Consider the following 57,671-nt stretch of genomic DNA (forward strand, 5'->3'; position numbering starts at 1 on the left):
TACCAATCCATCCTAACAATTGATCGCTCAGCGAGGTTTAAAATCACCTAATCAAGGCGTTCGAATGAAGCAATAGTTATTCTATTGTAAGTTCGAGCAACGCAGAGTAGGTGCTTTTAAACCTCGCCCAAAGGGAGAACACCAGCGACCAATTGATAAGATGAATTGGTATAAAGTTTAGTTTGTTCACTTAGTGATTTCACAAGCCTCGGGGCAGATGTAACACGAGTATTAATAAAACTATTGTGTTTTGAATATGCAATAATTGCTCTTACACTATAGTTTCAATCATTATCAAGAAAGATAGACTCATTAATGAAACAAGACACACCATACATTCTACGTCAGCAGATACGTAGAGGCGAATTGCAGCAGAATACTTCGGGTCTTGCACCTGGTTACGTGCAATGTAATTTGGTTATTTTACCTAAACAGTTCGCCGATGATTTCCGAGAGTTTTGTCAACTTAACTCACAATCTTGTCCGCTTATTGGAAGTAGTGAATTTCCCGGTGATTTTTGCCTTAAAATGTTAGGTGAGGATATCGATATTCGCACTGACATCCCATCATATCAGGTCTTCAAAGATGGCGTCTTTTCAGCTGAAGTCACTGACATTTCAGATATTTGGGAAGATGATTTTGTGGCATTTTTGTTGGGCTGCTCTTTTTCTTTCGAGGAAGCATTGATAGCGGCAGGGTTAGAAATTAGAAATATTACCGAATCTAAAAATGTGCCCATGTATAAAACAAACATTGATACTCAGGGAGTGGGACAATTTACTGGTAAAATGGTAGTAAGCATGCGTCCTTTAAATCCCACAGATGCCAGTAAAGCCATTGAAATTTGTAATCAATATCCTAAAGTTCATGGCGCTCCGGTTCACCTTGGCAACCCATCGGCAATTGGTATTGACGATATTACTCAACCCGATTTTGGCGAGGCAGTTACCATTAATGCAGGTGAAGAGCCGGTATTTTGGGCCTGCGGTGTCACTCCGCAACTTGCAATTGCCAACGCAAAACCCACAATTTGTATTACTCACAGTCCAGGTCATATGTTGATAACAGATATATTAAATAGCAGTCTTAGAAGCGCTTGAGGAAACAATGAATGAAACTAAATTGTGATTTAGGTGAAAGCTTTGGTATTTGGAAGTTAGGTCAAGATGATAAGTTGATGCCGCATATAGACATGGCCAATATTGCCTGTGGTTTTCATGCAGGTGATGCCCATGTTATTACCAAAACGCTGCAATTAGCTAAACACTATGACGTTGACGTTGGTGCCCATCCAAGTTACCCAGATAAATTAGGATTTGGGCGAAGAAGTATGCTTTGTTCATCACAAGAAATTATTGAGTTAGTTCATTATCAAGTGGCGGCCCTTGATGGCATGGCGAAAAACTTAGGTATCAATATTTCCTACGTAAAGCCTCATGGAGCCTTATATAACGACATGATGAGTAATGAAAATGTCTGTGATGCCATTTTTGAAGCTGTCAGTAGTTACCATCGCCCGTTAAAGTTAATGTTGTTGGCCACAACTAATCAACAAAGTTACCGAGACAAAGCAGCAGCTAGTGGTATCTCACTGTTATTCGAAGCGTTTTCTGACCGACGATACACAGAAAGTGGTTTTCTTATGTCACGCAAAGAGCCTCAAGCGGTATTAAATCAAGCAGAAATGATTCAGCAAGTAAAAAGTCTAATGTCTAGTGGTGATGTGGTTTGTGCTTCAGGTAAAAAAATCAATCTGCAAGCGGATTCCTTATGTGTTCATGGAGATAACGAACAAGCTATCAATGTAATAAAAGAGCTAAAGCAACTATGCAGCAAGTAGTTCACTACCCTCAAATTGAAATCGCAGGTGAGGGAGCGGTAATTATTTATCTAGATAAAGTGGCGAGTAACACCACTATCAAAAAGATTTCCCAGTTAAAACATAGTATTGCTAGGGTTCTCGCAGACTCTGTGGTTGAGTTAGTGCCGTCATATGCGTCATTGTTAGTGATATTCGATCCAATTAAAACCGATTATTACGCGGTCAAAAAAGTGTTAAGTGCGCTGTTAGAAGAAGACACTAGTGAGATTGAAAGTACCCATAAAACCATTGAGCTTCCGGTGTATTACTCCCTAGAAAGTGGTCCTGATTTGCAATCATTGGCGAATCGTTCAGGTTTGAGTGTTGAAGATGTTATTGAGATTCATCAAAAAACAATTTACCACGTGTATGCCATCGGCTTTGCACCCGGATTTGCTTTTTTGGGGGAAGTTGACAAGCGTATTGCTTGCCCAAGGCTAGCATCTCCTAGAGCAAAAGTTGCCAAAGGCTCTGTCGGTATTGCTGATCGCCAAACTGCTATTTATCCCAACGTATCCCCAGGTGGTTGGAACTTAATTGGTTTATGTCCTCAGACCTTGTTCGATCCTAACGTTGCGCCTTACCTAACCTATCAAGTAGGTGACAGCGTGAAATTTGATGCCATTACCCGAGATGAATTTTTAGCGTTAGGAGGTAAGCTGTGAACCAACAATCTTCTAGCTACTTTGACGTAATTCATCCTGGTATCTTAACTACTATTCAGGATTTAGGGCGTTATGGACAAAGCCATTTGGGCCTAACCTCTGGTGGTCCAGCAGATAAACAAGCGTTTCTTTGGGCCAATCGTCTTTTGAATAACGCTGAAAATTGTCCCGTATTAGAAGTTAATTTTGGTGGTCTAAAATTGATTGCCAAAACAGCGACCACTATTGCCGTTACGGGGGCAAATGCACCATTAACTATAAATGGTCATAGCAAAGACTCGTGGCGCAGTCATCGAGTTAATCCTGATGATGAAATTGAGATTGGTTTTGCCACACAAGGCTGCAGAGCTTATCTAGCTGTAGTGGCGGGATTGCTAGTTGAATCACAATTTAATAGTGTCTCTACAGTGATTAGAGAAAAAGTCGGTGGGATGAACGGCGGATCATTAAAAGCGGGAGACCATTTGTTTTATGAGCCAAGCCCTAAGCAACCACTTTATGCGTTATATGCGAACGACATACCTCGTTATGCCAATTCGTTAACGGTACGAGTAGTGACGGGATACCAATATGATTTATTCGAGCGCTCAGAGTTAGCTAAGTTTTTCTCTAATGAGTATCAGGTAAGCGCACAATATGATCGTATGGGTTATCGACTCAATGGGCCTGCCATTCAATCAAATATCTCACAATTGCTTTCTGAAGGTATTTGTAATGGCGCGATCCAAGTTCCGCCAGATGGTCAGCCTATCGTTTTGTCTGTAGATCGCCAAACCATTGGTGGCTATCCAAAGCTAGGTTCAGTGTTATCATTGGATCTAGATTTACTGATGCAAACTAGCCAAGGCGCAAAAGTACATTTCGAACCTATTTCAATTCATTACGCCCATACGCTGCTGCATTTAGCAAAAGCAAAGTACACCGATACAAAACTCATCAAGGTTGCCCTGTAAATGACAACTCCTTTAGCATTACTAACTATAAGTCAAAAGATTGAATCTTTGTTGGTGCAGCGCAATTTACGAGGCATGAAAAACGTACAACCGGCTCTCAAAGTCGGTTATTACTTAAGAGCGTCCCAGCAGTTAATGGAGACAAATGGCTGTATTTTAATTGGTACAGGTTTTCCCGTAGCTGGCACATTTGAGACTGACGGACCTGTAGGCGCTATTGCTTTATACAACTGTCTTAAATCACTTGGGAAAAAGCCCGTTTTAGTATGCGGAGAACCGCTATACAGTGCATTACAAGGTGACTTTGAGTGCTACGCTATTCCAATAGACGATATCGATAACGCCTCATCTTATACTCAAAAAGCCCTCAAAGAATTGCAGCCTGAGCTGATAATTTCAATTGAACGCCCTGGGCTCAGCCAACAAAACTGTTATTACAATATCCGTGGTGAAGATATTTCTGAAAACTGCGCCACCTTTGACTTTTTTATGTCTCTAGCGAACTGCCCAACCATTGCCATTGGAGATGGCGGCAATGAAATTGGAATGGGTAATATTTATGAGGCGATTGGAGAATTGGATATTGTGCCCTGTGTCACTCGCTGTGATGAATTATTAATTGCTGATGTGTCAAATTGGGGGGCTTATGGCTTAATCGCGTTTGTTTCGTTGTGGCGCAATCAAAACCTATTAGCTGATATTAAGCCAAAAAATATTTTGGCATATTTGTCTAAATTAGGCAGTGTCGACGGTCTCACCCGTAAAAATGAACTCACGGAAGACGGTTTATGTTTTAGCTGTGGTGAAGACATTATTTTCCAATTGCAAAAAATATGTGGGTTGGAACCGAATAACTTATGAGATTAGCAATTTTACTATGATGTCGGCCCAAGTATCACTGTTTACCAAAGCAATCACGCCATTCGTCGCACCCGAATGTATTATCACTGAATACAGCAAACGTTATGCATATGGCATAGATGCGAGTTTCTACCAGCTTACTCCGCAACTCGTGTTGGTGGTTAAAAGTAAAAAACAACTAATCGAAATTGTAAAACTTGCCACTGAACATCAGGTGGCGATCACCTTTAGAGCCGCAGGTACAAGTTTGTCGGGGCAGGCGGTCACAGATTCTGTTCTCATCATTTTATCTGATGATTGGACCGACTTTGAAATTTATCAACACGGTCTAAAAGTGACCTTACAACCGGGTATTATTGGTGCAAAAGCTAATCAATTACTAAAACCCTTTGGTCGCAAGATTGGCCCCGACCCTGCTTCCATAAACAGTTGCAAAATTGGTGGTATTGCTGCAAATAATTCATCAGGCATGTGTTGTGGTGTACACCAAAATAGTTATCACACAGTCGCAGATATGACGATTATTTTTGCAGATGGCACTGAATTAAATACTGCGTCTGAGCAAAGTTGCGCGGCGTTTTTATCTAATCATCAACCCCTAGTCAATAAACTCTTAGCCTTGTCTGCGAGCATTAACAATAATGACGCTCTGAAACAAAAAGTTGTTCAAAAGTATCGATTAAAAAACACCACAGGTTACGGCATTAACGCTCTAATCGACTTTACCGATCCCATTGAAATCATTAAACATCTAATGATTGGCTCAGAAGGCACCTTAGGTTTCATCGCTGACATTACTTTTCATACCGTGGATGACAATCCATTTAAAAGCAGTGGCTTCTTCATTTTTGATAACACTAATCTGGCGTGTAAGTTGGTGGAGCAATTGGCAGAGTTAGATGTCAATGCTGTGGAGTTATTAGATAAACGAGCGCTTATGTCGGTTGCAGAACATGACATTATGCCTCGAGATATTGCGTCGTTTGCTGATGATTCTGTGGCGTTACTAATAGAAATTCAGGAGCCTAGTGCACAGTTATTAACTGATAAAGTTACTCTCGTCACACAGAAAATAACCAAATTTGAACATGCCCTAGTCGCAGATATTGCCTTTGATAATGACCCGCTGCGAAACCAAAAGTTATGGAATATTCGCAAAGGTACATTCCCCGCTGTAGGCGCAATGCGCGACTCTGGCACCACTGTGATCATCGAGGATGTGGCATTTCCCCTGCCGTCACTTGCTAACGGTATTGCAGAATTGCATCGATTATTTCAACAATTTGGTTACAGCGAAGCGATTATTTTTGGCCATGCTTTAGCGGGTAATTTACATTTTGTCTTTACCCAAGCATTTGATAGTCAAGAAAAAATCCAAAGATATGATGCTTTTATGGGAGCCGTTGCAGACTTAGTCGCGGTGCAACTGAAGGGGTCCTTAAAAGCAGAACACGGCACAGGGCGGAACATGGCGCCTTTTGTTGAACTTGAATGGGGGGCAGATGCCTATCAGGTTATGACAGCCCTAAAATCCGTTTTTGATCCTAATAGTATTCTCAATCCAGGTGTGATTATTAATAGTGACGATAAGGTCCATATTAAAGATCTTAAAGTCATGGCAACCACTCATGACATTGTTGATAAATGTATCGAATGTGGTTTTTGTGAATCTGTGTGCCCATCCCAAGGACTTACTTATACTCCCCGACAACGAATTAGTGTTGCTCGGCGAATTGAACATTTAAAAAACAGCATAAGTGAAGCCGAAACGAAGCTTGAAAAAACTCAATTAGAAGAACAGTATCAGCAATTAGTTGATGACTATCAATACTTAGGAATTGATAGTTGCGCCGCAACCGGAATGTGCGAAATACAATGTCCAGTTGGGATCAATACTGGCGAATATATCAAAGCATTACGAACACAAAATTTTCAGCAATCTAGGGTTAAAAAACAACTTGCTAACCTGAGTGCCAAACATTTGTCCAAGGTAACCAAAATCGCCAGTTTAGGGCTGAACGCTGTCAATACCGGTAAGTCTTTGGTGGGTGAGTCCGCAGTCACAAATAGTTTCAAAGTGTTAAATAAATTAACCGCCGGTTATGTGCCTTTGTATTTTTCTAGTTGGCCTAAAGGAGAAAAAAAACTCGAAACGGGGATGTATCCGTCTCGGAAATCTCAGGGGCAACTTACCTCTCACAATAATAGAGTTGTTTATTTTCCAGCTTGTGCCAGTAGGGTGTTTGCAGCGACACCTGGTAATCCTAAGTCTTTGCCACAAGTGATGATTTCTGTATTTAACAAAGCAGGTTTTGACGTGGTTATTCCATCTGAAAGTGACTCTCTTTGTTGTGGTATGGCTTTTACCAGTAAAGGTGATGCAAAACATGGCAGCGAAAAACTCAACCAAGCCCAAGACGTTTTGTTGCGGTACAGTGAAAATGGAAAATATCCCATCATAACCGATGCCAGTTCTTGTGCATTGCCATTGAAGCAAGGCAATCATGGTTTAAGTTTTTACGAATCAGCGGAATTTGTGAGTGAGTTTATTCTACCACATTTGCACATTAGCGAGAAAAAAGACCACGTAATGTTGCATGTTACTTGTAGTAGCAAGCGCGGAAATATTCAGCAGCAACTTGTAAACATTGCTCATCATTGTGCCAAAAAAGTGGAGATCCCTGCAGATATTGCTTGTTGCGGGTTTGCAGGTGACAAGGGGTTTTATCAGCCAGAGTTGAATCAACATTCGCTAAGACATTTGAAAAAACAACGCCCTGCCGATTGTAGTTTTGGCTACAGTAACAACAGAAGTTGTGAAATAGGTTTAACCCACCACAGTGATATTCCGTATCAGTCAATTTTGTATTTGCTTGATGAAGTGAGTCAATCTAATTGATTTAAGGATTGTGAGTAATTACTAACTATATTTTGATTAGCTAGTGGTTTACTTGTACCCTATTCATGCTTGCCTCTCCCCAGTCCCGGTTGTTCTAGTTCAAACTTTTAACAAGCATAATCTGCTGCCATTGTCGAAATCCAAATAATCATACTTGCTTTATAAGACCCTCTGATTTATTGTGACTTTCATTAATGAACCTTGGGTTCAATATGAACTCGCATGAGTTCAGCATGAGTCGATTTGTGGGTTCTACCAATACTCATGTTTTTAAAATTATATGTAATGGAGAACAACAACATGCCAGCCTATAAAGCACCACTACGAGACATACGATTTGTAATGGACGACCTACTTGACTTTACAAGCCATTATCAAGAATTACATGATTCCACTGAAGTCGATCATGAAACTCAGTTCGCCATTATAGAAGAAGCCGCAAAGTTTTCTGAAAATGTACTGTCGCCGCTAAACGCCATTGGAGATCAAGTAGGTTGTACTTGGCATGCAGACGGCGTCACCACACCTCCTGGGTTTAAAGAAGCGTACCAACAATATTGTGAAGGCGGGTGGCCGGCCTTAGCCATGCCCGAAGCTTTTGGTGGTCAAGGTCTTCCTGAGTCTATGAATATAGTGGTAAGTGAGCTTGTTTCTAGTGGTTGTGTGGCATGGTCGGGTTATCCGGGCTTGCGAGAGGGCGCCATAAAAACCTTGCTTAGTTATGGTAGTGAAGCATTACAAAATACTTATCTGCCCAACTTAGTGAGCGGTAAATGGACAGGAACAATGTGTCTGACAGAGTCTCATTGTGGTACCGATTTGGGGCAACTTAAAACGAAGGCGATACCTGTTTCAGAAACTGAATACGAACTTTCAGGTACAAAAATATTTATATCATGTGGCGACCACGATGTTGCTGAAAATATTGTGCACATTGTGCTGGCTCGTTTACCAGATTCTCCCCAAGGAAGTGCAGGTATTTCTTTATTTGTTGTTCCTAAATTTGAAGTGAACTCAGATGGAAGTTTAGGTAATAGGAACCAAGTTAATTGTGGTTCGATAGAGCATAAAATGGGGATCCATGGTTTTGTGACTTGTGTTATGAACTTTGATGGCGCCAAAGGTTTTCTAATAGGCCAGAAAAATAAAGGCCTTGAGGCCATGTTCACCTTTATGAATTCTGCTCGTTTGACCACAGCGCTACAGGGCTTAATACATGCTGAAGTTGCTTATCAAGGTGCGGTTCCTTATGCTCAAGAAAGGCTGGCAATGCGCTCTCTTAGCGGCAGCAAAAATCCAAGCGGCCCAGCGGACCCAATTATCGTGCATCCTGATGTACGCCGTATGTTATTAACAATCAAGTCTTTCTCTGAGGGATTTCGTGCCTTTGCCTATTATGTAGCGCAACAACTCGATTTGTCAGAGCACGGCACAACAGATGAGTCAAAAACACAAGCCAAACAGCTGCTTGCGTTGTTAACTCCCATCTGCAAAGGGTTTATGACTGAGCTAGGTTTTGAGGCTGCACATCACGGTGTTCAAGTGTTTGGTGGACATGGCTATATTAGAGAATGGGGTATGGAGCAAAACCAAAGGGACAGTCGTATTTCAACTTTGTATGAGGGTACAACAGGCATACAAGCATTGGACCTCATTGGTCGAAAAGTATTGGGGACTAAAGGTGCTTTACTAAGTAATTTCAGTACTATTATCATGGAGTTTTGTGAGTCTCAGCAAAACAATCAAAACATGCTGGAATTTACCCAACCGCTAAAAGAAGTCACCACACAATGGTTAGTACTCGCTAAAACCATAGGCCAATCAGCGGCAGCAGACCCAGAGGAAATAGGCGCCGCATCTGTAGACTTTTTGATGTTTTCTGGTTACACCACTTTAGCCTATTTTTGGGCACGAATGGCGCAGGTATCCTTTGAAAAACTGCAACAAGAGGGAGCTGACACAGACCTTTATTCTACCAAAATCAACACCGCCAAATTTTATTTTCAGCGCATATTACCACGCACCGCTACCCTGAAGTTAACGATCCAATCGGGTGCTGAAAATTTAATGCAAATCAACGCTGAGCAATTTTAAGGCGTCTGGCCTGCTTGCCAACTCAAACACTTATTATAAAAATTAACGACCGAGGCAATAATGACAAAAAGCAACAGTGCAATACTGCCAATAACAGAAACACTGCAAAGTGTGTTCGATAGTGGCTGTGAGCAATATAAAGATAACTCAGCATTCAAATGTGGCGCGGATAGTTTAAGCTACGGCGAATTACAGCAAGGCTCAAAAAATTTCGCTGCTTATTTGCAGACCCAAACAAATTTAAAGCCAGGGGATAGAATTGCGCTGCAACTGCCAAACTGCCTGGCCTATCCAGTGCTTGCTTGGGGGGCAATAAGGGCCGGTTTAGTCGTCGTTAACGTTAATCCTTTATATACAAAAAATGAGCTTGCACATATTTACAAAGATTCTGGTGCCAAAGCGTTAGTGCTATTAAGTTCCTCTATTGATTTGGTGGCATCTTTGGTAGATGAAACTGACATTTCGTTAATGGTTTACCTTAAAAATACTCCAGCTAAAGAACCCACATTGACGGTAGAAGCCTTTGACTACCATGAGGTGTTAGATAAAGGTAGTCAGTGCGAATATATACCGTTTGTGGTGCATCCCAGTGACATTGCCTTGTTGCAGTATACTGGCGGCACCACAGGGTTGTCCAAAGGCTCGGTATTAACTCATGCAAACCTAGTCAGCGCGGCACGAAGTTTTTGGAATACCACCTCGGTGTTTGAATCAGGCAATGAAACTTTTGTGGCTCCATTGCCGCTATATCATGTATACGCATTTGTGGCCCACTTAGTGGTAGGTGTCACTTATGGTGTGACCAGCATTTTGATTAGCAATCCAAGCGATCTCAATAGTTTTTATACCGCGCTACAAAAGCAACCTTTTAGTTTATTTGTGGGCATCAACACCTTGTTTAATGCTTTGTGCCATGACGAGGAATTTAAGACCTTAGACTTTAGCGGCCTAAAATTTACCTTGTCTGGAGGCATGGCCCTTAACCGAAGTATTGCTGATAAATGGCAAGCACTTACTCACTGCGTTATTAACGAAGGTTATGGTTTAACCGAGTCCTCAGCGGGAGTCATCATTAATACTGATGCACAAAGGCGTTTGGGGTCAGTCGGCAAACCTATGCATGGAGTCAAAATCAAAGTTATTGCAAATGAGGGATATTTGGCAAAAAGCGGTGAAAAGGGTGAGTTACATATCAAGGGACCGCAGATAATGAAACAGTATTGGCAGAATCCAGAAGCGACAAAAACTGTTTTGAATGATGGATGGTTAGCAACGGGTGACGTTGCAACAGTCGACGAAGATGGTTTTGTGTATATTGTTGACCGCATCAAAGATATGATCATTGTGTCTGGATTTAATGTGTATCCCGCAGAGATAGAGCAGGTAGTGAATCGCTTAGAAGTCATACAAGAGTGCGCAGTCGTAGGAGTTGAATCAGCGGATACAGGTGAGGCGATTGAGCTTTACGTAGTACTTAAGCAAAGTGGTTTGACTGATAACGCCATTATTGCGCATTGCCGTGAAAATCTAGCAGCCTACAAGATACCTAAAAAAGTGATATTTATTAAAGAGTTACCTAAATCACCTGTCGGTAAAATACTCAAACGTAACCTAAAGGGGAGTTAAAGAGTAAAGCTGACAAAAAGCTGATAATAAAGGTATAAACTTAGCTAAGCACTAAAACCTACTTTTCCAGCCTGCGGTTTGTGTAAACATTCACCGCAAATGACGTCAACATCGAGGTCATTGCCGCAGGCAGTGTGGATCAGTTTGTAGGGGCGACCCATAGCAGGGAAACAATCCAATACCCATTGTCTTAAAGCCAGCGTCATACCGTACAGTGATTCACCTTTTTCGGTGAGTTTATACTCGTAGCGAGGTGGCGCCTGTTGATAAAGGTTGCGAGTGAGTACACCTAAATCCACCATCAATTTAAGTCGGTCAGCTAGAATATTGGTGGCAATTCCGAGCTGCTGATGGAAGTCGTCATAACGACTTAAGCCAAGGAAAACACTGGCCACAATCAAAGTACTCCACCTATCTCCTATAATTTCGATGATATGCCCTAAGCGATAATCAGAATCAGTCAGGGTATTGACCCGAGAGCGTCGTTGCGCGCTGATACTATCAACGACATTTTCAATTTCCCTTGTTTGTATGTCTGGATCATGGATACGTTCAACGTCTTTGTAAGTGACTTCAGCGTGGCAATGGCGACATACACAAATAGGTTTTAAAGTGTGATGTGGTTCTACCTTATGGATCAGTACCGACGGCATATTGGTGCCAACTTGATCAGCCCAGTGAGTTTCCCACTCCCAAACCATCAATGCCCAAGGGTATAACGCCAGTCCTTTTTCAGTCAGTTTATATTCAAAACGCAAAGGTGATTGGTTATAAGGCACCTTATGCAGAATATCTTGCTCAATCAAAAAATCTAACCTGTTGATCAAGGTGCCTCTGGCTATCTTGGTAAATTCTCTAAATTCACTAAAGCGATGACGACCTAAAAATGCATCTCGCAAAATCAGTATGGTCCAACGATCACCCACAATTTTCAAAGCCCTAGCAACAGGATTTGAGGCTATTTGATATTCAATATTCATCAATAAATGTTATCCCATCTTAAAGTCAAAACATAGCTATCAAACAATAAACCTTGATCAAGTCTCGGTTCGCTGCTAGTTTAATACACTAACTTTCACTATAAGACTTACGTTATGCAAGATTGGTTCAATAAACATTTATCTAAATTAAATAAGGCTCTTGATGCCTGCCAACAGCGTTATTCTTGGAGCGCATATACTGAAAGCCCTAGTAGTAAAATCCACGGTAAAGAGATACCTAAAATAGGTAAACAACGTTTTGAAGCCATGTTAAATACAGATTACCCCATGGACTTACCTGGAGAAAAAGGTAGAACGGGAGCCGAGGTTTCACCTTATACCCGTGAGCCCCTAGGCATTACTTATCCTAAGGTGGATGTTGCAAAGTTATATTCTGAAATAAGCCAAGCAGTCCCAGCTTGGACTAATGCTAGTGTGGACACGCGAGTGGGTATTTGTATGGAAATCTTAGATCGTTGTTCTAAGCAACTGTTCGAAAACGCCCATGCAACTATGCATACCGCAGGTCAAAGTTACATTATGGCATTTGCCGGTAGCGGTGCTAATGCCTTAGACCGAGGCCTAGAAGCCTTGGTGTATGCCTATAAAGCGATGAAAGATGTGCCCGAAACAGCTCAGTGGACTCGCACATTTGGCGCAGCTGGGGATGCCAACCTAGTAAAAGAATATCGTCTAAAGCCTCGAGGAGTGGGAGTAGTTGTGTGTTGCGCTACTTTTCCTTTATGGAACGGATATCCTGCATTAACAGCTAGTTTGGCTACCGGTAACCCAGTAGTGTTGAAGCCCCACCCAAGCGCAATTCTGCCAGTGGCACTGATGGTGACAGTGTGCAGAGAGGTACTCAGTGAAGCTGGATTTGACCCTAACCTAGTGACTATGGTGGCAGATACCAAACAAGAACCTGCCACAATGGCACTACTGCAGCATCCAGACACCGCCATTATCGATTTTACCGGTAGCCCCACTTTTGGAAATTGGATAGAGAAAAATTGTCAGGATGCCTTAGTTTATACTGAAACCGCGGGTTGTAACTCTGTTGTCATTGAGTCGACTCATGACTTATCAAAAATGGCGAGCGCTATAGCCCAATCACTATGCCAAGCGTCAGCACAAATGTGTACGAGTGTTCAAAATATCCATATTCCCGAGCACGGTATCGACGTCTCTGGTCAATCAGTGAGTTTTGATCAGGTGGCAGAGGCCATAGTTAGTGCCGTCGATGCGCTGCTTGCCGATCCTAAACATGCAGCCTTTTTGTGTGGCACCTTAGTCACAGAAGATATCTATACCACCATTGATAGGCTGACTCAGATTGGAACTGAAAAAGGCAAAATTCTTAGACATTCTGATTCTTATGACAATCCAGAATTCCCCAAGGCGCGCACCGCCACCCCACTGATTATTGCCTTGTCTGAAGATGAAAGAGCCCACTATCGAGAAGAATTGTTTGGCCCAATTTCTTTCATTATCAAAAGTACAACAGCGGAACAATGTTTAGCTGAGGCAACACGCAACGCCCGTGAATGTGGCGCGATTACTTCACATGTTTATTCTACAAATGACGAATTTCTAGAAAAGGCCCAAGACGCATACAACGATGCTGGTGCCTCGGTAGCCTGTAACTTAGTTGGCATGCCCATAAATTTTGCAGCGGCTTATAGTGATTATCATGTAACGGGAATGAATCCTGCCGGTAATGCCTGTTTAACGGACCTGGCTTTCGTTGCCAACCGTTTTCGTATCGTACAACGAAAAAGAATGAACTAGCCGCAGCTTAAAGGTGTTTTAGTTCCGTTTACTGTTGCTCAGTAATGCAAAGAAAAGTAGAGAAAAATAAATGACTGATGTATTTATTGCCGGTATTGGCATGACCTCCTTAGGTAAATTTGTTGATAGAAGTGTTAAACAATTAAGCGCCGAAGCGGTGTCGTTAGCCTTATCTGATGCTGATGCCGAAAAATCTGATATTCAAGCCGCGTGGTTTTCGAATACCCGACAAGGTTTACTGGAAGGGCAAAACGGTATCAGAGGCCAGTGCGCTTTAAGGCCGCTGGGGTTTCAAGGAATTCCCATCACCAATGTAGAAAATGCCTGTGCATCTGGCTCCAGTGCGTTGTTACAAGCAGTAGCACATATACGCGCGCAAATGTGTGATATCGCCATAGTAGTAGGCGCTGAAAAAATGTTCTTTCCAGAAAACCGCGACGGCATGTTTCGAGCATTTCTTGGGGGTACCGATATTCATCGACTGCAAGAATTTCAAAATATGGTGGAGCAACAAGCCATAGAGCAAATTCCCGAAGCTTTCAGAGGTGTAGATACTGGTCAAAAAAGTTTCTTTATGGACAGTTACGCCGCCCAAGCTCGTTTGCACATGCAACGTTTTGGCACCACGCAAAAGCAGCTCGCCATGGTGGCGTCCAAGAATCACTGGCATTCCACTATGAACCCCGCAGCGCAATACCAACAAGAATTCAGTGTCGAAGAGGTACTGAATGGACGACTCATCAGTTGGCCATTTACTTTACCCATGTGCGCGCCCATTTCTGATGGTGCGGCAGCGGCTGTGGTGTGTTCCGCAAAAGGCCTGTTAAAGCTCAACGCCAAACGAGCCATTAAGATTAGGGGAATAAGCTTAGCAAGTAGTTCTAACCGTGCACCTGACGAATTTGAGCGTCACATTGGGCGGGTTGCAGCAAACGCTGCATACGAACAAGCAGCAATTGACCCTGCAGATATCGATGTAGTTGAAGTCCATGATGCAACTGCTTACTCGGAGATCCAACAAGTCGAAAATCTAATGTTGTGTCCTCTAGGGGAAGGGGGAGGATTCACCGAAAAGGGTGAAACCAAATTAGGTGGCAAAGTACCCGTTAATCCTTCTGGAGGACTAGTGTCTAAAGGGCACCCTGTGGGGGCGACGGGTATTATGCAGATCCATGAGTTAATGACGCAACTGCGTGGAGAAGCAGGTAAGCGGCAAGTGCAAGATTGCAAAGTAGCGGTCGCTGAAAATGGTGGCGGGTTTTACGAAACCGAAGAAGCAGCAACAGTTGTTACCGTGCTTGAACGCGCCAATAGAGCTTAGTTATTAAGAACTTAGTCATTAGTAGATTGCCAGATTTGGAGTCGTAAAATTGAATGCATTATTAAGTGGTATACGGGTATTGGATTTTGGTCGATATATTGCAGGGCCATTTTGTGCCACCTTGTTGGCTGATCTTGGCGCCGAGGTTATTCGCATTGAAAAACCTGCTGGTGGAGAAGACCGCTATACCGTGCCTGTGACCTCAGGCGGTGAAGGTGCCTACTACATGCAAATTGGCCGCAATAAACAATCTATGACCTTAAACCCCATGAGCGAAGACGGGCAAGAGATTGTAAAACGTTTGGTTAAAACCGCAGATGTGGTGGTGGTGAATGTGCCACCAAAGGCCCTCAAAAAAATGGGACTCGATTACGAGTCCTTATGTGCGATTAATCCCAGTATCATTTTAACTTTAAATACCGCATTTGGCTCTACTGGCCCTTATGCCGAGCGTGGTGGCTTTGACACTATTGCGCAGGCGATGTCTGGAAATATGCATTTGAGCGGTACTCAGGGTAATCCAGCTAAATCATTTACGCCCTATTGTGATTTTGGTACAGCTTCACTGAGTGCGTTTGGCACTCTTGCGGCAATAATGCATCGCATCCAAACGGGTGAGGGGCAGGTGGTTGAAGGTAGTTTGCTAAGTACCGCTTTGACCTTCAATAACGCCGCATTAATTGAAGAAGCCTTGCTACAGAAAAACCGCCAGGGAACGGGTACTCGAGGCCAATACAATGCCCCTACTGATACCTTTGAAACCCAAGACGGTTGGCTTTCCATCCAAGTTGTAGGTCAGGGGTTATTCAAACGCTGGTGCAATTTATTAGAACTTAATCAATGGCTTGAAGATCCCAAATTCAGCAGTGACCAAAACCGCGGTGATAACGGACAACTCGCAAGTCAAAAAATGCAAGAATGGTGTTCAAAGCGTACTAATCAAATTGCCATGGCGGAGTTGTCAAAAGCAGGCATACCAGCGGGAGAATTATTAACTCCAGCGCAAACCCTGAAGAATGAACAGGTGATAGAAAGTGATTTATTACATCCTCTTGATTATCCAAATAGCCCTCAAGCTGCGCCAATAGCTAATCATCCAATAAAATATTCAAAAACCGAAACCGCTAAGTTTGCGCGGGCTCCGACTCTTGGTGAGCATACTGAGAGCATTTTAAAGCAGCTCGGTTACCAGCAAAGTCAAATACAAGAGTTTCAGCAAAGAAACGTTATCTAGAGTTTGATGTGAACTAGCCGTTATTTTTAGGCTGGCTAGTTATCATAAATACCGCCTTCGAATTTTTCGACAGTTCGAAGCGTTTACTGTTGTCTCCCATTAATTGGAGAACGCACGCCTGATTTCCACCCCCAACATTTTCAATGTTATTACCTGAAACCCTCTTAAAACAAGGTTACACAATTAGTAAACAATTTATTAACAATAAAGCTTGCATTAAAGGACTCTAAAATATACAGTTTTATCACTTGCGTTATTAGACCATGTGTAAGCCGTCTTAAAACGTGTAATTTAGTTCTGAATTTTCAGGAGCAAACGATGCAAACAAATTATAAAAAGAAACGCGTAGCCTTATGCATATCAGCGTTATTAATGGGCAACAGTATTAACTTAATCGCCCAAGAAGCCACTGAATCGGATTCAGAACTATCTTTAGAGGTAATTCAAGTCACCGCGCAAAAACGCTCTCAAGGATTACAAGATGTGCCTATTTCAATCAGTGCTATTTCTGGAGATGTGCTTAAAAACAGCAATATAAACTCCCTTACTGACATGGCGACATCAGTACCCAACCTGACTATTACCAAGTCAGGCATTACCAATCAGATTGGGATTCGAGGCATATCTTCTGGGGGTAATAAAGGTTTCGAGCAATCCGTTGCTATGTATGTTGACGAAGTGTATTACGGCCGCGACCAACTTATACAGTTACCTCTTGTTGATTTAGAGCGAGTAGAAGTGTTACGTGGTCCACAGCCTATTTTATTTGGGAAAAACGCAATTGCAGGTGCAATAGGCCTGACTTCGGCACGCCCAACTGAAGATTTTGAAGCCTCGATTACCACCTTATATGAGTTTGAACAGGAAGAGTTTAAAACTGTAGGCATAGTCTCTGGCGCCCTAACAGATAATGTCAAAGGCCGTTTTGTGGCGTCTTACCGTGAAATGGACGGTTGGATTGAAAACGTGACTTTGGAACGCATGGAACCCAACGTAGAGCAACTTTACCTAAGAGGTATGCTCGAGTGGGATTATGACGACCTGAATATACTCCTTAAAGCAGAAACTTCTACCTTCGATACCAAAGGCAGAGCCATTGAAAACCACTCACCTATAGGCAGTTATTCGACCATATTCAGCGGTGGACTTTTTGTAGAAACCGACCAAGATTACAAAAGCCAAAATAACGGACAAGAGAGTGCCAATCAAGTTGATAACCTTATGGTTAAATTTGAGTACAACTTAAATGATTTTACCTTAACCTCTACTACAGCTTACTTAAAATACGATACAGATGAACTAATAGACGTCGATTATACTGGATTGGACTTGTTCAATGGTTCAAACCAAGGTGAAAGTTTCAAACAATGGAGTCAAGAGTTTAGAGTTGCATCGCCTACAGATGGCGATGTCGATTATATTGCAGGTGTTTATTTACAAGATAACGAATTAGTTACCTATGACAATGTACTATTCGGCAGCACTTTTGCTGCAAACCCTGCCTATGTTCCAATTGTAAACGGTAGTTGGGACAGAGATTATTCTCAAGATTCTCAGGTGTTTTCGGCATTTGCGCAGTTAAATTGGCGCATTACCGATAAGTTGTCACTCACTGCTGGAGCTAGATACAGTAATGAAGAAAAAGACGCGCACCGAGTTTTAAATTTATTGGGAGCCGATACCACTGGCATACCCGCTAATGCGCTTTTCGAGGGCTCTCCTGCCTTTGGTCCGCAAGCTGGTTTTGAAGTGATGATGGGTGCCATAAAAATATACGCTCACGACTTAGAAGGTAATCGTAAAGAATCACAGCTAGACCCTCTGGTGAACCTGCAATATAAAGTTGACAAAGATACCCTAGTTTACGCTTCCTATACTCAGGGAAGCAAAGGTGGTGGCTTTGATATCAGATCCAATAGTTACCCTGAAAACCCAGTCAATCCGGGGTCATTTGAATTTGAAGATGAACAGGCAACCAGTTATGAGTTGGGAGGAAAGTTTGGTTTTGGTGTAGTGGAAGTGAACGCGGCTGCATTCTTTACCCAATACGATGATCTGCAAATAACCCAGTTTGATGGCACGGTTGGCTTTAACGTACAAAATGCGGCTGAAGCAGAAATTAAGGGCATTGAAATCGATGCTCGATGGTTACTTGCTGAAGCATTAGTGCTCTCAGGCTCTTTAGCCTACCTAGATTTCGAATACCTCGATTTTGATATCGCACAGTGTGCACCCGATTTAGTGTTACCCGATCAGGTATTAAGCTCAACAGTTGAAGGTTTATGTAATCTTTCTGGTGAGCGCGCGATTTACACGCCAGAATTTAGCGGTAGCTTGAGATTACAATATCAGCAGGATATTAACGATTGGGCCTATGTAACATACGGCTTAAATATGGAGTATAGCGATGAATACAACGCCGGTGTCACGCTTGATCCAAATACCATGCAAGACAGCTACACCCGATGGGGCGTACGAGTTGCACTAGCCGATTACGATGATAAATGGCAAGTCGCGCTTATCGCAAATAACATCACAGATGAAAGAGTCATGACCCTTTCAAATTCATTGCCTTTTGCTACTACTCTTACAGGTGGAACTGGCGTTGCTTATTACGGTATTTACGACCGACCAAGAAGTGTAGCACTGGAATTGACCTATAACTTTTAAGCTTATTTCCCTTCGTCAGGGTACCGTCTCCTAGGAGACGGTCTTAGGTCATATTAGACAGGAATCAGCATTATGAATTCAGCTTCTTCACTTACCAAAAAATTAAGCTTGCCTGTCATGCAAGCGCCGATGTTCTTAATTTCGGGGCCAGACATGGTGGTTAATGCTTGCCGAGCAGGGATCATTGGTAGCTTTCCAACCCAAAACGCTCGTACTCCTGAAATACTGGATCAGTGGCTAGGCCAGATTAATACGCGTTTAGATAATGAGCAGATCACTACACCTTGGGCAGTTAATCTCATTACCCATCCTACTTATGCTAGAGGTAAAGAAGACTTTCAGATGATTCTCAAACATAAGCCGCCAATAGTGATTACTGCACTAGGCAGCCCTGCAGCGCTAGTGGCAGAAGTGCACAATTACGGAGGTATTGTACTGGCAGATGTGATCAACCCAAGTTATGCAAAAAAAGCAGTCACTGCAAAGGTTGATGGACTAGTGTTAGTCAGTACTGGCGCGGGAGGACATACGGGTTATCTTTCACCTTTTGTGTTTGTGCAAGAAATACGTAAATTTTGGCAAGGCCTATTAGTATTGGGGGGCGGCATTGGTAGTGGCGAAGCCGTATTGGCCACCCAAGCAATGGGGGCGGATATTGCCTATTTAGGCACGCGTTTTATACCTACCGACGAAAGCCTTTGCCAAACAGAATACAAACAGATGGTGGTGGACTCAGACTCAGGCGATGTTGTGGTTTCTGATGCAATCACTGGTGTGAAAGCCAACTGGTTACGTCAATCTCTTATTAATGGTGGTTACAATCCAGATAATATGCCAAGTGCAGCAAAGATCAATTTTGCCAGTGCAGCGGGGACAGAAAACAAGCGTTGGAAAGATATATGGGCCGCAGGTCAAGGTGTTGCGAGTTCAACAGCGATTCAGCCTATTTCCGAAGTGGTTGAGACCCTGAAAAATGAGTATCAACGCTCCCTTACCAGTCTCATGAATAGACAAACATCCTGCGTAAATACAGCTCAAACTAGGGTACTTCTATGATTACTTCCGACAAAAATAGATTAAAACAATACCACAGTAGTGGTGAATGGGGTCTAAAGCGGCTCGATGAGTTATTTTACAAATCCGCTAGTCGCTTCCCGGATCGCTTTGCATTGGTCGATCCTGCAGATAAAGAAAGCCTAACGGGGCAAGCTGCGCAGCAACTGACTTATCAAGACTTGGCACTAAAAATTGATCAATTAACTGAGGTCTTTCTGAATAGTGGTTTAGTAAAAGATGACATTGTATTGGTGCAAATGCCTAATATAGTGGAATTGATTTATACCTATCTCGCCGCTTCACGTCTGGGCATTATTATTAGCCCAGTGCCAGTGCAATATCAGGAAAATGAGTTGTCGGGTATATTAAATATCCTAGAACCTAAGGCGATAATCCTGACCCCTTCGTTTAAAGAAACGTCACTAGTAGACAGGATTCGCAATAGCATCAAGTTATCTTCGATGCAGTCGACGGCCCCTAAAATTTTGTTGTGGGGGGAAGGGGACGCAGATTGTAACTTATCATCTGCGATAGACGATATTAGTTCGTTTACGCAATATGCTGAATACTCCCAGCGCCAAGAGGTTAGTGCAGATGACCTTATCACTATTTGCTGGACTTCGGGCACAGAAGGCACCCCTAAAGGTGTTCCACGAAGCCACAATCAATGGTTGGCGATAGGCAAAGCTACCTATCTAGGCAATCAAATTCAGGATAATGAAACCTTACTTAACCCGTTTCCGCTGATCAATATGGCGTCAATAGGCGGAATGTTTTTAAGCTGGTTGTACAGCGGCGGAAAATTAGTATTACATCATCCTTTAGACCTAGCGGTTTTCTTGCAGCAAATTGTGGTCGAAAAAGTCAATTACACATTGGCGCCACCTGCATTACTTAACGCTTTGTTGAAAGATGAAAAGCTTAAAAATGCCATTGATTTCTCGAGCATCAGAGCCATAGGCTCAGGATCTGCACCCCTTGATGTGTGGATGGTAGAAGGTTACAAAAAATTGTTTGGGATAGAAATAGTCAATCATTTTGGTTCCAACGAAGGCGTCAGTTTACTCTGTGGGCCTAACGAAACTCAAAGTCCAGAAAAACGCGCACGATTATTTCCATGTAGAAGTGACTTATTAGAGACCCGTTTAGTTAACGTCGAAACAGGGCAACAAATTACACAAAAGAATACGTCCGGAGAACTACAAATTAAAGGCGCTGGCGTGTTTGATGGTTACTATAAATCACCTTTAAAAACGGCCGAATCATTCACTACAGATGGTTATTTTAAGACTGGTGACTTATTCCAAATATCCTCCCAAGACCCTCAGTTTTATACTTTTATAGGTCGTTGCAAAGACTTGATCATACGCGGCGGTATGAACATTGCGCCTGCTGAGCTAGATAATCTGCTCAATGCCCACGAGTGTATTCTAGATGTCGCTGTGGCTTCTTATCCTTGCGATATTATGGGAGAACGCATTGCTGCATTTGTCGCCTTTAAGCCCGGAAAATCACTCACCCTTGGCGAACTAACGGACTACCTAAAACAACAGCATGTTGCGTCATTTAAGCTCCCTGAAAAATTGGTAATAGTGTCAGGCATCCCGCGAAATCCGTTGGGGAAGGTATTGCGTTATCAGCTTTCTGAGCATTTGTGAGCCTGCTTGCTAAGGTAATTAGCATTTGAAATTAAGTTAAAAAGGAAATCCTATGAGCACTAAATTAATTAAAGAATATGAAGCACTTGATACACCCGAGTGGACTGGGGTTGAAGAACATTATCACAATGTAAATCCTTATTTGCATGGCGCCCTAGGACCCACAAAATTTGAACACACTGAAGATGAGTTAGTTGTGTTGGAAGGGCAGCTGCCTGATGACTTGACTGGGGTGTATATCAGAAACGGTGCCAACTCGCGTTTTGCGAGTAAAGGTCCGCATCATTGGTTTGACGGTGATGGCATGTTGCACGCTTTGGCATTTAAAAATGGTAAGGCGAGTTATCGGAACCGTTGGATACGAACCAAACATTTCAACATGGAAAGCGAAGCGCAAAAGGTTTTGTGGCCAGGTTATGCGATGCCACGACCTGATCCAAATTCACCTCCTGGTAGTGGTAGCGACTTTTCCATTAAAGACGGCTCGAACACAGACGTTGTTTGGCATAACGGAGCCTTATTAACGACCTTCTATCAAACGGGTATTCCATACAGAGTCAATCCGGTGACATTAGAAACAGAAGGGCAAGAAACCTTTAATAGCAAACTTCCCAGACAAATGTCAGCCCACTGCAAAGTAGATGACGCTACCGGTGAATTAATGTTTTTCGACTACAACATGGAACAACCGTATCTAACTTATGGGGTAGCAGACAAAAACGGCCTGTTAACTGACTACGTTGAAATACCCTTACCTGGGGCACGCCTTCCGCACGATATGGCTATCACTGAGAACTATTCGATATTGATGGACTTGCCTTTGCATTGGAATGAAGGCCGCCACGGATTGCATTATTTTAAAGACCGCCCGAGTCGTTTTGCGGTGATTCCGCGCCATGGCAAACAACAAGATATCCAATGGTTTGATGCTAGCGCTTGTTATATCTACCACACAGTTAATGCCTATGAAGAAGATGGAAAAATCATCATGGATGGTTGTCGTCAGCCCGATCCTATTATGCCTCGTCAACCTGGTGATGGCGTAATAGAACGTATGAAGTCTGCTGGTACTTGGCACAACGTAAAATTGTATCGCTGGACCTTTGACCTAATCACAGGAGAAACCACTGAAGAACAGCTGGATGATACCAATGTGGAATTTCCAATGATTAATTCTGATTGGGTATTGGGCAAAAAATATCGATACAGTTACTCCACTTTGATGCCAAGCGATTCATTGATTAACTTCAGTGGCATATTTAAGTTTGACCATGAGACTCGCGAAAACCAAACCTATGAATTCCCTGCCGGCACCTGTGGCTCTGAAACGCCTTTTGCTCCAGCCGATAATGCAAAAAATGAAGATGATGGGTATCTAATTAGTTTCCTCACGGACAATGAGACGGGTAATAGTGAAGCGCAGATTTTTGATGCTCGTAAGATTAGTGCTGGCCCTATATGTCGGTTGAAAATACCTGAACGTGTACCTGTTGGATTTCATGCATGTTGGGTAAGCAGTGACAAGGCCGTAGGGTTGTAATAGCTGTTTAAATCAAATGTAAGTGTGGAAAGTTATGAATAATCAAGATATTTACGTATTGGGTGGTAGCCAGACAGACTATAGCTGCAATTGGGCTAGAGAAGGTAAGGGCATTTATGAATTGTTTGAGTCATGTTTGCAGCAAGGCTTGAGTCAAGCAAAGATACACGCCAAGGATGTAGATGTTGCTCATGTTGGAAATTTTGTCGCTGATCTATTTACCGGACAATCGCAGCTAAACGGCTTTTTTGCTCACGCCGAACCAGCCTTTGGCAATATTCCAACCTCTAGGCATGAAGCGGCCTGTGCTTCTGGTTCTATGGCTTTGCTGAGCGCTATGCGTGACCTTGAAGCAGGCCATTACCAGCTAGCCTGTGTTATGGGCATAGAGTTAATGCGTAACGTCGATTCGGCCACCGGAGCCAGTTATTTAGGCTCCGCCGCTTGGGTAGGCAAAGAAGCGCAAAATTGTCGTTACGTTTGGCCTAGATTGTTTGCAGATTTGTTAGAGCATTATCAACAACGCTATGGGATAAATACTCAACATTTAAGCCGCATATCCGAGATAAACTTTACTAATGCTAAACGTAATCCCAACTCGCAAACTCGTAATTGGAAGTTTAGCCCTGACAGCTTTAGTCAGCGGGATGAATTTAATCCAATTGTTGAAGGGCAACTGCGCAAACAAGACTGCGGGCAGATTACAGACGGTGCTGCAGTTGTGTTCCTAGCAAATAAAACATACGCCGCCGAGTACGCAAAAATACACAATATCAAGTTATCTGATATCCCTAGAATTAAAGGTTGGGGACACCGCAGTGCTCCTTTATTAATGAAACGCAAACTACAGCAAAGTCCAGCAGACGGATTAATATTTCCACATGTTCAAGGCACATTTAATGACGCCTTAACACGCGCAGCAATAGAAAACATTCACTCGTTAGACTTATTAGAAGTACATGACTGCTTTTCGATGACTGAATATATGCTTATTGACCATCTTGGAGTGACCGAACCTGGTGAGTCTTGGAAAGCCATAGAAAATGGAAGCATAGATTTTACTGGTAGTTTGCCCATTAATCCAAGTGGTGGGTTGATAGGTTTGGGTCATCCTGTCGGTGCTACAGGTGTGCGCATGATGTTAGATGCCTACAAACAAGTCACGGGGCAGTGCGAGGATTATCAAATCGAAAACGCTAAAAACGTTGGCATCTTTAACCTTGGTGGCAGTGCGACAACTTGCGCATCTTTTATTGTTGGTGCGGATCGTCACTGAAAATCTAGCTTAAATCCGAAACTCGTTTTAAAAAATTCAGGAAAAACAACATGAATCAGGCATATATATACGACATTATTCGCTCCCCAAGAGCGAAAGCTAAACCCGAGGGTGGTTTACATGATGTTTCTCCGTTTGAATTACTCAGCACGCTGTATTCAACTCTAGAACAGCGAACCGGCCTTAACCCAACAGATATTGGAGATGTTATCTTAGGCTGCGCTACTCAGGTGGGTGAACAAGCCGGGAACATAGCGAAATCTTCTGTTATGTATCATGGATGGCCGAGTAACGTTTCCGGATTAACAGTCAACCGCTACTGTTCATCTGGTATCGATGCTGTGAATATTGCAGCGATGAAAGTGATGACAGGAATGGACTCATTGGTGGTTGCTGGTGGTATTGAAATGTTATCTCGCACTCCGATGTTTGCTGATAAACCCAGTCCATTTATGGATATTAAATTAGCCTCAAAAATGGGCATGTTTATGATGGGAAGTGGTGCCGATTTAGTTGCATCACAATATAAGGTGAGTCGTGAAGACGCTGACAATGTCGCTTTATTAAGTCATCAACGTGCGGCTCACGCTAGAGATAATGGTTACTTTAAGTCTATTGTGCCAATCAATAATGCCGCAAAAAATACCAGCTTCAAAGATGACGAACTCATTAGGCAGAGCACCTTGGAAGGGCTGGCTCAAATGAAGCCGTCCTTTGCAAAAATAGGTGAGCAAGGAGTGGATGCTGTATATTTGCAAAAATTCCCTGAATTAGAACATATTGAACACGTGCACACCCCAGCAAATTCGCCTTCTATGGCCGATGGTGCTGCTGTTAGCCTCATTGGTAGCTTAGATGTTCAAACACAATTAGGTGTTGCGCCAAGAGCGAAAATAACCGCAATGTGTAATACCAATGCGGATCTTTATTCGGTAATCACTGGCGCCGTCATCGCCGCCAAAGAATTGATGCGCAGAGAAAATATCACGGCTAATGAAGTAGACCTATTTGAAATTCACGAAGCTTTTGCAGCCACTATGGTCATGTGTAAACAAGAGTTGGGAATCGACGATGATAAGTTGAATGTTAATGGTGGCTGTATCGCTTTAGGCCATCCATTAGGCGCTACCGGCACTATTATGCTGTCAACCTTGCTTGATGAGCTAGAACGCCGCAATCTGAAAACTGGGATTGTAGCGGCAAGTGGCGCAGCCGGCACTGGCACGGCATTATTGATTGAACGTGTTTAAGTCACCCAAGTAACTTCATATTTACGTGATAAATATGGTCTACCGTTCAAGCTTTACCGTTAGTCTTTGCATAAAACACTAACGGTAAACTCTTATCTTTGGCTATGAGAAATAGGATTTAGGGGGTAGTGAGTACAATATTATTCTCTGCACCTTTTTCGACATTGAAGGTCATGCTGTGTTCTGTACCTTGATAACTGAATATCACTTCATATTCTCCATAAAAGCCACGGCCGCTAAAGGTACCCTCGCTGCTGGTTTTTCCTGCAAACTCACTGTGCCATTGATTAAATATTAAATCTTTCCATACCCGTGCGTTAGGTTTCTCACGCCAATCAAGATCGTATAATGCGGCTTCGGGCACCCAGTGCCTACCCGCCCAAAATCCCCATAGCTGAACGCCAACCGTTGCAGGGTGGCTAAAGAAAATGGTAATAAAGTCACGGGTGTAGTCAGCTTGCAACTGCTCATTTTGTGTCGCGACATCAAATTCAGTAGAGCGAATATTGGCATTTGGAAATGCTGAGTGGAAACGCTCAATAATGCTATAAACCTTGGGGATATCAGTTAGTACATCACTAAAATGGCTTTGTAATCCAATGCCATCAATGGGCGCATTGTGGGTGTACAAATACTCAATGGTATTTTGGTAGTGTTGTTGGTGAGCGGTGTCTAACCCAGCGGACGATAAAATACTGTAATCATTGATATAGAGTTTATGCTCAGGCAAGTTAGCGCGGGCTCGCTCGAACCAATCGAGCATAATGTCATTACCAAATGCATCCATTAAATAATGATTGTCGTAGGGTTCGTTTAGTACGTCCCACTCAGAGGTTAGACTCGCTGTTTTTGACGCAATATCATCAATATGATTAGTGACAGCAACTAAAACTTGGGGATCAGCATTGCTAGGGTCATCGGGCAAATATTGCTGCATGCTGTTAGGCATATTTCGTTTAGAGGGCCAAACCAAAACGTGGCCTCGCGTGTAGAAATCGTTATCTTTTAACCATTGTAAGCCAGCTAAGGTGGTGTCTTGGTCAAAACTGCTGCCCCATTCACCAATCCATGGCCCCCACTTTAAGTCATTTTCGGGACCCGCTTGATTGAAAAGTTCCAACACTTTGTTTTGATAGGTTTTAGCGTCTGCATCTTCACTCACCAACAAATTGGACACTACGGCAGAACCGAAGTGATAAGCATGTTTACGCATAGTGATATCGATATCCATATCGAACAATTTGTCACCGCTAGGAGTTTGTATGGTTAAGGTAAAATCACCTTTGCGATATTCTTCAATTCGCGCTGCAGCTTCAGCTCGCCAAGGCGCGTCTTCGCTTTGACCACCATAGGTTGCCTCTGTTTGCGGTAAGTCCGCAAAAGCAATGTTTTGTTGATAGTTGTACAATTCAATGCCGGCCAGTTGAAATTTTTGTGGCTTGTCTCCCGCTCCGAGTTCAAACATTAAGCTTAGTTCACCTTGTGCAAACTCTTGAGTGACTGTTGCGGGGATAAAAAACTCTTGCCATTCACTAGCACTATTGATGTTGCGACTAATTAATTTAACGTATTCAGGTTCTGGACCTTGCAGTAACACACGAGTAAAACCTGTACCGGTTTCGTATTGACTGGTTATAGTGCGAAAATACAAATGCAGCAGTAAGTTGTCACCCACTTTCACCCCTTCACTAAGTCCAATACTAATATTGCCATTCCAAGTAACGCCCGAAGGATTGGTGATATCCACTTCCAAGGCTTGTGTAAATTGCGGGTGTGTTAGGTCAACGATATTGCTAGTTCCCACAGGTTGACTGCCGTTACCTTCCCAAAACGACGCTGCAGATAAAGGGTTAGCAGCTAGGATATAAGTGCCACCTTCTGGGACTTGCAGCTCACCGGTTTGAGGTGGAGTAGTTGAGCTGACATTAGTAATGGTTATTGTTACGGAATCACTACTGGTTGCTCCATCGTCGTCGGTAACAGTAACTGAAAATGTCAATACTTGCTCACCGTCTACCTCCGGGGCAACAAAGTTTGCCGTGGCAGTGTCTGCAGCGACTAATGTGACAGTTGTACCACTTGAAGTTAACTCCCAGAGGTAGGAGTTTATCGTTCCGTCAGAATCTGAAGCGCTGCTGCTAAGTGTAACTTCGCTGAGTTCCTCAACTACCTGATCGCTACCTGAATCAACGGTAGGCGCAACATTGGCGGCGGGTGTAGGTGTTGAAGGAGAACTTGTAGAAGCATTATTCGCCCCACCTCCACCACATGCATTCAAATAGAAGGCTGATAGAAGTATGAAGCAGGTTTTTTTACTCATGTACATCATGTAAACCTTGTAAAAATATTGTTAATTTTGCGATGTTGTCATCAGGTTTCATAGAATTCAATTGTGAAAATAAGTAAATCCATTATGTATCATGGTTTCATGACTTTATCCAAAATATCAGCAGGTTAACGCCCGTTATTAATCAATAAATAGCATTTTTGACTAGAGCTTAGAGTGAGTATTTGTTTACACTAGTATGCAAACAAATTGCAGATGGTGACAACGTGGTACGGGTAACAGTTTTTTTTCATAACTTAGCGTTTTTGCTAATCGGTTTATTCATCATTCAACCATCTGCGTTGGCAGCACAGCAATGGCCAGAAGGTGAAAAAATAGCGATTAGTTTGTCATATGACGATGCACTTAATAGTCAACTTGATAACGCCTTGCCAGCGTTGAATCAGCGAAACCTTAAGGCGTCATTTTATATTGTTCCTTTGTCTGACGGATTTAAAAATCGAATTCAAGAATGGCGTCAGTTGGCTCAACAAGGCCATGAACTGGGTAATCATTCATTATTTCATGCCTGCCATAGTGGTAAACCAGGTAGGGAGTGGGTAGAGCCTTGGAATGCATTAGACGATAGAATGGTGCAAACAATGGTGAGTGAAATAACTTTAGCGAATACTATACTCACTTCGCTAGATGGGTATAGTGAGCATACTTTCACACCGCCTTGTTTTGACCAAATGGCTAAGGATGGCAATTACGTGAATGCGGTCAAAGAACAATTTGTAGCAATAAAAAGTTTAGAGGACCCAAACTTTGCCGCATTAATTGCGCCGAGTGATATCAGCAGCGCAAAGATTATCGAGTTTATTGAAAAACAGCCACCAAATATCAAGTTGGTTAACGTATTGTTTCACGGAATTGGTGGAGATCACTTGGTTACATCAACCGAACAACATGCCAAGTTTCTTGATTATTTACTGGCCAATAGTGACAAATATTGGATAGATACCTATCGCAACATTATGTTGGCAAAGAAACGTCATAGTCAGTAGTTTTTATAATATTTTGTCTTTTTCTTGGAAAACGGCAGATTTTTATAGAACAACTCAAGCACATAACTAAGGTAATTTGTAAATGACGCAAAGCGGCGCCAACTCACTTATTGTACTCGACTTTGAAACCACTGGTTTATCTCCTGATATGGGAGATAGGGCAATTGAAATTGGCGCGGTGCGCTTAGAAAAAGGGCAAGTGGTTGAACGTTTTCAGGCGTTAATGAACCCTGGGAAACCCATCAGTAGCTTTATTGAAAATTACACCGGCATCACCAATCGAATGTTAAACCAAGCTCCGCCATGTGATGAAGTTATGGATAAATTTGCTGACTTTATCGAAGGCAGTAACTTAGTTGCCCATAACGCATCATTTGACAAACGTTTTTTGGATGCTGAATTAGGCCGTATAACTCGAAACTACACTGGCCATTTTGCTTGTTCTTTGCTTATCGCTAGGCGTTTATATCAACAGGCTCCGAATCATAAATTAGGTACGCTCATTAGTTTTAAGAACATCCCTTCAGGAGGGGATTTCCATAGAGCTTTATTTGATTCTGAAATGACAGCCAAGTTGTGGATAACTATGTTAGAAGATATTTCGCAATTGACTCGTGCAGATGAGGTGCCTTTTACATTAGTTCAAAAGCTCACGAAAACGCCGAAAAAATCAGTGAAGCAGTTTTTGCAAACAATTGCATAGTCCATAAGGTATTTGATACTGAAGGTTTTAATGATGAGTATCGACAATAGGGCGGAATGTGTTGATAATGGACCATTCAGTCTGATCATCTAAAATTCTACAGGAATGGTTGTGAAAATTACCTCATCAATTTACGCGTCGCTCGTATTTACTGCTATGTTGATTTCATCATGTTCGGCAGTAAACTCAAAGCCAGAATCTAGTCCTGTTGCAACAGAGGCTACTTCAAAAAGCACCCTTAAACAAGAAGTTCACTCCTTCGCCGATGTGGTGACTGTTACCTCGTCATTGAGTCAGCAATATGGCGAAGATAAGGTGTTAATTGTCATGGATATTGATAACACTATTCTGACCAGTACCACAGATATAGGTAGCGATGTGTGGTATCAATGGCAAAGAGGAAAGCTTGATATTAAACCTAGCCCATCACAAACAGTTGGGTGTTTATTTGAAGATTCTATTGGGTTGCTTTACGAATTAGCCCCAATGAAGTTAACCGAACCTCAACTTGATAATACTATTTCTAATTGGCAAAAATCTGGACATACCGTCATGGCGCTAACCTCTCGGGCTCCTAAATACCGCGCCGCAACAGAACGTGAATTAATCCGTAATCAAGTCGATTTGAGTGTCAGCGCACTTGCGCCTGTGGGGCTAGATACCTTTATGTTCAGGGAAATAAAGGGACGTGAACTGAGTTATATGCAAGGGGTGATGATGACATCAGGCATGAATAAAGGTGAAATGCTGCAACATATACTAAATAAAGCCAACAGAGAATTCGCGGCAATCATATTTGTAGATGACTCCCAGAAGAATATTGATGATATGTACAACACTTATCAAAACGTCAAAAATGTGGATATGCGTATTTTTCACTATACCCATATTGAAGAGCAACGTGAAAAGCAATTTGGCCAAGTATTAACTCAACAACAAGCTGATCTAATGGGCCAGCAATGGCAACAATTGAATGCGACCCTTGGACAGATTTTTCCTGCAAGAAATTTACAGCAGGGTTGTTTGTCGCAATAGTAGCCTACGGTGAATGGATATAAGGGGTGAAGTTAGCGAACTACTGACCAAAAATTCTAGTCGAGTTCCGCCAATTCAGCCCTTTTGTATCTTTATGACATTTACTCTATTGGTGTGAATGCACTTCCAAAGCTTAGATTTCCGTTACCCCTGTTTCACGGCTACTCACTTGAGTACTAGGGATCGTAGCGCGCACTTTAATATCTCTTTTCTTGGATACCTTAATCGGACCCTGATAGGTCTGCCAGACCTCACCAGGAATCTTATATTCAAGTTGTAAGCCATTAAAGGCAGAGAACATATGTAACTTGTCTAATTTGATCACTGCGCCAGGCAAAGGTACTCTCGGCACAACGCCGTCTTTTACTAGTTGCGGCATGGCTTTATCGCTCAATAACCGAGTAAAACTAAGCCAATCGGCATTCATTTCTTGAGTTTGTTGTACATCAAAGTGGCTGGTGTTAGCCGTGTAGGCCACGCCTTTTTTATAAGTTTCGGTCCATTGCGGGCGATGCCAAGCGCGTTCGGCTACCACTAATAATCGCGGGAAAAGCATGTACTGTGCCTGAGCATCAGAACGCACGGTTTCACCCCATAGTTGCGCTTGTATGCCTAAAACTTTCTGATTGTTTTGAATATCAATCTCGGCTGGTGCTGTATAGGTATTGCCATATTTGTCTTGCCAAATCTCAGCGTGTACCCCTAAATTATTTGGCATAAATTGGAATACTTGATAACTATCGGTGTATCTAGAACCCCAATAATAACCGGGCTCAATGGGATCTGCTTCATAGGGGAAATCAAAGTAGAGAACGTCAGGAGTAGATAATACCACTTGCCATCCCTTGTTTAACATTTTATGTACTTTAGTGTGGGCACCAGAGTACAACGCTTCCCATGCGTTAGATTGTAATATTTTAGGCAAATTTTCAGCGTTAGCATGAGATATTCCATCACTCCATGCTGCGGGCACAATATCCAATTCACTGACTTTGTTAGCCACCTTTTCTACAAAGTAAGCACCGAGTTGTGAGGCTTCATTAATGGATTCATTTTTGGCAATTAAGGCGGTACAAGCAGGAGACTCTGTCCATGCACCAGCGGTCTCATCGGCGCCGATATGATAGCGCTTTAATGGTACACCAGCAGCTTGGTGCATATCGATTAATTGAGTCAGTACTTCCCCAATAAATGTATAAGTAGCAGGTAAACAGGGGTTTAGTGTGTTGTCGTTATAGTTCTGAATTGAGCGATATTGACTTGTGTCTTGCAGCTCGGTTAAGAAGTACTTTTGAGCTTGCTGGGGTTTTTCTTGTTGCATAAGGCGATTGAATCGAGCATTCATAGCAACAATGGCTGCGCGGGAGTGTCCGGGCATATCTAAAGAAGGCAATACCTCAATTTGACGAGCCTGAGCATATTGCAATATTTCAATGTAATCCTCAATGCTATAAAAACCACTGTTTTGTTGAGTTGCCGCTAATTTTCCATTGCCTCCAGCTAGTTGTGGCATTAGACAGTTTTGTTCTGTTTCATCTAGACAGCGAAACGCTGCAACATCGGTTAGTTCTGGCAGTGAAGGAATGTGAAGACGCCAGCCCTCGTCGTCTGCTAAATGCAAATGCAATTTATTGAGTTTGTAATAAGACATCTGATCGAGTGTTTGCAAAATAAACTCTTTGCTACGGAAATTCCGAGAAACATCAATGTGTAGCCCGCGAAACGCCATACTGGGTTGGTCATTTGCAACACCTAGAGGCAAGGTTTGATGCTGTGGATCGTACAACTGTGCAATTGACATCATTGCATAATAAAGACCGGCGGAATCTGCATAGGTAATTTGAATGTCATTGCTGGTAATCAACAACGAATAGCTCTCTGGTGAGGCGTTATTTTTAGGTGCAATTTTGATGGGTAAACCTTGTTGATTTATTTCTAGTGAATTGGCTTTAAATCTTTGGGTAATCGCAGTTTTGAACTTAGTATTTTTGATGTGCTGCATATCGGGTAATTGCAGACCAGATAAAAGTTTTAAGCTATCACCCGACCAATTAGCGTTTTCAAGCCTAGGGATAATCCGTGATTGTTGTTCGTCTTTTTTGTCAGACGTACGAGACAAAAAGCGATAATAACGTTCTTTAGCATTTGCTATAGCGACTTTATCGTCTGCTTGCCTAAGTTGCTGTTGCGGCAGGCTGAAGGGTTTGACGTGCTGAGGGCGAGGAATTTGATGACCATCAAGCAATTTTTCTGTTGTTGAGGATATAACGCTACTATCCCCATCGTCTCCTACAAGAATGTAGTTTGGAAACAAAACTGACTCAGAGACTAAGGGAGTATTACCATAAAACCTAATGTGATAATCAGTATCAGCTTTTATTGCAGCGCTTAATTCGTCGTCGGCTTTTGGCGAAATCTTATGTAAGTCTCCATTGATATGTACAAGCTCAAACTCATTGCTAACGGCTTTGCCAATTGGTGACAAGTTGCTGAATAAAATATGCCAATTTGCAGGCATATTTTGGGGAAATTGCAATGTCATAGTGGCTTGATAACAGCTAGTCGCTTGTTTGGGGCAGTCAGTGTTTGAATAATTATGGTCAATACCTAATTTGATTTGTATTTGCTGAGCAGCAAAACTTACTGCATTAGTCGCCACCACTGGTGTTGCAAGTTGTGGTTGATTTTCTGTTCCGCACGAAACCATAAAAAAAACCATGGCTAGGGTTAATCCTGAGAGTGTTTGATATTTTTTTAAATGTAGTGAGGATCTGAGTTTGAGTGGGTGTGCTATGAGATTGAGTACTTTTGTCATGACTACTTCCGTTAAAAAGGTTTGTGCAGCTATGGATTCGAAATGATTGATTTCACCAGCCTAAGGTGCCACACCTTAGGCCGAAGTTGTTCGCTAAAACATTTAGGACCACTTTCTGATTTTATGGCCTTTTAATGCATAAAATAGGATAAACGCATAACAGGGTAGCATCATCCAATAAGCAGATTGGGTATCAAAATGTTCAGCTAAGAAACCATATAGTACCGGTAGTACGGCGCCTCCAGAAATCCCCATAATTAACCAAGCTGAACCTCGAGCGGTAAGGCTATATAATCCATCTAAGGCTAGAGGCCATACTGCGGGCCATACTAAAGCGTTGGCGAATCCTAATATGGCAATAAGAGTAACTGCATTAGGTAGCTCAGCTATGCCCATCCATCCCCATAAAGCACTGGAAATTGAAGTGGATTGCACATCAGCAAATACCACTGCGACACTCAGAACTAAACCTAAAATAGCAGATCCAGCAAGCGCTTGAGCTTGGTCGACAAAACGTGGGATAACAAGCAAACCAATTAAATAGCCGAGAACCATAAAAGCCATAGTATACGAAGTCAAAGATGTGGCGTTCGCCACACCCAATTGAGAACCAAACAAACCTATGGTGTCTCCCGCTATGACTTCGACGCCAACATATAGAAACAATGCAACTACACCTAATATAAGTTGTGGATACGCTTTTAAACTCCCCGCTTCAGCATCCGCCGATTCTGGCTTCTCTAGAACTAAGTCAGGTAATGTGGAGAATTTAAGTAACACCGCCAAACCAAACAAAGCCAGCGCCATATAGGTATAAGGTAATACTAAACCATCAGCTAAAGCGGCTATTTGCGCGACACGTTCGGACTCTGTCAAGGCTGCTATTGACTGTGCATTGACACCTGCAAACTCACCCAGAACCAAGGCCGTAAATACTATAGGTGCGAGAAACCCGGCGAACTTATTTAATAAACCCATAATAGAAATACGCACAGCTGCGGTTTCTTTGGGGCCTATTTTTACAATATATGGATTGGATGCAGTTTGTAGAATAGTGAGTCCCGTTCCCACAATAAACTGCGCAATCAAAAACACTGCAAATTCATGTGAATAAGCCGCGGGTATAAACAATAAACACCCTAAAGCAATACCCACCAGGCCCAAACACATAGCGTGTTTGTAGCCTACTTTATCTAGTACCCAAGACATAGGTAAAGCCATGACAACGTAGGCTATATAGAACGAAAAGGCCACCAATAAAGCCTGTGACTCAGTTAAATCACAGACTATTTGTAAAAATGGGATTAGGGCTCCATTTAGCCAAGTTACAAAACCGAATATGAAGAACAACATGCCTATAATAAACATAGGTACGAGGGCCTTTGATTTAGGCGGCTGAGTTGTGATTGTTTGCATTATTCACCTTCTTATTGTTTTTAGTGTTATTTCCGCTTTATCCAAATACTTTTTCGCCAGCTATATAGGTGGCGTTCACATAATACTGATTGTCTAGCACCACCCAGTCGGCGGCACTTTGGGGACTCAAATAGCCCTTTTGCTGCTGTATACCAAGGAATGTGGCGGGAGTACTAGAAGCCATCTTGAGTGCTTGTTGCATGGAGCAGTGTAAGTTTTCTATGCAGTTGCGAACCGCACTTGCCATGTCAAGGGCTGAACCCGCTAAGCGGCCCCCTTCTATGGTTAATTTATTGCCTTGGCGATTGATCTGCATACCCGCAAATTGTAATTCGGTTTGGTCACTTCCTACGTGTGACATTGCATCGGTAACTAGCATGATATGCTCTGGCGTTTTACATTTTATTGCCAACTGGCAACTTGTCGTATCCACATGTTCATGGTCAACAATCAAGCCACAATAACTAGATTGATCTAATAACGCGGCACCAACCATGCCTGCGGCTCTGCTTTGAAGCGGTGACATTGCGTTAAATAAGTGGGTAAAACCTTGAGCCCCCGCTTGCAACGCTGCAAAGGTTTGTTCGGCACTTGCATTGGAGTGGCCTAAACACACTTTTACGTTTGCTTTGACTAACTCCTTAATTACCGCAACAGAGACATTTTCTGGTGCTAAAGTCACACACACTAAGCCGAGATCCTGCCTTTTAAATAAGGCTAATTCTTTTGGGCTAATCTCGCGAATATGTTGGCAAGGGTGAATGCCTTTTTTAGGCTCACTTAAATGAGGACCCTCAAAGTGAATGCCAACAATGCCTTTTACATTTTGAGCAATGGCTGCAGCAACTGAATCTGCTGCCTTTTGCATTGTTGCGAAGTCATCGGTAATTAAGGTTGGCAAGATTGCTGTGCTTCCAAATTGCTGGTGGGCTCGGCTCATCTTGAGTAATGTTTCTAAGGTGGGTTGATTGTTGAACAACACACCACCGCCACCATTAACTTGTACGTCTATAAAACCGGGTGTTACTAAACCTAGCAGTTGTTCGGCATCGTCTAGTGGGTCGGCGGTTTCAATTGATTGAACTGTGCCGGCCTTGACAGTTATTAATTGATTTTTCTTAACTGTTTTGCCATCAAACAAGTTTTCTGCAAAAAAACGCTGCATCTTTACCTCGTTATTATTTTAGTTGCTGTATTGAGATGTGCCGCAAATTGATCGAAACCCTGGGCAATTTGTTCAGTTGCTCTTGACCCAGTAATTAGCACTAAGCTGCTTTTCATGACAACGAATTGCCGTTTAACTGAGATTTGGAATATAGGATAGCGCCTTGCTCTGGAGAAGCCTTAGCTGGTTCAATCATATTCTGTAGTTGGCTATCGAGGTAGGGCATTAATGGCTGTGTTATGCCACCAATCAGCGATAAACGGTGCGAGTTGATCAATAATCGATGGCAAAGCTTATTAACGTACGTCGCCCCTTGTTTGACTAGCTCTAACGCATCTTGTTGTTGATTGGCCGCGAGTTGCAATATAAAAGGTGCAATTGAAGCGTAAAAAGCAGGCTTGGCTTCTAAGGTTAAACTCACCAAGTCATAGGGTTTAACACAGTTAAGTTGCTTCATTACTTGGTCACAAAGCTGATTCCTAGGAATGATGCCATCTAGCATTTCAAGGCAAAGACTAATCGCCATTTTTCCTAACCACGCACCACTTCCTTTATCGCCTACCACAAAACCATGGCCTCCTACTTCCAGCTGTAGGCCGTCAAAAGTCGCGATCCCAGAAGAACCAGTACCGACTATTACTATGGCTCCGTCTTGTCCCAAATGGGCACCTAAGCATGCAATATGTAAGTCTGTAGTTAAATGCCAGCTTGCAAAGGGCAAAGACTGTTTCAAAAATAATTGTTTAATTTTGGGGATATTAATGCCAGCCAGGCCAATTCCAGCATGGATGTGGTTCAGGGTTAATCCTTTAATATTGGCTTTGGCAATGGCTTTTTCAGTGGCTTCTAGAACGGCTTTGACTGAGCCTGTTAGATTACGTGCAGCGTTGGCAGGGCCTGCGGTTGCTTCCGCTAAAAAATTTCCCTGCGCATCTTCTAGGCGAGCTTTACATTTAGTGCCACCACCGTCTATGCCCAGGAAAATGTCCATTGAATTAGTCAAAAATTACCCCTCTATTGTTGAGAACAATACATACTTAGTTGTTTGCAATTTATTTTGTCTATTTCTACAGCGTTATCGCTGTGTTTTTTCTATCATCAGCAAGCATCGAAGCGAACATAACTCAGGGATAAAGGACATCACTGGAGCACGTAATGATTTGTCAATCCCTTGAATATTTTTGGTTAACCGCCAACTCAATACTAGGAGTAACTGCCTCGAAGAATGACAGCGTTGTCATTTTATTCTACATATATTCAATTTATTTGCAACAATTTGAATATGCTATTCGTTAAACTGAACTATTACTTTTTATACTATGAGGTGTTTAAAGTAGCGAAAACCGAAGCGCCGATTTTTATTTAAAAAAGAACCGGAACAAATAGAGTTCCGGTCAAGACACACATAAAACCTGAAGATTACAACTATGTAAAAAAGCTATTTTGACAGCGTTGTCAATTTACGAAATTCTAATTCAAATAGTTATCTTGGGCAACCCTTATTGACGCAGATAAAGGGTTATTTTCGGTTAATAATTGTGAAAATAGCCATAATGTTCAATTAGCTTCCGATTTTCACTTTCGGCCCATTGATAGTAATTTTGCTCGCCTAATTCACTGGCCGCTGCTTTATCTAATAAGATAATGGCATTTTCATGCATTTGCAGCGCGGAAGCAGGGCACATTGCCGAAACACCGCCAGTTATCATATCTTTAACTGCATTGGCTTTGTTGGCACCTGTTGCCATTAACAATACATAACGTGCGTTCATAATGGTGGCAATTCCCATAGTCATTGCCATAGTGGGTTGTTTTTCGTTGGGCTTAAATAGGCGGCTATTGTCGCTGATCGTTTGCTGGGTCAAAGTTTTGATTCGTGTCCTTGAAGATAAGCTCGATGTGGGTTCGTTAAACCCAATGTGGCCATTGGCACCAATTCCTAAAATTTGTAAATCAATACCCCCATGTTTTTTGATGTTTTCTTCATAAGCTAGACCCTGCACACGCGGATTTTCGCCGACAGCACAGGTAGGTAAAAAGGTATTATTCATATCAATATCAACATGGCTGAATAAATTTTTATCCATAAAACTACGATAACTTTGTGGGTTGAGCGGATCTATTTGATGATACTCATCCAAGTTAAAGGTAGTGACATTTTTGAAGCTAAGGCCTTGAGCTTTATGTTGCTCAACTAATTGTTTGTACAAGCTAATTGGAGTACTACCTGTGGCCAACCCCAACACTGGAGCTGGCTTTTTGTTGATAAGCTCTTTTACCCATTTCGCTGCACTTTCTGCAACTTGGTGAGCGTTATCATAAATAATAATCTGCATCTAACTTCCTATAATCCAAGGTTAAATTTGTTTTATATATACTATCCATCGCCGAATAAGGTGGCTAATAACACTGATGTCTCAGTTATTTTCTTTGTGGGTAATATTGTAGTAATTAGTATCAAAAATACACGGTTGACAGCGTTGTCATTTGTGGCTAATTTAAACGAAATTTCAGAATTCTGCAATGTCTTTTATATAAGTCACTTACTAACCGCATGAGTGTAAGCATCTCATTACTCATAAGTTACACAAGAGTTAACAGAAAGATTTAGGCAATTTACTTGAGATCACAAGCAATAAAACTGATGTGGATTACAAGCTTACTTTTTAGAGACGAAATTTAATAGTAATATGAGGAAACTTGTTAATGGCGAAAAGTAACACAAGGTATGTGTAGTTTTATCTATTACAATGGTTTTTTATCGCTATGGGAAAGTCTCTAGTTAAGTGAAACTGACAACCTACATAAATGGTGCTTAAAGCAAAAATGAAAACAAAAACTACCATTAAAGAAGTGGCCGAATTAGCAGGCGTATCCTTTAAAACAGTTTCCCGAGTGATTAACAACGAAGGTTCGGTTCGTAGCGAAACCTTGAAAAAAGTCAATGACGCCATTAAAGAGCTTAATTACCAGCCTAATAACGCAGCGCGTAATTTAGCCGCCAATAAATCTTATTCTTTAGGGTACGTGTACGATAATCCAAATGCGTATTACGTTCTTGATATGCAAAATGGGATATTGGCAGAATGCAGAGATCGCGGTTATGAATTGATTATTCACCCTTGTTCAGCACACAACAAAGATATAGTTGCTGAACTGGCTACTATGATTAAACGTTCGCAATTGGCTGGTTTAATTATTTCGCCGCCACTTTCAGAAATGCCTGAAGTACTCAGTGGTTTGCATGAAATGAATATTCCCTTTATTCGAATTATTTCATCAAGTGAACAGAAGCAAGTATCTTCTCCCTGTGTATATATTAATGACCGAGATGCAGCGTTTGATATCACTGAACACTTAATCGAGCAGGGGCATACTAAAATTGCATTTTTGCGTGGTGACGATAATCACCGTTCCAGTCATGAACGTAAAATTGGGTATTTAAACGCACTTAAAAAACACGATTTACCCATTGTTAAAGATTATCAAATTGACGGCTCCTATTCGTTCGAATTTGGCGTTCAAGGTGCTAAGCAGTTATTGTCGTTGGATGTTCCACCTACTGGAATTTTTTCGTGTAACGATGAAATAGCAGCTGGGGCGTTATTTGCAGTACGCTTACAAGGTCTCAATGTGCCTCAAGATATGGCAATAGCAGGTTTTGAGGACAGTCCGTTCTCCCGCCAAACTTGGCCTATGTTAACAACCGCGGCTCAGCCAACTAACATTATTGCACGTAAAGCTGCCGCATCTTTGATCCAGCATTTAGTGAATTTGCGGTCTGCAAAAGGCACTACCGACAGTGTTCCGGTTCTGCATTTTAGACCGCAACTAGTGACACGTGAATCAACCCAATCAGTTTCTTAAGGAGCAGGTTTTAAGAGATTATTGTTAATTATGGTTTCGTCTAAATTCACTAGGTGATTGACCTTGTAATTTTTTAAAACTTTTTGAGAAATTAAAAATATTTGAGTAGCCAACATAGCCAGCAATATGCTGAACAGGCCAGCGGGTATTAAGTAGCAAATTTTTTGCCCGCTGCATTCGCAATTCAATGAGTTTTTGTATCGGGCTTTGAGCAAATTGTTTTTGGCACAAGCGATGTAAATGGGGAGGTGAATAATGTACTACTTTGCACATTTCCTCTATCGTCCAGTCATACTGGAGGCGTTTTTCAATATCCTGAAACAAGTACTGTAGCCGAGTATGTGCCTTGTTTTGATTATCTCCTAAGATTGCTGTGTTCAGATATTTGTTCAATATGGGAAACACACCCTGGCGTAAGGCGGCGTCAGGTTCACTATATAAAATCTCCATAGCGTAGTGTAGTGGCTCGAGTTTTTGAGCAGTTAATACTTGTGCTTGCTCTAAATTGACATGCTGCCAACGCTTGCTGTTAGCGAGGTTTAGCCAAACAATATCCCATTGCTCTGCAGCGATACTTACCTCAAAACTCTGCTTAGTTGGCAAAATGGCTAGGGTATTAGGCAGCAATGAATATTCATTTTCTACGGTGATTAATTTGCCTTGTCCTTTAAGGGTATAAAATAAGGTAATCTCCAAAGGAGATGTGCGTCCGACGCAATATTTACCGCTTAAGTTAGAGCATCCCGCTAAGGTAATATCTAGCGGTTTTATTTCTGCCAGTACTGTTGAATCAATGAAGCGTTCATAACAATTGGGGCCAATATCAAGGACATCTTTGATGTGATTACTCATGAGTACTAATGATAGTTCTGGATAAAAATTAGATAGTTTTAAGCATAATCTAAAAGTAGAGTTTTAGCTATATTTGGTAACCTACACAAAATTATCAACGTGGCAATTTAAAACCTACGGGGAAAAACATGAATTCACTAGACTATATTATTCATCGCCGTGACTGGGAGACTCCTTTAACCACTCAGATCAACACTGTCAGAGCACACAGCCCACTTAATGGTTTTATAAGTATTGAAGATGCGCGTCAAAATCAAAATTCTCAAAGGCGACTACTCAATGGTAATTGGCAATTTAGGTTGTTTGCTAAACCTGAAGAGGTCGATGGAGCATTTCTCACTGAGCAACCTTGTGACAACTGGGATAATATCCCCGTGCCTTCTAATTGGCAGCTTCATGGTTTTGATAAACCTATTTATTGTAATGTTAAGTACCCTTTTGCAGTCAATCCTCCATTTGTTCCAAAGGATAATCCCACCGGATGTTATCGAACTGAATTCGCCATTACACAGCAGCAACTAACGCAACGTAATCAGATTATTTTCGAAGGCGTTAACTCGGCTTTTCATTTGTGGTGTAACGGGCAATGGGTGGGTTACTCACAAGATAGTCGGCTGCCGAGTGAATTTGATTTGCAACCCTTTTTAGTTGCAGGGAAAAATCGAATTGCCGTTATGGTGATCCGCTGGAGTGATGGTAGTTATCTTGAAGACCAAGATATGTGGTGGTTGAGCGGTATTTTTAGAGACGTAGTGTTACTAAGTAAACCTCAATATCAAATTAGCGATGTATTTATTACGCCTGATTTAGATGGGTGTTATCGAGACGCGAGTTTGGCCGTCAAAACCACTATTGATGCGCCTGACAATTATAAGATCAGTGTGCAGGTTTTTGATGGTGATATCGCAATTATTGAACCACAAATTCAAAGCACTAATAATAAACGTGTTGATGAAAAAGGTGGCTGGCAAGATGTGGTTTTTCACAATTTCAGCATTAAAAACCCGCAAAAGTGGAGCGCAGAAATACCCTATTTGTATCGTTGTGTGGTCAGTCTTATAAACGAGTTAGGCGAAGTGGTAGATGCTGAAGGTTATGACATAGGTTTTAGAAAAGTAGAGATCATTCAAGGGCAGTTATCCGTTAACGGCAAACCAATATTGATCCGCGGCGTTAATAGACACGAACATCATCCGGAACATGGTCATGCGGTATCAGAATCAGACATGATTACTGATATCAAACTAATGAAACAGAATAACTTCAACGCTGTACGTACAGCCCACTACCCAAATCATCCACGTTGGTATGAGCTATGTGACGAGTACGGCCTTTATGTGGTAGATGAAGCCAATATAGAAACACACGGAATGTTTCCAATGGGGCGTTTGGCATCGGATCCGCAATGGGCTGGGGCCTTTATGTCTCGCTACACGCAGATGCTTGAGAGGGATAAAAATCACGCCTGTATTATTATTTGGTCATTAGGAAATGAATGTGGCCATGGTGCTAATCATGACGCGATGTACGCTTGGTCAAAAAGTTTTGATCCTTCACGTCCGGTGCAGTATGAAGGTGGCGGCGCAAACACTAGTGCTACAGATATAATATGCCCAATGTATTCACGGGTAGATTCTGATGTAAACGACGAGGCAGTACCTAAGTATTCCATTAAAAAGTGGTTGAGTTTACCTGGAGAATCTCGACCACTTATCTTATGCGAATACGCCCATGCAATGGGCAATAGTCTTGGCAGTTTCGAGGATTACTGGCAAGCCTTTAAAGAATACCCGCGTTTACAAGGTGGCTTTATTTGGGATTGGGTAGACCAAGGCTTATCAAAAACAGATGCACAGGGTCGTCACTTTTGGGCATATGGCGGTGATTTTGGTGATACAGTGAATGACCGCCAATTTTGTATAAACGGATTGATGTTTCCCGATCGCAGTCCACACCCAAGCTTGTTTGAAGCTAAATATTGCCAACAACATTTGTCTTTTAGCTTCGCGCCAATGCTAGGTCAAAACGAATACAAGCTGACTATTTCTAGTGATTATGTGTTTAGAACAACAGACAACGAAAAGCTGGTTTGGCGCCTTTTACAAAATGGAGTTGAAATAGAAAAAGGAAGCTCCCCAATCGACATTGCTCCACAAAGCAGCATTGATTTAACCATTGTAGTAAAAACAAACTTTCAACAGGGGGCCATTTACCATCTAAATTTAGACGTGGAATTGATAGAAGAAAATAGCTTTGCACCATCCGGGCATGTATTAGCGACTGAGCAGTTTTCGTTGATAAATAAGCAAAGTTTAACGAGGCAAAACTTTGCAAAACCAATTAACCAAGCTGTTCTTAGCTTAAATAAAAATGAACAGACTATTGATATTCATGGAAAAGGTTTAGAACTCGTAATTGACCGTAAAACGGGACTTATCGTACATTGGTTACGAGACAACCAACGAGTGATAGCCAGTCCGCTGGTGGATAATTTTTATCGCGCTGCATTGGATAATGATATTGGTGTTAGTGAAGTGGATAACCTTGATCCTAATGCTTGGGAAGCTCGCTGGATAGCAGCAGGGCTGGGGAATTGGCAACGTAACTGTCGTTATATAGATGCGGTTTCTTCAGAAATGGAAGTGCGTATCACCTGCGTTTTCGATTACGAATTTAACGGCAAGTTATGCTGTCAGACTCAATGGATTTATAGTGTTAATAGTAGCGGCGACCTAGAGCTGGCTATCACGGTATGTCTCGACGACGCACTCCCCCCTGTTCCAAGAGTAGGGGTGAGTGTGGGTTTAACCAAACAAGAAAATCTACAGGTTAAATGGTTAGGTTTGGGGCCATTTGAGAATTACCCAGACCGCAAGTCGGCTGCTCGATTTGGAGAATACAGTTTGCACATTGATGATCTGCATACGCCTTATATTTTCCCGACCGATAACGGCTTACGAAGCGACTGTCAATTGTTAGAAATTGGTGAGTTACAGGTAGCAGGTGAATTTTTATTTGCAGCAAGTGAATATTCCCAAGCCCAATTAGCAGCGGCAAAACATACCCACGAATTGCTTAAAAGTGATGTGGTACATGTCCATATAGATCACCAACATATGGGAGTAGGGGGAGATGATTCTTGGAGTCCAAGTACCCATCAAGAATATCTTTTAGAGAACAAACGATATAGCTATTCATTGAGTTTTAATTACAATAAAAAACATCAACAATAGCGAATCAGTGTTTGTGTGTTAATAAGCAGCTGTTTAGGTTTAGACAGCTGCTTGACGCAATTTCTTGCCGCCTTCTCTAACAAATATACTTAGCGAAGACATTCATAATTAGATAATTTTATTGACTACAAAACGAGTTTTTTAGCGGGTGAACGGCTAACAATGGTAGTTGAATCGAGATCTGCTTTGGCATTATCTTCAGGCTGATAAACTAATATGTAGCTAGCGATAAATATTGCATCTCCAGCTTGTAGCGTATAATCGTCTTTTAAGGATTTACCATTAACTTTAGTGCCATTTACCCCTAGGTTTTGAATAGTTCTATTACCATCAACTGTTTTTATAATGGCATGTTTACGCGATACTTTTGAATCTGGGATAATCACCATACAACCTGCATCACGACCTAAAAGAAAATCACTATCATCGAGTTTAAATGAGGCTTGCAACTCATAGTTAGCGTACATGTCTAGTCGAGCCATAATTTCTATATACCTAGTAAAATCAAAGTTAAATTCAATAAATTGGGTAGCGAAATCATCATTTTACCGTTATCAAACTTAGTCAAAAACTCATACCACGGCTACCAATCCCTTAACAAACTATTGTACTATTTAGTATGGAATTCGTACAGCTGCTTGTATACAATCAACCGATAAAACTATAAAAAAGTACCATAACTGCAAGATTTAAAGTCTATTTTTTAAGAACTGTCAATCTTAATCCAATTAGGCTTCTCAATTTTCGCTGTATTGGGGGAAGCCAAAAGTTGGCCTAAGATTGACGGAATATTAAATAATTGGATACTTTCTCGCCTCAAGAAAATGCAGATCTCGATTATGGATCAGCGCAAACCATTACCTTAAATGAACAAGAACGCCAAATTTTCACTGAATATGCGCAAATAAGAACTGTCAGTGCCGATGATTATTTGGTTACAGAAGGAGACGGCGATACCTGTTTCTATTTGTTGATAACCGGTAATCTGGTAAAAGAACAATCTGGTAAAGCCAAAATGTTAGGCATGTATGAGCAACTTGAAGAAGGGGAGCTAATTGGCCTATTGAGTTTTTTTACTGAAGAAACACATTTGAACTCCATTCTTGCTCGTACTGATAGCCAAGTTGCTATCATCACCAGAGAAATCTACGACAGTCTGTTATCTGAGCAGCCACTGTTGTGGGAAAAACTACAGAGTATTGGCCTGCATATGATGCGCAAGCATCGATTATCAATTCATCTCGATAAATTGTTTGGCCCTTTTGGGGTGATGTTGCCATTTGTATTAGCTGATATAGAACACGAACTCGAGTGGGTAACGCTGCCAAGCGGTAAGACATTGTTTCGACAAGGTGACGTGCCAGACGGTGCATATATTTTGGTGGCCGGTCGTCTACAAATGACCACAAAATTATTAGATGGTAGAGAAGTGGTTAACGATGCAATTTTAGCAGGTGAAACCATTGGGGAAACCGCACTTTTAACTGCCCAACCCCAAGCTCATACTGTGTATGCCGTTAGAGACAGCGAATTAGTTAAATTGTCAAATTACAGTTTTGAGCTGATGCTACAACGCAATACCAGAGCGATTCATAATATTGCCCATATACTCGGTAAGCGACTCACCGATTTACCCATCGAAAAAGGCACGTCAAAAGCGCCGGTTAGATGTATTAGTTTGTTGCCAGCCAATGGCAATTTAGAGCTTACAAACTTTTCCCAACAACTTTGCGCTACTTTATCAGACTACGGTTCGACTAAACATTTGAGCAGCAATATTGTGAATGATGAGCTTGCCTCTGAAGGTATTGCCCAGAGTCACGAAAATGAAGCTACGAGTTTACGATTAGTCGAATGGTTGCATTCCCAAGAAGATGATTGCCAGTTTTTGGTGTATCAGTCAGATCAAGAATGGTCACAATGGAGCGCGAGGTGTGTGCGACAAACTGACCAAGTCATAGTGGTAGCAGAAGCTAACTCAGCACCAGATTTGTCATCCTTAGCGCCCCACTTATCTGGCGAACGGCAACGTTGGAGTTTAGTGTTGTTGCACGAACCTGAAACCGACAGACCAAGAAACACCTCGGCTTGGCTTAAGTCTGCTTCCCCTGATGCCATTTATCATGTGCGTAAAGGACACGCTGCTGATATGGCAAGAGTTACAAGGATTTTATCTGGAAATGCTGTCAGTTTGGTTTTAGGAGGCGGTGGCGCTCGTGGATTTGCTCATTTGGGTGTCATTAAAGCAATGGAAGAGTTAAACATTCCCATCGATATGGTGGGGGGAACCAGTATGGGTGCCCCTATTGCGGGCATTGTTGCGCAAGGTGCTAGTGCAGATCAAGTGATGCAGCGCGCTAAACAAGCCTATTACAAAATTATCGACTTCACTTTTCCATTGGTTTCTGTAATTGCGGGTAAACGTATCAGTCAAACAATACGGGAGCAGACTCAAGGTTGGGATATTGAAGATTATTGGTTACCGTTTTTTTGTGTTTCCACTAATTTGACCACCGCTTTACCGGTGATTCATCAACGTGGGGATTCTTGGCTAGCGATCCGCAGCAGTGTGTCTATTCCTGGGGTATTACCGCCTGTTCCCCATGGAGACGAACTCTTAGTCGATGGTGGCGTGCTAAACAATTTGCCGGTAGACATCATGCGTGAAATCAATCCATTTGGAGTTGTGATTGCCGTTGATGTTGCCCCCCCAGTAGGGCCTAAAGCAAAATCCGATTATGGAACTGAGTTATCGGGATGGCAGTTGTTGATTCAACGTTTATTTCCTTGGTTAAAAGCGCCTTCTGTACCGAGTCTTGGTTCCACTATTATGCAAGCTATGGTGGCAGGGTCAGCGCTTAAACGGCAGCAAATAATTCAACAACAACAAGCCGACCTTTATCTCAACATTCATGTAAAAGGCGTAGGTATGCTGCAATTTGATGCCCAATCTAAAGCGACGAAAATCGGCTACAAAGGAAGTTTCGAAAGACTCAAAGCATATTTTAAGTCAACCGAAGAAAGGTCTGAAATTAACCAAGGGGAATAACATGAAGGATTCATTAATAGTGGCAATGACTGTCACCTTTAGTTTGTTTAGTCAGTTGGTATTGGCAGATGGTATTAGCGCTGTTGCCGCTTTAGGTAGAATCGAACCTGAAAACGGCATCATTATTATCGGCGCACCTTCCACACCAGAATCGACAGCTGGTTCGTTAATAGCCAAGTTACACGTAGCTGAAGGCGATATTGTTACTGTGGGGCAATTAATCGCTGAAATAGATTCTGCAGCTGTAGCGCAAGCATTGGTTGTTGAAACTGAAAAAGAATACGAACTTGCTGTGCGACAATTTGAAGCCGACACCAGTGTCGCAGAAGCGGCTTGTGTGCAGGCTGATACCGCTAAAAGCGAGGCATTAAGACGGGAGAAACTGTTAAGTCAGGGCTTGGCACCTGCAGAAGAAGTAGAACAGGCTCAAGGTGATGCCAAATCGCTTCAGGCGTCATGTCAATCGGCTAGGGTGTCGGCTACGGCGGGCGAGATGGCTATTGAAGTCGCAAAAGCTCGGCTGCAACGGCGTAAGGCGGAATATCAGCGTAAGCTCATTTACTCACCCATTGACGGCATGGTGCTTCAAGTCAATGCCTATCCTGGTGAGTTTGTGCACCTAGATGGGGTAGTGGAACTCGCTGCGGTTCAAAATATGTATGCGGTAGCGGAAATTTATGAAACAGACATTAACCGAGTGCGTTTGGGTCAAAAGGCAACAATAAGTAGTGATGCGCTAGAAGACACACTCACCGGAAAGGTTAGCTATATTCAGCCAAAAATACAAAAGCATGATGCTATTGGAACCGATCCCGCGGCCCGAAAAGACGCACGAATCATTGAAGTTGATGTGTTATTGGATAATCCTCAAGCTGTGCGGCGTTTAATCAATTTGCAAGTCGAAATTGTGCTTGAGTGATTCATAATATGATACCAATGCAAACTAAAGTAGCCTGGTTACAGTTAAAACATCGACCTGTACGTCTAATTGTTGCGCTGTGTGGGATTGGATTTGCTGTGTTGTTAATCCTCATGCAATTGGGTTTTCGTTCTGCCTTATTTGAAAGTGCGGTGCGTTTTCACGAAAAACTCAATTACGATATCGCTTTGTTTAGCCCAGACAGCGTGTTTATTGTGCGTCCTCAGGCCTTTTCACAGCGGCGACTTTATCAAGCCAAAGCGTTGCCAGAAGTCGAACAAGTGATGCCTGTTAATATTTTTCCTGGAGTCTGGAAAAACCCTTGGAACAATGGCCGTAGAAGCATCAATACACTGGGGTTTGATCCCGGTGATGCCATCTTTGACAATCCCGAATTTGATAAACTTCGCCCTAAGCTTAAAGCCCGTGATGCTATGATCTTTGATTCAGCCTCTCGGCCTGAATTCGGCCCCGTGAGTGAATCTGTGACTCGTGACAAAGTATTGGTGACCGAAATCAATAATCGAGAAATAAGCGTGGTGGGTTTGTATAAAATGGGAACCTCATTTGGCTTGGATGGCAGTGTATTTATGAGCACCGATAATTGGCTTCGCTTGTTTCCGGACCGTTCAAGGGAAGATATACAACTGGGTTTAATCACACTCAAAGCGGGAACCAATGCCAATGAGGTAAGAGACAAACTCAAAGCTTACCTTCCTGGTGATGTATTAGTGCTGACCAAGCGCGATTTTGTCGAGCGAGAAACCGCTTATTGGAACTCGGCTACCCCAATCGGCTACATATTTACCTTTGGCGCAATAATGGGCTTTGTTGTGGGAGCCATTATTGTGTATCAGATTTTGTTTGCGGGAGTGTCTGAGCATCTGAGTGAATACGCAACTTTACGTGCTATGGGATATTCCAGCACCTTTGTGTCGGGAATTGTTGTGCAACAAGCGGTATTGCTGGGAGCCCTAGGTTACATACCCGGGGTGGCTGTGGTGATGTGGCTATATTCATTAGCTGCAGGGGCAACTAATCTGCCGTTGTATTTAACCCAAGATAGAGCCATAACCGTCTTTATACTAACCATGATAATGTGTGCCATTTCCGCCCTGCTAAGCGTTAGAAAGGTCGCTCGTCTCGATCCAGCAGAGGTGTTTTGATGACCACAGATATTTCAATTAGTGTTAAAAATTTGGATTTTTCTTTTGGTAGCGGCGACCTCAAAAAACAAATTCTATTTAATATTAGTACCGAAATAAAAGCAGGCGAAATTGTCATCGTCACGGGGCCTTCTGGTTCGGGAAAAACTACGCTTTTAACTATCGTCAGCGCATTGAGAGCGGTGAAGACTGGCAGTGTGCAAATATTGGGTAATGAATTGTGCGGTGCAAAAAGTAGGGAACTAGAGCAAGTTCGCAAAAACATTGGGTTTATATTTCAGCAGCATAACTTAATTGGTGCCTTAACCGCGCTGCAAAACGTGGTCTTGGGTATTCGAATTAGTGGCAAATTTAAAGGTCGCCAAATAGAACAACGAGCGGTCGAATATTTGCATATTGTGGGTTTGGGAGAGCGCATCCACTATTACCCTGAGCAATTATCAGGCGGGCAACGACAAAGGGTAGCCATTGCCCGAGCCATGGCTGCTGAGCCAAAAATTTTGATGGCTGATGAACCTACGGCTTCACTAGATAAACAATCGGGTCGTGATGTGGTCGACCGCATGAAAAGTATGGCTAAGGAACAAGGTTCCACTATTTTGTTAGTTACCCACGATAACCGTATTCTTGATGTAGCGGATCGAATTATCTACTTAGAGGATGGGCATATTGCCAGTTTCAATGAGGCAGTTATCGATAACAGTCAACAGTTAATGAAAGTGGTAGCTGATACCCCTTCTGAACGACCAAATAATCAAATTGAAAGTGATTTTGATTTTCAATACTTCATGGTTGACCTTTCACTGCAATCACAACGTATTTTGGCACTTAAGAGTAAGATTAATCCCATTGCATTTAAAGGCGTTTTGAGTAACGCCTTGTCTGACTTTACTGCTCAGGCCGCAGAGAAATTTGCGACTCAAGGGTTTCCTTTATACCTAGTGTCTGACGGACAGTGGCGCGCTTCTCCTTTGGGTGACAACAGTGGTGAACATGTAATTACTTATCCCAATGAAGGCGGCTTAGTCAATTATGTTAGAGACTTAAACGAACCTGTTTTGATAGACAATTCACTATTAGATGAACACATCGATCCAAACATTGATAAAAATGACGAAGCGCAAATGATTATGGCGGTGCCTTTAAAACGAAGAACCGGAGAAATTTTCGCAGTACTTCAATGCCGTCGACTATTAAGCACTCCGGGTTTTACTGAACGAGATTTAAAGCTATTCGAACTGTTTTGTACCAGTATTACCGGATTATTGGATGTGCATACTACGTTGTGATTGGTTGCTATTTGTTTACTTGCAATACTTTCGAGCGTGAGCAGACTTGATGATAGTCGCCTCTAGTAAACAACAAAGCGCCAATTAAGGCGCTTTGTTAAGGATCAGAGCAGCTAAATCTGAGAAGCTGAACTTTCAATCGGCGCTGTTTTTTTACCTTTAAAGACCTTCCCAAATAAACCAAAGAACCTGACAAATCCGGCTTTAAGATCTTCTAGGATCATATACAAACAAGGTACCAAAACTAGAGTAACAATTGTTGCGTAAAGTACAGCGAAACCTAAGGCAACGGCCATGGGAATCACTATTTTTGCTTGTGTACTAGTTTCAAACATTATCGGCAACACACCCACAAATGTAGTAATTGAAGTGAGGGTGATAGCTCTAAAACGTGCACAACCGGCTTCTGTAACGGCTGACAACAAAGCGACTCCTTGTTTGCGTCTTTGATTAACAAAATCGGTCATGACCAAACTGTCGTTTATCACCACACCAGCCGCGGCAATTAAACCAAACAATGAAAGCATGCTAAGGTCAATGCCAAAGATAAAATGCCCCCAGATTGCTCCGGTTAAACTGAATGGGATGACTGACATAATGATTAATGGTTGACCATAACTTTTTAAGGGAATGGCCAGTAATATGAAAATCATCAACAAACCAACAATAAAGAAGGTCATCTGCTCGCTTTCTTGGGCTTGCTCTTCTTCGATAGAGCCGCCTAATTCAGACTTTACTCCAGGGAAGTTAGACTTTAATTGTGGTAACAAGGTTTCTTCGACTTGTTCTATTATTGCATTGGGTTCAACCACTTCTTCGTCAATGGAGCCATATACATAGACACTTCTGTATCCTTCTTCCCGGCGAATATAGTTAATGCCAGGGGTTTCTGTGAGTGTGACAACGTCACCAAGCATGACTTCATCGCCTTCGGGAGTGGTTAGCACTGCATATTTTAGTTCGGCAAAACGCTCACGAGTGAGTTTAGGGTAACGCACCATCACCCGCACTTCTTCTCCGTCGCGAATCACCCTTTGTGCTTCGCCTCCAAAAAAGCTGGCGCCTACTTGATTGGCGATATTACTTAAATCTAAACCTAAGTCATATGCGACAGGTAATAAATCGATTTGAATCTCTTTGCTGGCCGGATCGATACTTGAGCTAATGTCAAACAATCCTTCTTGCTGTTGCAGCATGGAGATGAATTCACGTCCGGCAGCGTTCAATAATTCAATATCTGCTCCAAATAACATGAAACCAAATTCGCCATTTCCGTTACCGCCACCCATTAGATTATCTTGGATAGTGATAGATTTCATACCGGGAATAATGGGCATGTCTGCGCGCCATCTTCTGGCTAATTCAAAGGCATCAAAATGGCGATCTTCTTCGTTAACCAAAGGTACCAAAATTCGGCCCGATGTACGGCCTTGATTAAACACCATGATATCTTTCATCATGCTGCTACCGTATTCATCCTGAATATCTTTATCCACCTTATAAACCATGGCTTCAATGGTTTTAAGTGCGTCTAAAGTTGATTCATCTGACACATTTTCATTCATATCAATATTGATACCGGGGAAATCATGCGCCACTTTAGGTGTCATAACTGTCCTAACATAGCTGCCTTGGATTAAACCAATACTTATGAACAAAAGCGCCAAGAAGGTGGTGAGTACTAACCAACGCCACTCAATGCAGCGAACAATGAAATTTCTATAAGGGCCGTTAACAAAGCTAAAGAAATTTTTGTTGAATCTAGCTCGCCAACTACTCTCTTTAATCGGCGTAAATTTCATATGGGCTAAATGTGCCGGCAAAATCCATTTTGACTCGATTAAACTGAAGACTAAACACAAAATCACCACAACTGAAATGTTGGTGAAAAACGACGCCTGCGGACCCGAAGCAAATAATGATGGTGCAAATACTGCTATGGTGGTTAATACCCCAAAAGTAGCGGGTGTGGCGACTTTTTTGGCACCTCGAATAACACTTTCTACACCGCCTCCTTTTTCTTCAATTTCGGTATAAGCTGATTCACCTATAACGATAGCGTCGTCAACCACTATGCCTAACACCATGATAAAAGCGAACAGAGATAAAACGTTTAGCGTGACGCCAAATATTGGCATCATCATTATTGCGCCCAAGAAACAAACTGGTAAGCCCAACATTACCCAGAAAGCCAGTCTAAAACGTAAGAATATCGTAAGCAGCAAGGCCACTAAAAGCGCACCTTGAAACAGGTTTTTAAGCATCATGTCTAGGCGTGAATTTAAATAAAATGTCATGTCTACTAGGATCTTGAGTTTCAATCCTTCAGGTAGCGTTTTATTGCGGGCTTCTACATAGGCGTGTACTGAATTAGCGATAGGTACTGTACTTTGGTCTTTGGTCGCTTTGACACTTAGAGACATGGCATTGACGCCAGAATATTTGAAGTATCGCTCACCTTCGGTAAATCCATCGTTTATTTGGGCAACATCTTCAAGTAATACTTTAGCGCCATTAGCGCCAATTTTGACGGGTATTTTCCTGAACTCGTCACCGGTATAAAGCTGATTTTCAACTCTAACAGCAACAATGCCTGAATCTGTGCGCAGTTGACCCGCTGAGATATCTGCTGAAAATCGACTGATGGCTTGGGTCACATCAGCAATCGACAAGTTATACTTGCGTAATGTGTCAGGTTCAATTTCTATGGCAATTTCATCTTCGGGCGCTTCTAGTTGAACAAGAGACACATTTTGAAGTGCCATTAATTCATCTTCAATTTGCTTGGAAATAGGCTTTAGTTCACTAATGGGTAAGTCACCCACAAGTGCCATCTCAATGACATCTTGTTGAAATTCAATTTGGGATATATTAGGTGGCTCCATATCAGCAGGAAAGGTAGCAATGCTGTCTATCCTTGCTTTGACTTTATCTAATACGTCAGTTAACTTTTTCTTTGGGTCAATTTCCAGCGTAATAGAGCCACTGCCGCGAACCGCACGTGATGTACTTTCCTTGATTTCAGTGATGTCTTTAAGCGCTTCTTCCATCTTAATGAGAATGCTTTGCTCAATTTCTTGTGGAGACGCGCCACGGTACACCGCACTGACACTGATATAATTAATTTCAATATTGGGAAACATTTGCCGCTGGATAGTAAAATAACTATAGATTCCCATAATGATGATGAACATCATCATCAAATTGGCAGCAACGGAGTTATTGGCGAAATAGGCGATTATGCCAGTTTGTTTCGGCTCAATTAGGGTGTTTTCGTTTTCACTGGACATATCTAAAACCTTAAAGTGATTGCTGAACGACTAGATCTTTAGCCGGCTCGGCAATTTTTACTTTCATACCTTTTTGCGGATACTCAGGTAAGGTCATAATCAATTTATCGCGGTTTTGTAATCCGTCACTAATTAAGAAATATGCGCCTTCTTCACGTAATATTTCGACACGCTTAGGTTGCATTGCTTGGTTTTCGTCTAATACCCAAATAATTCTGTTGTTGACTAATTCTTGGGGCAAACGGTAGACCTGATTAAGGGTTTTTCCAGAGAAACTGATCTCCACATAATGTCCAAATTTAAGTGGAGGTAGCGATGATTTTAAACTGTAGGGATCCTCTATTCTCACTACCAATTGACTCATACGTGTACTTTGGTCAATGATGCCTAAATCTCGAGAAACCTTGCCTTCCCTCACAATCGCGTTGTAACCCTTAGTGCTGATGGTGGCAACTTTTTGAGTAATGTCGCTAGGTAAAAACTCTCTGTCAAAACCAGCGATAGGGAATGACACCTCTGCTGATTCTATATTATACAGTTCACCTACCTGTGCCCCTTGGTTAACATATTGTCCCACTCCCAAGTCTCGTTTAACTACTAAGGCATCGTAAGGGGCTTTAATTGTGCAGTTGTCTAGGTCTCGCTGCGCAATTTTTATTCTTGCTTGAGCTGATTTTACTGCTGCTTGAGCACTGAGTATTTGCGGTTTACGTAAATATAAATCAGACACCTTAGTGCCGTTGGCTTCGCGCTCGGCTACTTCTGCTCTCGCTTGTTCTTCAATTAGATTGGATTTCGCGAGACTTAGGTCTGCTTCGGCTTGCAACAGTGCCGCTTCGTAGGTATCAGCTTCAATTGTAAATAGGGTGTCGCCACGCAACACTAAACCACCTGGAACAAAATTCGGGTGCCATGTGAGTACTTCGCCAGCTACTTGTGCCGCAACTAAAGTACTCTCTAAGGGTTTAACTTCACCGTAGCTTGTAATTCTGACTTGGTAGTCTTGCGCTATAGCAGTTTCAATTTTGACTGTGGGCCGGGTATCAACGGGATCTTTTTCTTCGTCTACTTCACCAGATGCTTTAATAACCTTCATACCGCTAAAACCAATCACCAAAATTACTACTGGTAATATTCCTCTAAACCACTTCTTTTTCATGTCAACTTGCCCTAACCACAATTTCCAGTTGCTATATAGTAACTTACGATAAGAATGAAGCATAAGTTCATTTGTAAAAATGTGTGATTTTTGTCTGCTATTTAGTGATGTTAAGAAAAGATTCAGTGACTGCATTGATTTAATAAAGTGAATGCCACTATAGTGTGGCGAATTGAAGCATTCACCTAAGAAGAAGCTTATGAAGCGTTGTGCATTTTTATCAATGGAGAGTCTTGATGACTTTTTTAGTTATGATTCAATGTTGTTTGAACCGCTGCATAAGGCTGGCTGGGTAGCAGAAGAGGTGTCGTGGCGCAAAACAGATATAGATTGGAATATTTATGATGTGGTGGTGATCCGTACAACTTGGGATTACCAAGAGGATGTCGAGCAGTTTTTGGCGTGTTTGCAACGTATTGAAGCTTCGACTGCAAAACTGCAGAATAGCTTGAAAATTGTGCAATGGAATATCAATAAAGGCTATTTAAAAGATTTACAAAACCAAGGTATCAACATTGTGCCAACTCTTTGGTGTGATACCTTTTTATTAAGCGAAGTAAAGGCTAGTTTTGAGCACTTTGATGCTCCCGAGGTAGTTATCAAACCTTTGGTCAGTGCTAATGCTGACCATACTTATAGATTGACTCCTGACAGCCTTGAACAACAAATTGAAGAACTGCAAGACATTTTTGCCAGTCGAAAATTTATGCTGCAACCTTTCTTAACCGAAATTATTAAAGAAGGTGAGTATTCACTATTCTACTTTGCGGGGCATTATAGCCACAGTATATTAAAGCAACCACAGGCCGGAGATTTTAGAGTTCAGGAAGAGCATGGCGGTCAACTTAAAACAATTCAAGCAAGTGAAGATATGTTGACTACTGCAAGGTATTGTCTAGCAGCTTTACCAGAGGATGTGTTGTATGCGCGCATCGATTTAGTCAGACACAAAAACCAATTTGTTGTTATAGAAATAGAGTTAATTGAGCCCTCGTTGTATTTCAATATGGATCCCGAATCACCTCAGCGTTTTGTCGACGCGTTTTTAGAAACGCTTTGAATTTATCTGAATAAAAAGAAAATCTGAAAAAATAACGATTTTATTTACTCGAAATCTTAGGATGATTTTTTGTGTTGTGAAATACAAATAATGAGTTGTACCCACAAATTTTTAATTGGTACTAGTCCATTTCTAAAGTCGACATTACGTTTCATTCATCATATTGAATATGACAAGGTATAGCTGAGTTTACGTGTGAAGTGCGTTCTAAACCTAAAAACCAGCGAACAACGCTGGTTTTTAGATTGAGAACAGGAGAACGTTCTAAAGTTGTATTATTTTACTTTCTACGGAAAGCTAACAAACCGCTTAAACTCAAAAGCATAATACTAATAGTTGATGGTGCAGTTGCGTCAACAACCGGTGTTGGTGGTAGATCGATAGTCGCTAGTGACCCCCCCATAACATACGCGTAGTCTACCGAAATACTTTGGCCGGCTAGTAAATCTCCAAGTATGAACGCAATACCAATACCGTGATCACCTATAGAGCTATCACCAAGGTTGCCGCCACCTAGATATGTCAATGGGTCTATAGTTGAACAGCAACTACCGGAAATTCCGGTATTTTGTGTAAAGCCACTATCGGCAAACAAGCCAAGCGGAGAGCCACTAACAGAACCCAAAGAACCCACAAAGTTTTCTACCGCAACATCGCCCGGATCAACCGCATCGCCATCTGCATTGTTATCTATACCGCGTTGGTTATTAGTGTCAGCTGTTCCATGAGCGCGAGAGTCGGGATCTGGATCCACAGCCCTAGAAAACAACAAGCCTGTAATGTCCGTGTTTGCGGTAATTAAGCTAGTAATGTTGATACGTTCATCTTCATCATTAAAAAAGAAATTATGAGTGATAGACAATACTGAATTGCCGCCTGACCAAATGGCATGATTGTCATAAACAGATGAAGAGCTAAAATCTATTAAGGATGTTAAAGCAAAATCGTCAGAGCTACCGACCGAACCAGCGGTGTGAGAGTTATCATTGTCTAATAAACCCGACCCGTCATATCGAATCCCAAAAGCTTCAAATGGTGTCCCAGGGGCTACGTAATCATAATTGCTATTAAATGTGCCTGTTCCGGTGCTATCGTAAACGAGACCTGGATCACTCGACCCATCCCCAAGTGTACCGTCGTCACTTATTTGAGTTTGTATAAAGTCACCGCTCAACAGAATATTTGCCATTGAAGAACCGCTAAAGGTAAGTGCTAAGCCCACTCCAATTGTTAAGATAGATTTTTTCAATTCCTATTTCCCTATTTTAAGTAATAAATTTTTCAGAACCATCGTAAAGCAAAAACCAGGCCGTGTTAGTTAAGTGTTTGTTTTAATATGTTTAATTTATTTTTTTTGGAAGGTCAGTTTAAATCTACTGTAAAAAAAATGGACACTACTTGGAGTAGTTTTGAACGCTTGCTTGTCGTGATAAATTGAGAATTTAAATAGTTACTTTCTATTGATCAAATGGTGTTGGAACCGAAGAATAATCTGCAATTCTCAACACAGAACAGTGAATGCGGAGCTTAATTCAGTTATAACATTCCTGTCGCGCTCATTATTAAACGAATTCCTAGCCCTGCAGT

The 57,671-nt window shown here is 42.0% G+C and carries 40 protein-coding genes (1 of these 40 running past the window's edge); 27 read left to right on the plus strand and 13 right to left on the minus strand.

Annotated features, from left to right (window positions below; genetic code table 11):
• Positions 1–315 precede the first annotated feature (315 nt).
• The 8 genes from ABJK37_RS17130 to ABJK37_RS17165 all read left to right on the plus strand — a co-directional run bounded on the left by ABJK37_RS17130 (position 316) and on the right by ABJK37_RS17165 (position 10,960).
• Complete coding sequence (locus ABJK37_RS17130) at positions 316–1,101, plus strand: putative hydro-lyase (protein ID WP_348356493.1); 786 nt, start codon at positions 316–318, stop codon at positions 1,099–1,101.
• Between the two features lie 11 nt (positions 1,102–1,112).
• Complete coding sequence (locus tag ABJK37_RS17135) at positions 1,113–1,841, plus strand: 5-oxoprolinase subunit PxpA (protein WP_348356495.1); 729 nt, start codon at positions 1,113–1,115, stop codon at positions 1,839–1,841.
• Positions 1,829–2,527, plus strand: a complete 699-nt coding sequence (gene pxpB / locus ABJK37_RS17140) for a 5-oxoprolinase subunit PxpB (protein ID WP_348356497.1) — start codon at positions 1,829–1,831, stop codon at positions 2,525–2,527. The genes ABJK37_RS17135 and pxpB overlap by 13 nt, the downstream gene beginning before the upstream one ends.
• Entirely contained in the window at positions 2,524–3,480 is a 957-nt protein-coding gene (locus ABJK37_RS17145) for a biotin-dependent carboxyltransferase family protein (RefSeq protein ID WP_348356499.1), read from the plus strand. The genes pxpB and ABJK37_RS17145 overlap by 4 nt, the downstream gene beginning before the upstream one ends.
• Positions 3,481–4,341, plus strand: a complete 861-nt coding sequence (locus ABJK37_RS17150; RefSeq protein WP_348356500.1) for a DUF4392 domain-containing protein — start codon at positions 3,481–3,483, stop codon at positions 4,339–4,341.
• 16 nt (positions 4,342–4,357) lie between these two features.
• Positions 4,358–7,240: an FAD-binding and (Fe-S)-binding domain-containing protein gene (locus ABJK37_RS17155; RefSeq protein ID WP_348356502.1), complete on the plus strand. Its 2,883-nt coding sequence runs from the start codon at positions 4,358–4,360 to the stop codon at positions 7,238–7,240.
• A 300-nt stretch (positions 7,241–7,540) separates the two neighbouring features.
• Complete coding sequence (locus tag ABJK37_RS17160; protein WP_348356503.1) at positions 7,541–9,334, plus strand: acyl-CoA dehydrogenase C-terminal domain-containing protein; 1,794 nt, start codon at positions 7,541–7,543, stop codon at positions 9,332–9,334.
• A 60-nt stretch (positions 9,335–9,394) separates the two neighbouring features.
• Positions 9,395–10,960: an AMP-binding protein gene (locus ABJK37_RS17165; protein ID WP_348356505.1), complete on the plus strand. Its 1,566-nt coding sequence runs from the start codon at positions 9,395–9,397 to the stop codon at positions 10,958–10,960.
• Between the two features lie 44 nt (positions 10,961–11,004).
• Here the strand turns inward: ABJK37_RS17165 and ABJK37_RS17170 are convergent, their stop codons facing one another.
• Positions 11,005–11,940, minus strand: a complete 936-nt coding sequence (locus tag ABJK37_RS17170) for a helix-turn-helix domain-containing protein (protein ID WP_348356507.1) — start codon at positions 11,938–11,940, stop codon at positions 11,005–11,007.
• A gap of 114 nt (positions 11,941–12,054) precedes the next feature.
• Here ABJK37_RS17170 and paaN point away from each other — a divergent pair, with 114 nt between their 5' ends.
• The 9 genes from paaN (at position 12,055) to ABJK37_RS17215 (ending at position 25,733) form a co-directional block, all read left to right on the plus strand.
• The gene (gene paaN / locus ABJK37_RS17175; RefSeq protein ID WP_348356509.1) at positions 12,055–13,728 is read left to right on the plus strand and encodes a phenylacetic acid degradation protein PaaN; all 1,674 of its coding nucleotides are present in this window, start codon (positions 12,055–12,057) and stop codon (positions 13,726–13,728) included.
• A gap of 70 nt (positions 13,729–13,798) precedes the next feature.
• The gene (locus tag ABJK37_RS17180) at positions 13,799–15,049 is read left to right on the plus strand and encodes a thiolase family protein (RefSeq protein WP_348356511.1); all 1,251 of its coding nucleotides are present in this window, start codon (positions 13,799–13,801) and stop codon (positions 15,047–15,049) included.
• A 49-nt stretch (positions 15,050–15,098) separates the two neighbouring features.
• The gene (locus ABJK37_RS17185) at positions 15,099–16,283 is read left to right on the plus strand and encodes a CoA transferase (RefSeq protein ID WP_348356513.1); all 1,185 of its coding nucleotides are present in this window, start codon (positions 15,099–15,101) and stop codon (positions 16,281–16,283) included.
• A 318-nt stretch (positions 16,284–16,601) separates the two neighbouring features.
• The gene (locus ABJK37_RS17190; protein WP_348356515.1) at positions 16,602–18,953 is read left to right on the plus strand and encodes a TonB-dependent receptor; all 2,352 of its coding nucleotides are present in this window, start codon (positions 16,602–16,604) and stop codon (positions 18,951–18,953) included.
• Positions 18,954–19,025: 72 nt separating this feature from the next.
• On the plus strand, positions 19,026–20,009 hold the full coding sequence (locus ABJK37_RS17195; RefSeq protein ID WP_348356517.1) for a nitronate monooxygenase: 984 nt from the start codon (positions 19,026–19,028) through the stop codon (positions 20,007–20,009).
• A complete protein-coding gene (locus ABJK37_RS17200; RefSeq protein WP_348356519.1) occupies positions 20,006–21,667 on the plus strand; it encodes a class I adenylate-forming enzyme family protein in 1,662 nt (553 codons plus the stop codon). The genes ABJK37_RS17195 and ABJK37_RS17200 overlap by 4 nt, the downstream gene beginning before the upstream one ends.
• Before the next feature lie 52 nt (positions 21,668–21,719).
• Positions 21,720–23,207 carry a carotenoid oxygenase family protein gene (locus ABJK37_RS17205; RefSeq protein WP_348356521.1) on the plus strand — a complete coding sequence of 496 codons (1,488 nt, stop codon included), beginning with the start codon at positions 21,720–21,722 and terminating at the stop codon, positions 23,205–23,207.
• A gap of 34 nt (positions 23,208–23,241) precedes the next feature.
• Positions 23,242–24,483, plus strand: coding sequence for an acetyl-CoA acetyltransferase (locus tag ABJK37_RS17210; protein ID WP_348356523.1), 1,242 nt, complete (start codon positions 23,242–23,244; stop codon positions 24,481–24,483).
• Positions 24,484–24,533: 50 nt separating this feature from the next.
• Positions 24,534–25,733 (plus strand): acetyl-CoA C-acyltransferase, encoded by a 1,200-nt coding sequence (locus ABJK37_RS17215; RefSeq protein ID WP_348356525.1) that lies wholly within the window; start codon positions 24,534–24,536, stop codon positions 25,731–25,733.
• 118 nt (positions 25,734–25,851) lie between these two features.
• On the opposite strand, the gene ABJK37_RS17220 is transcribed toward ABJK37_RS17215, so the two are convergent.
• Positions 25,852–28,053 (minus strand): endo-1,4-beta-xylanase, encoded by a 2,202-nt coding sequence (locus ABJK37_RS17220; protein ID WP_348356527.1) that lies wholly within the window; start codon positions 28,051–28,053, stop codon positions 25,852–25,854.
• A gap of 191 nt (positions 28,054–28,244) precedes the next feature.
• Here ABJK37_RS17220 and ABJK37_RS17225 point away from each other — a divergent pair, with 191 nt between their 5' ends.
• From ABJK37_RS17225 to ABJK37_RS17235, 3 genes are all read left to right on the plus strand, one after another.
• Positions 28,245–29,066 carry a polysaccharide deacetylase family protein gene (locus tag ABJK37_RS17225; protein ID WP_348356529.1) on the plus strand — a complete coding sequence of 274 codons (822 nt, stop codon included), beginning with the start codon at positions 28,245–28,247 and terminating at the stop codon, positions 29,064–29,066.
• A gap of 82 nt (positions 29,067–29,148) precedes the next feature.
• The gene (locus tag ABJK37_RS17230; RefSeq protein ID WP_348356531.1) at positions 29,149–29,769 is read left to right on the plus strand and encodes a 3'-5' exonuclease; all 621 of its coding nucleotides are present in this window, start codon (positions 29,149–29,151) and stop codon (positions 29,767–29,769) included.
• 111 nt (positions 29,770–29,880) lie between these two features.
• Entirely contained in the window at positions 29,881–30,804 is a 924-nt protein-coding gene (locus ABJK37_RS17235) for a DUF2608 domain-containing protein (protein WP_348356533.1), read from the plus strand.
• A gap of 133 nt (positions 30,805–30,937) precedes the next feature.
• Here the strand turns inward: ABJK37_RS17235 and ABJK37_RS17240 are convergent, their stop codons facing one another.
• The 5 genes from ABJK37_RS17240 to nagB form a co-directional block, all read right to left on the minus strand.
• Positions 30,938–33,619, minus strand: a complete 2,682-nt coding sequence (locus ABJK37_RS17240) for a family 20 glycosylhydrolase (protein ID WP_348356535.1) — start codon at positions 33,617–33,619, stop codon at positions 30,938–30,940.
• A 102-nt stretch (positions 33,620–33,721) separates the two neighbouring features.
• A complete protein-coding gene (locus ABJK37_RS17245) occupies positions 33,722–35,035 on the minus strand; it encodes a sugar MFS transporter (RefSeq protein WP_348356537.1) in 1,314 nt (437 codons plus the stop codon).
• A 37-nt stretch (positions 35,036–35,072) separates the two neighbouring features.
• The gene (nagA, locus tag ABJK37_RS17250; RefSeq protein WP_348356539.1) at positions 35,073–36,200 is read right to left on the minus strand and encodes an N-acetylglucosamine-6-phosphate deacetylase; all 1,128 of its coding nucleotides are present in this window, start codon (positions 36,198–36,200) and stop codon (positions 35,073–35,075) included.
• Positions 36,201–36,312: 112 nt separating this feature from the next.
• Positions 36,313–37,203, minus strand: coding sequence for a BadF/BadG/BcrA/BcrD ATPase family protein (locus ABJK37_RS17255; protein ID WP_348356541.1), 891 nt, complete (start codon positions 37,201–37,203; stop codon positions 36,313–36,315).
• Positions 37,204–37,729: 526 nt separating this feature from the next.
• Positions 37,730–38,536 (minus strand): glucosamine-6-phosphate deaminase, encoded by an 807-nt coding sequence (gene nagB / locus ABJK37_RS17260; RefSeq protein ID WP_348356543.1) that lies wholly within the window; start codon positions 38,534–38,536, stop codon positions 37,730–37,732.
• A gap of 490 nt (positions 38,537–39,026) precedes the next feature.
• Here nagB and ABJK37_RS17265 point away from each other — a divergent pair, with 490 nt between their 5' ends.
• Positions 39,027–40,067 carry a LacI family DNA-binding transcriptional regulator gene (locus tag ABJK37_RS17265; RefSeq protein ID WP_348356545.1) on the plus strand — a complete coding sequence of 347 codons (1,041 nt, stop codon included), beginning with the start codon at positions 39,027–39,029 and terminating at the stop codon, positions 40,065–40,067.
• 24 nt (positions 40,068–40,091) lie between these two features.
• On the opposite strand, the gene ABJK37_RS17270 is transcribed toward ABJK37_RS17265, so the two are convergent.
• On the minus strand, positions 40,092–40,919 hold the full coding sequence (locus ABJK37_RS17270; protein WP_348356547.1) for an AraC family transcriptional regulator: 828 nt from the start codon (positions 40,917–40,919) through the stop codon (positions 40,092–40,094).
• A 128-nt stretch (positions 40,920–41,047) separates the two neighbouring features.
• Between ABJK37_RS17270 and ABJK37_RS17275 the strand changes: the two genes are divergently transcribed.
• The gene (locus tag ABJK37_RS17275; protein WP_348356549.1) at positions 41,048–44,152 is read left to right on the plus strand and encodes a beta-galactosidase; all 3,105 of its coding nucleotides are present in this window, start codon (positions 41,048–41,050) and stop codon (positions 44,150–44,152) included.
• Positions 44,153–44,277: 125 nt separating this feature from the next.
• Here the strand turns inward: ABJK37_RS17275 and ABJK37_RS17280 are convergent, their stop codons facing one another.
• Positions 44,278–44,634, minus strand: coding sequence for an FHA domain-containing protein (locus ABJK37_RS17280; RefSeq protein WP_348356551.1), 357 nt, complete (start codon positions 44,632–44,634; stop codon positions 44,278–44,280).
• A gap of 317 nt (positions 44,635–44,951) precedes the next feature.
• Here ABJK37_RS17280 and ABJK37_RS17285 point away from each other — a divergent pair, with 317 nt between their 5' ends.
• Genes ABJK37_RS17285 through ABJK37_RS17300 form a run of 4 tightly spaced genes read left to right on the plus strand, consistent with a single transcriptional unit; the run spans position 44,952 to position 50,575 of the window.
• The gene (locus ABJK37_RS17285; protein WP_348356553.1) at positions 44,952–47,201 is read left to right on the plus strand and encodes a cyclic nucleotide-binding and patatin-like phospholipase domain-containing protein; all 2,250 of its coding nucleotides are present in this window, start codon (positions 44,952–44,954) and stop codon (positions 47,199–47,201) included.
• Between the two features lies 1 nt (position 47,202).
• On the plus strand, positions 47,203–48,120 hold the full coding sequence (locus ABJK37_RS17290) for an efflux RND transporter periplasmic adaptor subunit (RefSeq protein WP_348356555.1): 918 nt from the start codon (positions 47,203–47,205) through the stop codon (positions 48,118–48,120).
• A gap of 17 nt (positions 48,121–48,137) precedes the next feature.
• Positions 48,138–49,286, plus strand: coding sequence for an ABC transporter permease DevC (gene devC, locus ABJK37_RS17295; protein ID WP_348356557.1), 1,149 nt, complete (start codon positions 48,138–48,140; stop codon positions 49,284–49,286).
• Positions 49,286–50,575 carry an ATP-binding cassette domain-containing protein gene (locus ABJK37_RS17300; RefSeq protein WP_348356559.1) on the plus strand — a complete coding sequence of 430 codons (1,290 nt, stop codon included), beginning with the start codon at positions 49,286–49,288 and terminating at the stop codon, positions 50,573–50,575. The genes devC and ABJK37_RS17300 overlap by 1 nt, the downstream gene beginning before the upstream one ends.
• Positions 50,576–50,688: 113 nt before the next feature.
• Here ABJK37_RS17300 and ABJK37_RS17305 read toward each other — a convergent pair whose 3' ends face one another.
• Together ABJK37_RS17305 and ABJK37_RS17310 are read right to left on the minus strand one after the other, a co-directional pair.
• Positions 50,689–53,865, minus strand: a complete 3,177-nt coding sequence (locus tag ABJK37_RS17305; RefSeq protein WP_348356561.1) for an efflux RND transporter permease subunit — start codon at positions 53,863–53,865, stop codon at positions 50,689–50,691.
• 10 nt (positions 53,866–53,875) lie between these two features.
• Positions 53,876–55,024, minus strand: coding sequence for an efflux RND transporter periplasmic adaptor subunit (locus tag ABJK37_RS17310; protein ID WP_348356563.1), 1,149 nt, complete (start codon positions 55,022–55,024; stop codon positions 53,876–53,878).
• A gap of 199 nt (positions 55,025–55,223) precedes the next feature.
• Here ABJK37_RS17310 and ABJK37_RS17315 point away from each other — a divergent pair, with 199 nt between their 5' ends.
• Positions 55,224–56,084, plus strand: coding sequence for a hypothetical protein (locus ABJK37_RS17315; protein WP_348356565.1), 861 nt, complete (start codon positions 55,224–55,226; stop codon positions 56,082–56,084).
• A gap of 280 nt (positions 56,085–56,364) precedes the next feature.
• Here ABJK37_RS17315 and ABJK37_RS17320 read toward each other — a convergent pair whose 3' ends face one another.
• Together ABJK37_RS17320 and ABJK37_RS17325 are read right to left on the minus strand one after the other, a co-directional pair.
• A complete protein-coding gene (locus tag ABJK37_RS17320) occupies positions 56,365–57,333 on the minus strand; it encodes a hypothetical protein (protein WP_348356567.1) in 969 nt (322 codons plus the stop codon).
• Positions 57,334–57,620: 287 nt separating this feature from the next.
• On the minus strand, positions 57,621–57,671 hold the 3' end of the coding sequence (locus ABJK37_RS17325) for an Nramp family divalent metal transporter (protein ID WP_348356569.1). The gene runs 1,167 nt beyond the window's last position; the window shows 51 of its 1,218 coding nt (coding positions 1,168–1,218); its start codon lies off the right edge, out of view — the gene reads right to left on this strand; its stop codon occupies positions 57,621–57,623.

Origin of the sequence: Paraglaciecola sp., assembly GCF_039964565.1 — a bacterium.
Classification (GTDB): domain Bacteria; phylum Pseudomonadota; class Gammaproteobacteria; order Enterobacterales; family Alteromonadaceae; genus Paraglaciecola.

Coding starts and splice junctions, on each gene's coding strand:
- pxpB (WP_348356497.1), top strand. CDS start 1,829: ATGCAGCAAGTAGTTCACTACCCTCAAATTGAAATCGCAGGTGAGGGA.
- ABJK37_RS17195 (WP_348356517.1), top strand. CDS start 19,026: ATGAATTCAGCTTCTTCACTTACCAAAAAATTAAGCTTGCCTGTCATG.
- nagA (WP_348356539.1), bottom strand. CDS start 36,200: ATGCAGCGTTTTTTTGCAGAAAACTTGTTTGATGGCAAAACAGTTAAG.
- ABJK37_RS17210 (WP_348356523.1), top strand. CDS start 23,242: ATGAATAATCAAGATATTTACGTATTGGGTGGTAGCCAGACAGACTAT.
- ABJK37_RS17170 (WP_348356507.1), bottom strand. CDS start 11,940: ATGAATATTGAATATCAAATAGCCTCAAATCCTGTTGCTAGGGCTTTG.
- nagB (WP_348356543.1), bottom strand. CDS start 38,536: ATGCAGATTATTATTTATGATAACGCTCACCAAGTTGCAGAAAGTGCA.
- ABJK37_RS17190 (WP_348356515.1), top strand. CDS start 16,602: ATGCAAACAAATTATAAAAAGAAACGCGTAGCCTTATGCATATCAGCG.
- ABJK37_RS17160 (WP_348356503.1), top strand. CDS start 7,541: ATGCCAGCCTATAAAGCACCACTACGAGACATACGATTTGTAATGGAC.
- ABJK37_RS17150 (WP_348356500.1), top strand. CDS start 3,481: ATGACAACTCCTTTAGCATTACTAACTATAAGTCAAAAGATTGAATCT.
- ABJK37_RS17135 (WP_348356495.1), top strand. CDS start 1,113: ATGAAACTAAATTGTGATTTAGGTGAAAGCTTTGGTATTTGGAAGTTA.
- ABJK37_RS17245 (WP_348356537.1), bottom strand. CDS start 35,035: ATGCAAACAATCACAACTCAGCCGCCTAAATCAAAGGCCCTCGTACCT.
- ABJK37_RS17155 (WP_348356502.1), top strand. CDS start 4,358: ATGATGTCGGCCCAAGTATCACTGTTTACCAAAGCAATCACGCCATTC.
- ABJK37_RS17205 (WP_348356521.1), top strand. CDS start 21,720: ATGAGCACTAAATTAATTAAAGAATATGAAGCACTTGATACACCCGAG.
- devC (WP_348356557.1), top strand. CDS start 48,138: ATGCAAACTAAAGTAGCCTGGTTACAGTTAAAACATCGACCTGTACGT.
- ABJK37_RS17220 (WP_348356527.1), bottom strand. CDS start 28,053: ATGAGTAAAAAAACCTGCTTCATACTTCTATCAGCCTTCTATTTGAAT.
- ABJK37_RS17265 (WP_348356545.1), top strand. CDS start 39,027: ATGAAAACAAAAACTACCATTAAAGAAGTGGCCGAATTAGCAGGCGTA.
- ABJK37_RS17215 (WP_348356525.1), top strand. CDS start 24,534: ATGAATCAGGCATATATATACGACATTATTCGCTCCCCAAGAGCGAAA.
- ABJK37_RS17275 (WP_348356549.1), top strand. CDS start 41,048: ATGAATTCACTAGACTATATTATTCATCGCCGTGACTGGGAGACTCCT.
- ABJK37_RS17290 (WP_348356555.1), top strand. CDS start 47,203: ATGAAGGATTCATTAATAGTGGCAATGACTGTCACCTTTAGTTTGTTT.
- ABJK37_RS17180 (WP_348356511.1), top strand. CDS start 13,799: ATGACTGATGTATTTATTGCCGGTATTGGCATGACCTCCTTAGGTAAA.
- ABJK37_RS17300 (WP_348356559.1), top strand. CDS start 49,286: ATGACCACAGATATTTCAATTAGTGTTAAAAATTTGGATTTTTCTTTT.
- ABJK37_RS17230 (WP_348356531.1), top strand. CDS start 29,149: ATGACGCAAAGCGGCGCCAACTCACTTATTGTACTCGACTTTGAAACC.
- ABJK37_RS17270 (WP_348356547.1), bottom strand. CDS start 40,919: ATGAGTAATCACATCAAAGATGTCCTTGATATTGGCCCCAATTGTTAT.
- ABJK37_RS17165 (WP_348356505.1), top strand. CDS start 9,395: ATGACAAAAAGCAACAGTGCAATACTGCCAATAACAGAAACACTGCAA.
- ABJK37_RS17280 (WP_348356551.1), bottom strand. CDS start 44,634: ATGGCTCGACTAGACATGTACGCTAACTATGAGTTGCAAGCCTCATTT.
- ABJK37_RS17310 (WP_348356563.1), bottom strand. CDS start 55,024: ATGAAAAAGAAGTGGTTTAGAGGAATATTACCAGTAGTAATTTTGGTG.
- ABJK37_RS17200 (WP_348356519.1), top strand. CDS start 20,006: ATGATTACTTCCGACAAAAATAGATTAAAACAATACCACAGTAGTGGT.
- ABJK37_RS17315 (WP_348356565.1), top strand. CDS start 55,224: ATGAAGCGTTGTGCATTTTTATCAATGGAGAGTCTTGATGACTTTTTT.
- paaN (WP_348356509.1), top strand. CDS start 12,055: ATGCAAGATTGGTTCAATAAACATTTATCTAAATTAAATAAGGCTCTT.
- ABJK37_RS17130 (WP_348356493.1), top strand. CDS start 316: ATGAAACAAGACACACCATACATTCTACGTCAGCAGATACGTAGAGGC.
- ABJK37_RS17240 (WP_348356535.1), bottom strand. CDS start 33,619: ATGACAAAAGTACTCAATCTCATAGCACACCCACTCAAACTCAGATCC.
- ABJK37_RS17305 (WP_348356561.1), bottom strand. CDS start 53,865: ATGTCCAGTGAAAACGAAAACACCCTAATTGAGCCGAAACAAACTGGC.